The sequence below is a fragment of the Paenibacillus terreus genome (assembly GCF_042138595.1).
Classification (GTDB): Bacteria; Bacillota; Bacilli; order Paenibacillales; family Paenibacillaceae; genus Paenibacillus; species Paenibacillus terreus.
In genome coordinates this window covers 401,690-459,360 of the sequence record NZ_JBHIRX010000003.1, presented here as the reverse complement: position 1 = coordinate 459,360, position 57,671 = coordinate 401,690, and the positions used below count along the sequence as shown (strand labels likewise).

General features: G+C 52.2%; 45 protein-coding genes, 2 pseudogenes and 2 riboswitches (1 of these 49 cut by a window edge). Of the genes and pseudogenes, 23 read left to right on the top strand and 24 right to left on the bottom strand.

Features of this window, described 5'->3' with window-relative positions:
* Window positions 1-542 precede the first annotated feature (542 nt).
* Together ACE5KN_RS09000 and ACE5KN_RS08995 are read left to right on the top strand one after the other, a co-directional pair.
* The gene (locus tag ACE5KN_RS09000; protein ID WP_375526657.1) at window positions 543-1,217 is read left to right on the top strand and encodes a pectate lyase; all 675 of its coding nucleotides are present in this window, start codon (window positions 543-545) and stop codon (window positions 1,215-1,217) included.
* Between the two features lie 231 nt (window positions 1,218-1,448).
* A complete protein-coding gene (locus ACE5KN_RS08995; protein ID WP_375526656.1) occupies window positions 1,449-2,156 on the top strand; it encodes an aspartate/glutamate racemase family protein in 708 nt (235 codons plus the stop codon).
* Window positions 2,157-2,335: 179 nt separating this feature from the next.
* On the opposite strand, the gene ACE5KN_RS08990 is transcribed toward ACE5KN_RS08995, so the two are convergent.
* From ACE5KN_RS08990 to ACE5KN_RS08975, 4 genes are read right to left on the bottom strand one after another with little or no spacing between them, the layout of a single operon-like run.
* Complete coding sequence (locus tag ACE5KN_RS08990) at window positions 2,336-3,757, bottom strand: NAD-dependent malic enzyme (protein WP_375526655.1); 1,422 nt, start codon at window positions 3,755-3,757, stop codon at window positions 2,336-2,338.
* A gap of 44 nt (window positions 3,758-3,801) precedes the next feature.
* Window positions 3,802-5,328 carry a tripartite tricarboxylate transporter permease gene (locus ACE5KN_RS08985; protein WP_375526654.1) on the bottom strand — a complete coding sequence of 509 codons (1,527 nt, stop codon included), beginning with the start codon at window positions 5,326-5,328 and terminating at the stop codon, window positions 3,802-3,804.
* Between the two features lie 21 nt (window positions 5,329-5,349).
* Window positions 5,350-5,805, bottom strand: a complete 456-nt coding sequence (locus ACE5KN_RS08980; RefSeq protein ID WP_375526653.1) for a tripartite tricarboxylate transporter TctB family protein — start codon at window positions 5,803-5,805, stop codon at window positions 5,350-5,352.
* A 56-nt stretch (window positions 5,806-5,861) separates the two neighbouring features.
* Window positions 5,862-6,887 (bottom strand): Bug family tripartite tricarboxylate transporter substrate binding protein, encoded by a 1,026-nt coding sequence (locus ACE5KN_RS08975; RefSeq protein WP_375526652.1) that lies wholly within the window; start codon window positions 6,885-6,887, stop codon window positions 5,862-5,864.
* A gap of 219 nt (window positions 6,888-7,106) precedes the next feature.
* Between ACE5KN_RS08975 and ACE5KN_RS08970 the strand changes: the two genes are divergently transcribed.
* The 3 genes from ACE5KN_RS08970 to ACE5KN_RS08960 all read left to right on the top strand — a co-directional run bounded on the left by ACE5KN_RS08970 (window position 7,107) and on the right by ACE5KN_RS08960 (window position 10,611).
* The gene (locus ACE5KN_RS08970) at window positions 7,107-8,705 is read left to right on the top strand and encodes an ATP-binding protein (RefSeq protein WP_375526651.1); all 1,599 of its coding nucleotides are present in this window, start codon (window positions 7,107-7,109) and stop codon (window positions 8,703-8,705) included.
* Window positions 8,702-9,427, top strand: coding sequence for a response regulator (locus ACE5KN_RS08965; RefSeq protein WP_375526650.1), 726 nt, complete (start codon window positions 8,702-8,704; stop codon window positions 9,425-9,427). The genes ACE5KN_RS08970 and ACE5KN_RS08965 overlap by 4 nt, the downstream gene beginning before the upstream one ends.
* Before the next feature lie 638 nt (window positions 9,428-10,065).
* Window positions 10,066-10,611 carry a guanylate kinase gene (locus ACE5KN_RS08960; protein WP_375526649.1) on the top strand — a complete coding sequence of 182 codons (546 nt, stop codon included), beginning with the start codon at window positions 10,066-10,068 and terminating at the stop codon, window positions 10,609-10,611.
* 51 nt (window positions 10,612-10,662) lie between these two features.
* Here ACE5KN_RS08960 and ACE5KN_RS08955 read toward each other — a convergent pair whose 3' ends face one another.
* Complete coding sequence (locus ACE5KN_RS08955; protein ID WP_375526648.1) at window positions 10,663-12,906, bottom strand: GDYXXLXY domain-containing protein; 2,244 nt, start codon at window positions 12,904-12,906, stop codon at window positions 10,663-10,665.
* Between the two features lie 180 nt (window positions 12,907-13,086).
* Between ACE5KN_RS08955 and ACE5KN_RS08950 the strand changes: the two genes are divergently transcribed.
* Window positions 13,087-13,836 carry a MerR family transcriptional regulator gene (locus ACE5KN_RS08950; protein WP_375526647.1) on the top strand — a complete coding sequence of 250 codons (750 nt, stop codon included), beginning with the start codon at window positions 13,087-13,089 and terminating at the stop codon, window positions 13,834-13,836.
* A 352-nt stretch (window positions 13,837-14,188) separates the two neighbouring features.
* Here the strand turns inward: ACE5KN_RS08950 and ACE5KN_RS08945 are convergent, their stop codons facing one another.
* From ACE5KN_RS08945 to ACE5KN_RS08930, 4 genes are all read right to left on the bottom strand, one after another.
* Window positions 14,189-16,072 carry an FtsX-like permease family protein gene (locus ACE5KN_RS08945; RefSeq protein WP_375526646.1) on the bottom strand — a complete coding sequence of 628 codons (1,884 nt, stop codon included), beginning with the start codon at window positions 16,070-16,072 and terminating at the stop codon, window positions 14,189-14,191.
* Complete coding sequence (locus ACE5KN_RS08940; protein WP_375526645.1) at window positions 16,047-16,811, bottom strand: ABC transporter ATP-binding protein; 765 nt, start codon at window positions 16,809-16,811, stop codon at window positions 16,047-16,049. The genes ACE5KN_RS08945 and ACE5KN_RS08940 overlap by 26 nt, the downstream gene beginning before the upstream one ends.
* A 91-nt stretch (window positions 16,812-16,902) precedes the next feature.
* Window positions 16,903-17,919 carry a sensor histidine kinase gene (locus ACE5KN_RS08935; RefSeq protein ID WP_375526644.1) on the bottom strand — a complete coding sequence of 339 codons (1,017 nt, stop codon included), beginning with the start codon at window positions 17,917-17,919 and terminating at the stop codon, window positions 16,903-16,905.
* On the bottom strand, window positions 17,916-18,623 hold the full coding sequence (locus tag ACE5KN_RS08930; RefSeq protein WP_375526643.1) for a response regulator transcription factor: 708 nt from the start codon (window positions 18,621-18,623) through the stop codon (window positions 17,916-17,918). The genes ACE5KN_RS08935 and ACE5KN_RS08930 overlap by 4 nt, the downstream gene beginning before the upstream one ends.
* A gap of 94 nt (window positions 18,624-18,717) precedes the next feature.
* A riboswitch (purine riboswitch) is annotated at window positions 18,718-18,821 on the top strand.
* A gap of 166 nt (window positions 18,822-18,987) precedes the next feature.
* Here ACE5KN_RS08930 and ACE5KN_RS08925 point away from each other — a divergent pair.
* The 4 genes from ACE5KN_RS08925 to ACE5KN_RS08910 all read left to right on the top strand — a co-directional run bounded on the left by ACE5KN_RS08925 (window position 18,988) and on the right by ACE5KN_RS08910 (window position 23,047).
* On the top strand, window positions 18,988-19,578 hold the full coding sequence (locus ACE5KN_RS08925) for a xanthine phosphoribosyltransferase (RefSeq protein WP_375526642.1): 591 nt from the start codon (window positions 18,988-18,990) through the stop codon (window positions 19,576-19,578).
* An 18-nt stretch (window positions 19,579-19,596) separates the two neighbouring features.
* Entirely contained in the window at window positions 19,597-20,913 is a 1,317-nt protein-coding gene (locus ACE5KN_RS08920) for a nucleobase:cation symporter-2 family protein (protein WP_375526641.1), read from the top strand.
* A 174-nt stretch (window positions 20,914-21,087) separates the two neighbouring features.
* Window positions 21,088-21,900 carry a spore coat protein gene (locus tag ACE5KN_RS08915; RefSeq protein WP_375526640.1) on the top strand — a complete coding sequence of 271 codons (813 nt, stop codon included), beginning with the start codon at window positions 21,088-21,090 and terminating at the stop codon, window positions 21,898-21,900.
* A gap of 493 nt (window positions 21,901-22,393) precedes the next feature.
* Window positions 22,394-23,047, top strand: a complete 654-nt coding sequence (locus ACE5KN_RS08910) for a hypothetical protein (RefSeq protein ID WP_375526639.1) — start codon at window positions 22,394-22,396, stop codon at window positions 23,045-23,047.
* A 62-nt stretch (window positions 23,048-23,109) separates the two neighbouring features.
* On the opposite strand, the gene ACE5KN_RS08905 is transcribed toward ACE5KN_RS08910, so the two are convergent.
* Both ACE5KN_RS08905 and ACE5KN_RS08900 read right to left on the bottom strand, forming a co-directional pair.
* Window positions 23,110-24,072 (bottom strand): AEC family transporter, encoded by a 963-nt coding sequence (locus ACE5KN_RS08905; RefSeq protein WP_375526638.1) that lies wholly within the window; start codon window positions 24,070-24,072, stop codon window positions 23,110-23,112.
* 119 nt (window positions 24,073-24,191) lie between these two features.
* Entirely contained in the window at window positions 24,192-25,895 is a 1,704-nt protein-coding gene (locus tag ACE5KN_RS08900) for an NAD-dependent malic enzyme (protein WP_375526637.1), read from the bottom strand.
* A gap of 587 nt (window positions 25,896-26,482) precedes the next feature.
* On the opposite strand from ACE5KN_RS08900, the gene ACE5KN_RS08895 reads away from it, so the two are divergent.
* Window positions 26,483-27,490: an asparaginase gene (locus tag ACE5KN_RS08895; protein ID WP_375526636.1), complete on the top strand. Its 1,008-nt coding sequence runs from the start codon at window positions 26,483-26,485 to the stop codon at window positions 27,488-27,490.
* Window positions 27,491-27,654: 164 nt separating this feature from the next.
* On the opposite strand, the gene ACE5KN_RS08890 is transcribed toward ACE5KN_RS08895, so the two are convergent.
* On the bottom strand, window positions 27,655-29,346 hold the full coding sequence (locus tag ACE5KN_RS08890; RefSeq protein ID WP_375526635.1) for an ABC transporter substrate-binding protein: 1,692 nt from the start codon (window positions 29,344-29,346) through the stop codon (window positions 27,655-27,657).
* 107 nt (window positions 29,347-29,453) lie between these two features.
* Between ACE5KN_RS08890 and ACE5KN_RS08885 the strand changes: the two genes are divergently transcribed.
* Window positions 29,454-30,989 (top strand): DUF4153 domain-containing protein, encoded by a 1,536-nt coding sequence (locus ACE5KN_RS08885; RefSeq protein WP_375526634.1) that lies wholly within the window; start codon window positions 29,454-29,456, stop codon window positions 30,987-30,989.
* Window positions 30,990-31,140: 151 nt separating this feature from the next.
* Here the strand turns inward: ACE5KN_RS08885 and serS are convergent, their stop codons facing one another.
* A complete protein-coding gene (gene serS / locus ACE5KN_RS08880) occupies window positions 31,141-32,427 on the bottom strand; it encodes a serine--tRNA ligase (protein ID WP_375526633.1) in 1,287 nt (428 codons plus the stop codon).
* Between the two features lie 454 nt (window positions 32,428-32,881).
* Between serS and ACE5KN_RS08875 the strand changes: the two genes are divergently transcribed.
* From ACE5KN_RS08875 to ACE5KN_RS08860, 4 genes and pseudogenes are all read left to right on the top strand, one after another.
* On the top strand, window positions 32,882-34,228 hold the full coding sequence (locus ACE5KN_RS08875) for a sodium-dependent transporter (protein WP_375526632.1): 1,347 nt from the start codon (window positions 32,882-32,884) through the stop codon (window positions 34,226-34,228).
* 247 nt (window positions 34,229-34,475) lie between these two features.
* Entirely contained in the window at window positions 34,476-34,892 is a 417-nt protein-coding gene (locus ACE5KN_RS08870; protein ID WP_375526631.1) for a RelB antitoxin-like protein, read from the top strand.
* The gene (locus ACE5KN_RS08865; RefSeq protein WP_305753909.1) at window positions 34,885-35,106 is read left to right on the top strand and encodes a type II toxin-antitoxin system HicA family toxin; all 222 of its coding nucleotides are present in this window, start codon (window positions 34,885-34,887) and stop codon (window positions 35,104-35,106) included. The genes ACE5KN_RS08870 and ACE5KN_RS08865 overlap by 8 nt, the downstream gene beginning before the upstream one ends.
* Before the next feature lie 231 nt (window positions 35,107-35,337).
* Window positions 35,338-35,592: pseudogene (locus ACE5KN_RS08860) on the top strand (KGG domain-containing protein); the annotation flags it as partial.
* 89 nt (window positions 35,593-35,681) lie between these two features.
* Here ACE5KN_RS08860 and ACE5KN_RS08855 read toward each other — a convergent pair.
* Window positions 35,682-37,052, bottom strand: a complete 1,371-nt coding sequence (locus ACE5KN_RS08855) for a DUF2252 domain-containing protein (protein WP_375526697.1) — start codon at window positions 37,050-37,052, stop codon at window positions 35,682-35,684.
* A 131-nt stretch (window positions 37,053-37,183) separates the two neighbouring features.
* Window positions 37,184-37,522 carry an ArsR/SmtB family transcription factor gene (locus tag ACE5KN_RS08850; protein ID WP_375526630.1) on the bottom strand — a complete coding sequence of 113 codons (339 nt, stop codon included), beginning with the start codon at window positions 37,520-37,522 and terminating at the stop codon, window positions 37,184-37,186.
* Between the two features lie 127 nt (window positions 37,523-37,649).
* Here ACE5KN_RS08850 and ACE5KN_RS08845 point away from each other — a divergent pair, with 127 nt between their 5' ends.
* The 3 genes from ACE5KN_RS08845 to ACE5KN_RS08835 all read left to right on the top strand — a co-directional run bounded on the left by ACE5KN_RS08845 (window position 37,650) and on the right by ACE5KN_RS08835 (window position 41,420).
* Window positions 37,650-39,050: an MFS transporter gene (locus ACE5KN_RS08845; RefSeq protein WP_375526629.1), complete on the top strand. Its 1,401-nt coding sequence runs from the start codon at window positions 37,650-37,652 to the stop codon at window positions 39,048-39,050.
* 249 nt (window positions 39,051-39,299) lie between these two features.
* Window positions 39,300-39,578 carry a hypothetical protein gene (locus tag ACE5KN_RS08840; protein WP_375526628.1) on the top strand — a complete coding sequence of 93 codons (279 nt, stop codon included), beginning with the start codon at window positions 39,300-39,302 and terminating at the stop codon, window positions 39,576-39,578.
* A 333-nt stretch (window positions 39,579-39,911) separates the two neighbouring features.
* Window positions 39,912-41,420 (top strand): monooxygenase, encoded by a 1,509-nt coding sequence (locus ACE5KN_RS08835; protein WP_375526627.1) that lies wholly within the window; start codon window positions 39,912-39,914, stop codon window positions 41,418-41,420.
* 181 nt (window positions 41,421-41,601) lie between these two features.
* Here ACE5KN_RS08835 and ACE5KN_RS08830 read toward each other — a convergent pair whose 3' ends face one another.
* Together ACE5KN_RS08830 and ACE5KN_RS08825 are read right to left on the bottom strand one after the other, a co-directional pair.
* Window positions 41,602-43,179, bottom strand: a complete 1,578-nt coding sequence (locus ACE5KN_RS08830) for a pyridoxal phosphate-dependent decarboxylase family protein (RefSeq protein WP_375526626.1) — start codon at window positions 43,177-43,179, stop codon at window positions 41,602-41,604.
* A 32-nt stretch (window positions 43,180-43,211) separates the two neighbouring features.
* Window positions 43,212-43,313, bottom strand: a pseudogene (locus ACE5KN_RS08825) (SDR family NAD(P)-dependent oxidoreductase); the annotation flags it as partial.
* A gap of 123 nt (window positions 43,314-43,436) precedes the next feature.
* Window positions 43,437-43,523: riboswitch (cyclic di-GMP riboswitch) on the bottom strand.
* Window positions 43,524-43,872: 349 nt separating this feature from the next.
* On the opposite strand from ACE5KN_RS08825, the gene ACE5KN_RS08820 reads away from it, so the two are divergent.
* From ACE5KN_RS08820 to ACE5KN_RS08805, 4 genes are all read left to right on the top strand, one after another.
* Complete coding sequence (locus ACE5KN_RS08820) at window positions 43,873-44,904, top strand: NADH:flavin oxidoreductase/NADH oxidase (RefSeq protein ID WP_375526625.1); 1,032 nt, start codon at window positions 43,873-43,875, stop codon at window positions 44,902-44,904.
* 219 nt (window positions 44,905-45,123) lie between these two features.
* Window positions 45,124-45,537, top strand: a complete 414-nt coding sequence (locus tag ACE5KN_RS08815) for a MarR family winged helix-turn-helix transcriptional regulator (protein WP_375526624.1) — start codon at window positions 45,124-45,126, stop codon at window positions 45,535-45,537.
* An 80-nt stretch (window positions 45,538-45,617) separates the two neighbouring features.
* On the top strand, window positions 45,618-47,393 hold the full coding sequence (locus ACE5KN_RS08810; protein WP_375526623.1) for an ABC transporter ATP-binding protein: 1,776 nt from the start codon (window positions 45,618-45,620) through the stop codon (window positions 47,391-47,393).
* The gene (locus ACE5KN_RS08805; protein WP_375526622.1) at window positions 47,386-49,239 is read left to right on the top strand and encodes an ABC transporter ATP-binding protein; all 1,854 of its coding nucleotides are present in this window, start codon (window positions 47,386-47,388) and stop codon (window positions 49,237-49,239) included. Before ACE5KN_RS08810 ends, ACE5KN_RS08805 begins: the two co-directional genes overlap by 8 nt.
* Before the next feature lie 117 nt (window positions 49,240-49,356).
* On the opposite strand, the gene gutB is transcribed toward ACE5KN_RS08805, so the two are convergent.
* The 7 genes from gutB to ACE5KN_RS08770 all read right to left on the bottom strand — a co-directional run.
* Window positions 49,357-50,421, bottom strand: coding sequence for a sorbitol/xylitol/iditol dehydrogenase GutB (gene gutB, locus ACE5KN_RS08800; RefSeq protein ID WP_375526696.1), 1,065 nt, complete (start codon window positions 50,419-50,421; stop codon window positions 49,357-49,359).
* A 34-nt stretch (window positions 50,422-50,455) separates the two neighbouring features.
* A complete protein-coding gene (locus ACE5KN_RS08795; protein ID WP_375526621.1) occupies window positions 50,456-52,039 on the bottom strand; it encodes a response regulator transcription factor in 1,584 nt (527 codons plus the stop codon).
* Between the two features lie 60 nt (window positions 52,040-52,099).
* Window positions 52,100-53,386: an ABC transporter substrate-binding protein gene (locus ACE5KN_RS08790; RefSeq protein ID WP_375526620.1), complete on the bottom strand. Its 1,287-nt coding sequence runs from the start codon at window positions 53,384-53,386 to the stop codon at window positions 52,100-52,102.
* A 141-nt stretch (window positions 53,387-53,527) separates the two neighbouring features.
* Entirely contained in the window at window positions 53,528-55,264 is a 1,737-nt protein-coding gene (locus ACE5KN_RS08785; RefSeq protein ID WP_375526619.1) for a sensor histidine kinase, read from the bottom strand.
* A 161-nt stretch (window positions 55,265-55,425) separates the two neighbouring features.
* Entirely contained in the window at window positions 55,426-56,304 is an 879-nt protein-coding gene (locus ACE5KN_RS08780) for a carbohydrate ABC transporter permease (RefSeq protein WP_375526618.1), read from the bottom strand.
* Window positions 56,301-57,239 carry a carbohydrate ABC transporter permease gene (locus ACE5KN_RS08775; RefSeq protein WP_375526695.1) on the bottom strand — a complete coding sequence of 313 codons (939 nt, stop codon included), beginning with the start codon at window positions 57,237-57,239 and terminating at the stop codon, window positions 56,301-56,303. The genes ACE5KN_RS08780 and ACE5KN_RS08775 overlap by 4 nt, the downstream gene beginning before the upstream one ends.
* Window positions 57,240-57,469: 230 nt before the next feature.
* Window positions 57,470-57,671, bottom strand: partial view of an alpha-glucuronidase family glycosyl hydrolase gene (locus tag ACE5KN_RS08770; protein WP_375526617.1) — the 3' end only. 1,919 nt of this gene lie beyond the right edge of the window; 202 of the gene's 2,121 nt are visible here — the last part of the coding sequence; its start codon lies beyond the right edge, outside the window; it ends in the stop codon at window positions 57,470-57,472.

Below are 57,671 nucleotides of genomic sequence, written 5' to 3'. Positions count from 1 at the left end.
TTAAATCACGTTTCAATTTCGTCTCTACCGTTGGTGTGTAGATGAAATTAGTGGCAGGAAGAGAACTGTCACGAGCGCGATCCTATTCATGTCCTTTTCAAGGCGCATCCCAACACTGGTAAGAAACCCCTACTTCTAAGTCAAGCGTAAGTAGGGGAGGTTCATCAGCATGAACCTGTCGCCGCGTAATTCCCATCGAGAGAATCTGGTAGATATAATTGGCTCCGTTCTGGCAGAATGCTGGCTGGAACCCGGGCTGTGGATTTGATGATATGGAAAAATTTAGTATAAACGAACTAAGAGTTCGGAAGGCCAAATGGGTTAAACGGCCTCTATTCTGTATAGTTAAAAGGTAGGATTGAAGGAATTGCAGAAATAATTATAATTGAAAAATATACCAATATGATAAGTCGATTTCCATTTCGCGTTGGTTATTGAAAACGTTCACAAAAGAGAGGTGCACATCTCTTTTAGGAAAACAGCATGAGAAATGGGGGTGTGTCTTATCGTAAATCTCAAGGTATAGAAAGGATGCAAAGGCTATGAAAAAAGGTTTGGCAGCTCTTTTGTTATCCGCATTATTGATCACTTCATTCGGTGCCGTAAGCAGCAAGGTGCACGCCGCGCCCCAGGTGGTTTCGCAAACGATTCTTGTGAAGGCGGGCGAGACATTTGATGGGAAAGGACAAACTTATGTGGCTAATCCGGATACACTCGGAGACGGAAGCCAGGATGAAGGGCAGAAGCCCATTTTCCGTCTTGAGAACGGAGCCACGCTTAAAAATGTAATTATTGGCGCTCCGGGAGCCGATGGTGTACATTGTTATGGAAATGCTACCATCTCGAATGTAACCTGGCAGGATGTAGGAGAAGATGCTCTGACATTGAAAGCCAAAGGTACGGTTAACATTACAGGCGGAGGAGCCTATAAAGCTTATGATAAAGTGTTCCAGGCGAATGCAGAGGGCACCATTAACATTAAGAACTTCAAAGCCAATGATATCGGCAAGCTGGCCCGCCAGAACGGCGGCACGTCCTATCAGGTGAACTTCACGCTGGACAACTCGGACATTTCCGATGTCAAGGACTCCATTTTCAGAACGGATAGCAGTAAAAGCACGGCGAAAATAACCAACACGAGATACTCGAATGTGCCGACGCTGTTCAAAGGCTTTGCATCTGGCAAGACAAGCCAGTCCGGTAATACGGAGTATTAAGCCTGTATAAAGCCATGCGGCCGGCCTTTGTAAGTGGCGGGGTTCAACCCATAAGTAAAGCCTGTTCCTCTCGCGGGGCAGGCTTTTTTCGCTTATGGCCGCTTTTCTTGACAGGCCTGGCTGCCATATCAGAATGTGTGAGCAAGCTACTCATCAAGAGCGGCAGACTTGTTGAACATAATGTGGTGTTGATACAATTGGGACTGCAACTGAATCCAGGGTGAATATCAATTGAATATTTTGCAGGATATTAAGAAAGCAGGTGCTGTGATGAAGAGGCTGGCTTGTTTGCATGCCCATTACTCAAATGTCGAATACATAGAACAGGCTCTTGCTCCCTTTGAACTGGAGCTGGTGCATTACACGGATCCCGGACTCATCCGCCGTATGTCGTCCGATCCGTGTTTCAGCCAGGTCGAAGCTCTCGAACACGCAACGAGTCAGCTGGAATGGATGATGGATTGCGGGGCGGATGTCGTGCTGGTGACTTGCACCCAATACGCAGCACTGCTGGAAGAGAGCAGGCAGGAGTGGCGGGTGCCGGTGATCACCATCGACGAGCCCTTTTTTGATGTTTTGTGCAGCAGTGAACAGCCGCAGATTGTGCTGTTTACAAACCCTGCGACGGTGGAAGGCACGATGAGAAGGCTGCATGCTTTTGCAGAGGCGGCTGGCAAGGCACCGCAAGTGGAGGCACAAGTGATCAGAGAGAGCTTCGAGCTCGTTATGGAAGGGAAAAAGGAAGCGTATCTGGAGAGAGTGTCCGGTTATATGAAGGAGCTGATTCAAACCGGAGAGCGGCGTATGATCTTTGCGGCCCAACTGTCCATGACGGAGGCGACAGAGGCGGTTGAAAGAGAGTGCCGCTGCGAAATCGGCAACCCACTGAAGGCGCTTGTGCCTTCCCTGACCGCTGCATTGGGTCTGGAGCGCCGCTAAAAAGTATCTGGAAGCCGCGTGAGACAAGACAAACCACCGAACCAGGTGGCTCCTGATACCGGTGGTTTGTCTGACATTAGGGTGGGCTTCTTAAGAAGCGCTTTCAATCATGAACAGTTACATTCAAATGATGCTTGCCGAACCTCCAGCATGGCGGCTTCGGCTTCAAAACCTGCGAATTACCTGTATTCGCGTGGAATTCTGCGGGCCGTGCCGGTACGGATGGCTGCTTGCACGACCTTGTCGCGGATGGCTTTGACCACCTGCTGGTTGAAGACGCTCGGGATAATATAAAGCGGATTAAGCTCCTCTTCCGAAATGGCGGAAGCGATGGCTTCAGCGGCCGCGAGCTTCATCTCTTCATTGATTTGCGAGGCCCGGCAGTCTAGCGCTCCCCGGAAGATGCCCGGAAAGCAGAGCACATTATTGATCTGGTTCGGATAATCGGAGCGCCCGGTGGCGATGACGGCGGCGATATCCTCGATGTCCTCAGGCCGGATTTCCGGCACCGGGTTGGCCATGGCGAATACAATCGGCTTAGCGGCCATATTTTGGACATCCTCGCGGCTGAGGATGCCCCCCGCGGACACCCCGATAAATACATCGGCGCCGTGGATGACCTCCTGCAGCGTCCCTTGCACTCGTTCCGGATTCGTATGCTCCGCATACCACTGCAGCATGCGGTTGTCATACTGGTTGCCCGCAGCGATGGCACCCATCTTGTCGACACCGATGATATTTTTAACGCCTGCGGACAGCAAAATCCTACTGCATGCGATGCCGGCGGCGCCAATGCCGCAGACCACCACTTTAATGCTGTCGATGGACTTGCCGACGATTTTCAGGGCATTGATCAGGGCGGCATAGAGAACTACAGCAGTGCCGTGCTGGTCGTCATGGAAGACGGGAATATCCAGCTCCCGGCGCAGCCGCTCTTCGATCTCAAAGCAGCGCGGAGAAGAGATGTCCTCCAGGTTGATGCCGCCGAAGGCGGGAGCGATGGCTTTAACCGCTGCAATAATCTCCTCGGTATCCTGGGTGTTCAGGCAGATGGGGAAGGAATCGACCCCGGCAAACTGCTTGAACAGCATGGATTTGCCCTCCATTACGGGCATGGCGGCGTACGGGCCGATATTGCCGAGTCCCAGCACTGCGCTGCCGTCGGACACGACGGCGACCGTGTTTCTTTTTACCGTCAAGGAATAGGCTTTGTCCGGTTCCTCATGGATTGCCATGCAGACGCGCGCCACATCCGGCGTATATACACGTGACAGATCGTCGCGGTTCTGGATCGGGGTTTTGGGCTGGGTCTCGATTTTACCGCCGAGATGCAGCAGGAAAGTGCGGTCCGAAATGTTGACCAGACGCACGCCTTCCATATTTTTAACCGCTTCCGTAATGATGCTGATATCCACGCTGTCTGTCACGGTAATGGTGATGTCGCGTACGGTCATGTTCCGGCTCGTCGAAATTACATCAATGGCCACAATATCTCCGCCGGCGGCGAAGATCACGGACGCTACCTGTCCGAAATTAATCGTGTCCGTCTGAATCTCGAGTCTGAGTATGATGCTTTTTCCCCCAAGTCTGGTATTCCCCATGGCAGTCTCCTCCGGTTCACGTGATTTGAATTGGCATATTGCCTCTACACTTCTTCGTTAACGACCACCTGTTTCCCTCTCTTTTTCATGAAAACAGGTACCAGCAGCCAAAGTACGGCGATCAGCAGAAAGATGGCAGACAGCGGTTTTTGCAGAAAAATCATGAAGTCGCCGTTGGATGTCGTGAGCGCTCGGCGCATGTTGTTTTCAATCATCGGCCCCAGAACAAGCCCCAGCACCAGCGGAGCCAGCGGGTAATCGTTGCGCGCCAGCAGGAAGCCGGCCACGCCGCATCCGAGCAGCAGAAGGAGATCGAACAGCTGCACCTGCACGGCATATACACCAAATATTGAGATGGCGATGATGATGGGCAGCAAATATTTGGGCGGCGTCTGAATAATCTTGGCAAACACCTTGACCAGCGGCAAGTTGAGCACCAGCAGCATCAAGTTGCCGATCAGCATGCTGGCGATCAGTCCCCACGCTACCTGGGGATGCTCATCAAAGAGCAGCGGGCCTGGCTGAATGTTGTACATGATCAGGGCGCCCATCAAAATGGCCGTCGTGCCTGAGCCCGGTATGCCAAGGGTGAGCAGCGGGATCATGGCACCGCCGGAGGCTGCGTTATTCGCCGATTCGGGGGCTGCCACACCTGCGATATTGCCCTTGCCGAACGTTTCCGGATGCTTGCTCACTTTCTTCTCTACAATATAACTGAAAAAGGAAGCAAGCGTGGCTCCCGCACCTGGCAGGATGCCGATGAAAAAGCCGAGCAGCGAGCCGCGCGCAATCGGCCCGGCGCTGTCCTTCATATCCTGGCGGGTAGGAAGGATGCGGCCGATTTTGGCGGTCTTGCCTCCTGAGTAATCCTTTTCCAGGATGGTCTTGAACACTTCGCCGAGGGCGAACAGGCCGACGGCCACGGTCAGAAATTCGAGACCGGAGTACAGAATGGGAATATCGAAGGTGAACCGTGCCACTCCGGAAACGGTGTCCATGCCGATCGTGGCGAGCAGCAGCCCGCTGACCGTCATGATGAGCGCTTTCGTCACTGATTTGCCGGCCAGGCCGCTGACAGCGCAGAGCCCGAGCAGCATCAGGGAGAAATAGTCGGCTGGCCCAAACTTGATGGCCACGTTGGAGAGCGGGTCAGCAAGCAGAATGAGGGCCACCAGAGCGACCAAACCAGCGACAAACGAGCCGATCGCCGCAATCGCGAGCGCTGGGCCTGCCCGACCCTGCCGGGCCATCTGATATCCGTCCAGCGTCGTGACAACGGAGGAGGATTCTCCCGGCGTATTCAGCAGGATGGAGGTGGTCGAGCCGCCATACATCGCTCCGTAATAGACCCCGGCAAGCAAAATAATGGAGCTTGTGGCCGCTGCTTCCGGGCTCAGTCCGCCCGTCATCGAAGCGGTCACCGGAATCAGCAGTGCGACGCCGCTCATCGGCCCGATGCCCGGCAGCACGCCGACGGCCGTGCCGATCAGCACACCAATAAAAGCAAACAGTAAATTGTGCCACTGCAGGGCGGTGGCGAATCCATCAGCAAGATACTGCAGTGTACCCATGAATGTCCCTCCTTGTGCGGATCATGAGAACCATACCGGGAAGCCGGGCATGGAGCCTTCCAGAATGACTACGAAAAGAACGTATACGCCAACCGCGAAGAGCGCGGCAATCAGCACCGATTTCAGCCATTTTCCCCGCTCCAGCACCTGAAAGCAGAACAGCAGGAACAGGAAGGTGGTAAGGATGTACCCGAGCGTTTCAAACAAGAGCGCATAGAGGACGGCTGAACCAAAAATAAGCAGAAAGCGCTTGTAATCCAGCTTTGCCGCCTTGTAGTCTCCGCCCTTGGAAACCAGCACTTCGTAGAAAAGACGGATACTGAGCAGAATTAGCAGCCCGCCAAGACAGAAGGGGAAAATATTCGGCCCGACGGTGCTACCGTAGGCAGACGCGCTGATCTGCGTACTCTGCCACATGAATCCGATGCCGAGCAGCAGGAATACAATACTGGCATAGCGGTCAAACGTTTTGTTCAAGGAAATGCACCTCCTGATGCTTGCAACGAGGGGAGTCGCGCTCCCCTCGGCGGATATTATTTTTGCATGCCGAGCGCGGTCAGCAGTTCAAGCACGACTTTGTCCTGTTCCTCCAGGAACGCGGCGAAATCGCTGGAGTTGCGATACTCGCTCTGCCAGTCATTCGCCTGCAGCTCCTTTTTCCAGGCATCATGCTCAGAGAGGGTCTGCAGCGTCTTATCCCAGTACGCGATTTCCCCCTCCGACATGCCCTTCGGACCAAACACGCCCCGCCAGATCGTAAATTCTGAATCGATGCCCAGCTCCTTCAAGGTTGGAATATCTTTAAAATCGCCATCCAGCCGTTCTGCGGAGGTTACGGCGAGGATTTTGATTTTGCCGGACTTCAGATAGCTGCCGAGCGAGGAGATGTCCGTTCCAATGGCATCTGCATTGTTGCCGAGCAGGGCGGCGATGGCCTCTCCACCCCCGTCATAGGATAAATATTTAATGGTTTTCGGGTCGACACCCGATTTGAATGCTGGTAAAATGCTGATTAAATGATCCATGGAGCCCGGTGCGGAGCCGCCTGCAAGCGTAACCTGTGAGGGATCGGCCTTGATATCGTCAATCAGGCTCTGGAGATCGTTGTACTTGGAATCCGCTGCCACGGCAATGGCGCCGTAGTCCTTCGTCAATTGGGCCAGCGGGGTGACATCCTGGTAGCCGTAAGGGCTGTTGCCCTCCTTTTTCAGCTTGTTGATGAGCAGTGGAGGAGAACTGACGAACAGCTTATAAGGATCGTTTTTATCCTTGGTCACATATTCAGCCAGAAAGACAGTACCGCCGCCGCCCGGCTTATTCTCAACCGTCATCGTCTGATCGACAAGTTTGGCTTCCGAGAGCACTTTGGTCAGCGATCTTGCGGTTTTATCCCATCCGCCGCCTGCCCCGGAGGGAGCGGTTATAATCAGTGGCTTTTCGGGATACCCAGAGGCAGATTTGTTCCCGTCACCCGATGACGCAGAATTACATGCCGTCATGCTGATGGCAGTAACAGCAGTCAGCAGAAGGACGGTCCAAAATTTCCGTTTTGTTCTCATGAAGCGATTCCTCCTTGAGCAAAAGTGAGTATTCAAGACTTTTTTGTAAACGCTTACTTGAATTCGTATGCTTATACTACCACTCCTCATTTTTGCTGCACAGCATATGAACATAAGTTAAAAAAAGGGCTTATTGTGCATTTTGTTCATAAAGTTCACAGGATTTTTAGATGGTTATACATATACATCAAGAGCTTCACCTTGCAGGGGGGACCATAGATGCGATTGCAGACAAGGCTTATTCTCCTGATCGGCACACTGCTGCTGGTTACGATTATTGTGCTGACTCTGAGCTTTGAACGGATGCTGGCTGCAGTGCAGCAGCAGAATACAGGCGCGGCCGCGCTGAAGATCGCCAAGGCGGTGGCCTCGCTGGAGGTGATCCGCAGCGGTTTTGAGGCGGATGATCCCTCCTCTGTCATTCAGCCGGTCGCGGAGCAGATACGGGCGGAAACCGGTGCCGAATTCATTGTAGTCGGCAACCGGAACGGCATCCGCTATGCCCATCCCATTGAAGAGCGGATCGGTATGAAGATGGTGGGGGGCGATAACGGTCCGGTGCTGCAGGGGCAGGCCATTATATCGGAGGCGGTCGGCTCGATGGGGGCCTCGGTGCGGGGGAAGGCGCCTGTCTTTGACCGGACCGGCCAGGTGGTTGGCGTCGTCTCTGTAGGCTTCATGATTGAGAAGCTGCAGCGGGAAGCGGCAGCCTACCGGACTGGCATTATGCTGACCGCCGCCTTGACTCTTTTATCCGGCTGTGCAGTCGCCATATGGATCGCCCGGCGGGTGAAGCGGTCCATCTTTGGGCTTGAGCCCCATGAAATCGGCATGCTGTATCAGGAAAAGAAAGCCATCCTGGAAACCGTTCACGAAGGGATTATTGCCGTGAATGAGGTGGGCGGCGTTACATTGGTTAACCAGACGGCGATGAAGCTGCTGGGCAGGCAGGAGGGCGAGGAAATCATAGGCACACCCATTCTTGAGCTGCTGCCGGAATCTCGCTTGATGGAAGTGCTTCAGACGGGAAGAGCGGAGCTCGATCAGGAAATGCTGATTAACGGCAGTACGGTTGTCGTGAACCGACTTCCCATCCGCGATTACGAGCAGCGTGTCATCGGTGCGGTATCCAGCTTCCGCAACAAATCGGAGCTGCTGCGTGTTACGGAGGAGCTGACACAGGTCAAGCGGTATGCCGAGGCGCTCCGTACGCAGACCCACGAATATTCCAACAAGCTGTATACCATTTACGGGCTGATTCAGCTGGAGTCCTATCAGGAGGCTATGGATCTGATCACGCATGAGACCGACGTGCATCAAAACCTGATTCATTTTCTCATGCGGGAGATCCCCGATCCGATGATCGGCGGCATTCTGATCGGCAAGTTCAACCGTGCCAATGAATTAAAGGTTGAATTGACCGTAAATGAGAGCAGTTCTTTTAAAAAAATCCCTGAGGATATGGACCGGAACCATCTGGTGACGATTATCGGCAACCTGATCGACAATGCGCTGGAGGCGGTGATTGATGCGGAGGAAGGCCGTCGTCGGGTCAACGTGTTATTGTCAGACCGGGACGGGAGCTTGCTCATCGAAGTTGCGGACCTTGGAGCGGGCGTACCGGAGGAGGCTGCCGCTCATATATTCCAAACAGGCTACTCTACCAAAGCCGCGAACGGAAGAGGCTTCGGACTGGCCATTGTCAGGCAGGCTGCTGAGGAGCTGGGGGGAAGCATCAAGTTTCAGTCGGCCGCCGGGCGGGGAACCGTATTTCAAGTGAACATTCCGATTTCCGATCGAAAGGGGGAGAGCCTGTGATTCGGGTATTGATCATCGAAGACGATTTGCGGATTGCCGGGATCAACCGCCGTTTTGTCGAGAAGACAGGAGGCTTTGAAGTCATCGGCATTGCGACGGATGAACAGCAGGCGTATGAGCATCTGGAAATCCTGGAGCCAGACCTGGTTTTGCTGGATTTGCATTTTCCCCGCATGGATGGGCTGGATCTGTTCCGGTATATTCAGACGCATTATCCATTGACGGATGTCATCATCGTTACGGCGGTTCGGGATTTTGATACGGTCAGGGAAGCTATCCGGCGCGGCGTGTATGATTTTATGATTAAGCCGGTGGTCTTTGAGCGTTTTCAGGAGAAGCTGAAGGCCTATGAATCCTACCATCGGCAGCTGCAGACCATGAGCGGGCCGGATCAGGAGATTGACCAGGAGAAGATTGACCGGCTGCTGTGGGGTGCGGGGGATAGAAGCAGAGACAAGGAGCCTTACTTTCCTAAAGGCATCGACAAGCTGACAAGGGAGAAGATAGAGGCGTTTATCCGCGAATGCCCGGAGGTGATCACTGCCGAGGAGCTGGGCAGAAAGGCAGGCTTCAGCCGGACGACGGCCCGCCGCTATCTGGAGTATTTTGTGTCCAAAGGTGAAATGACTGCGGATATATCGTATGGTACGGTCGGAAGGCCGGAAAGAGTCTATAAAAGAAAAACGTCTCTTGGTATAGAAAAGGACGTCCCGGGTCAATAGACTATATGGGATGTCCTTTTTTTGATGGTTATAGAATTTTATAACTCATCTTTCGCAGCATGAAATCGGCAAACAAGCCTTGATGTAACTGGGTAAAATGGGTGTCTGTAGGGGATGGTGTTTGATATCTGGTGTCTGCTGTCTGGTGTCCGTTACCTGATGCCTGTAGCCTGTAGCCTTTCCATACAGCCTTGCATGATTATCCCTTTTACTCAGACTCTCAGTCAGTTTCACATCACCTAAACGCTCCGCTTTCTCCTAAGATCGCTTCATGATCTTGAACCGAGCTGCTTCTCCATAAGGCACGATCAAAAATAATAGACCCATTTGATTGCCTTGGATAGCGTAACAACGGGCATTTTCGTGCTCCGCTTGATCCGTTATTTTCTTTAACGCGCCTAAAGTATATTTTCGGTTCCCGGTTTCCTGTTTTTCTTCACCTGATTCAATGGGATAATGGTGCAAGGCTTCTGGGCAGCGAGTTCACATGCCCTGCCACGAATCGACGGGCAGCTTGACTGTCAAGCTTTAACTTGCGCAGTTTCTATATGTTTCCCTGTCAGGTCTATCGGCGTTATAATTAATATTTTGGTGATATCAACGAACTTGAATGAATTCAACCGATATTGGAGGCACCTATGTCTATTACTTTAATTGTATTTCAAGGCCCAAGCGCTTCGGGCAAAAGCACGCTTCAATCCCTGCTCGGGCTGCCCCGGGTCGTGACCTGGACATCCAGAGCGCCCCGACCGGGTGAGTTGAGCGGGCGTGACTATCATTTTGCGACGAGAGAGCGGCTGGAGGAGATGTTCCGCAGCGGGCTGATGATCGAGATGAATGAATATAAAGGAAACTATTACGGAACCTCCGTACAGTCCATCCGGGACATTATCGAGGGAGGGACGCCCATGTCAACGGTCATGGAAGCGCAGGGAGCCGCGGCGATCAAGGCCATGTTCCCTGCACAGACGCTGCTGGTGGGCGTATCTGTCTGCCGGGAAGAATGCAGGCGGAGGCTGCAGGAGCGTGGGGCGTCAGCGGAAGAGCTCGAGCGCCGCATGGCGGGCTTCGAGCGGGAGATTGAGGAGCTGTCCCAGTGTGATCTTATCATACACAACTCGGATGACCGGTTGGAGAAGGCTTCCTCCATCATTGAAATCCTGCGCAAGGGGCTGCTTAATTAATAGGCTGATAAACACGGAACAAGGGAAGGCGACGGCCTTCCCTTAGTTGTTCTATTCGCTGGCCAGCCGCTCCAGCAGAGCATCGCCTTTGCGGCTGATACGCACATAGGCATAGCGGGTGTTCTGCTCGACTTCAAGGCCGGTGCCTTCGGGCACAAAATAATTTTCAATCCCATAGTAAATGGAGCCGTATCCGTTAAGCCGCCCGTTAATCACAATCTCTCCTGCAGCCAACGGCTCCCCGTCCTTGTAGAGGCGGCTGAACTGGTGAATGCCATGGCGATCAGGCGCCAGCACCACTCCGACCTTGCTGCGGCTGCCGGAATTGTCCCGCAATTCTGCGGTTTCCGGCGGAGTTGAAATCGTATAATTCAGCACAACATAGTCTCCCTGCAGCAGAGAGCGGGGATCGACCGGTGCAAGCTCCAGCTTGACGGACGAGCCCTCTCGCAGCAGCTTTTCGCTTGCCGTGGCTTGCAGGCCGATGAAGCAGAACTGGAATACAATGACCAGGGCGATCAGCAGGGGAGCGGACCGGATGAGGGTGACGCTTGACTCCGGCTCCTGCAGCCGCTCGCGGCGGGCTATGAGGAAAGTGACTGTTAGAATCACGAGTCCAACCAACGCCAGAGTCACCGATTTATGAAGCAGCTTCCACAGCAGATCGTAATATTGATAGGCAATAAAGGCGAACCAGTACACAAGGCTGATCACGGCCTTCCATGTCCGGTGCCTGCGAATAAAGTAAAAGACACACCAGGTGACCAAAACAAAATACAGGATGCTAGACAGAGCGTGCATGTAAACGGGCATATCTTCGAAGAAGGCCATCCATAACAGGAAGAACAAAGTATAGAACAGAGCATGTTCCCTGATCGGCGGGGAATCCTTACGGATTCGCGGGGCAGCGGCATACATAATTCCATTCAGCACGGCGAGAATCAGCAGAGTGATCCATAACTGCTGCCCCGGGGCGTTCAGAAGCTGTGTCAGCAGCAGGCCAAAACTCAGGTTCAGCAGGGCATGGGACCAGAATAGCTGCACGCGTCCTGCCGTCCGAGACCAGCCTGCGGCAATCACCAAACAGAGCAGAGCAGTCAATCCCCACCGGTCCATTAGCATGATGGAGATGATCCCCGCTACATAACCAATGGACAGCAATGTATAGCGGATCACCGGTTGAATTCGGGTGACGGCAAGCATCGGGATGGTGAATACCAGTGACAGGCCATACAACGTCAGCTCAGGACCGGTCCCGCCCGAAGCCAGGAACACAAGCCCGATGAGCGAGATGCTTCCTATCAGGACACCTATGATTTGAATCAATCTGCTCACAGCCCTGCTCACAATCTCACTGTCAGGTTCGGTCGCCTCGTCCTTAAACTCCTTATCCTCAAAAGACTGTTCTTCGTTCTCCTCGAGCTTGTATGCCGTTCTCTTCCCCAGTTGTTTCAGATAACGAAAGAACAGGACATTGGCGGTCAGAAGCAGCGCGACAAAGATCAGTCCCCACACATAAAAGAGAACTGAATAGTAGCTGAAGGCAAGCTCGATGAACTTGGCTGTAACGAAAGCGGAGGCGGCGAGCGCATTGAGTGTCAGAAAGGTTTTATTCAGCTTGACCCGGATAAAGATATAAAATCCGGCCAAAATCGCGACCGCCCAGATGAGATTCACCAGTGTATCCTCCAGGCCGTGTCCAAATACGCATGTGAGCACAAGCAGCGAAAGATGAAATACGATAAAGCTTATGTATTTCAACGGTGCGGATAACAGACGTCCGGTGTACGTCAGCAGGAGCACCGCCAGATTGATGGCCGCAAACAGCAGTCCAATGCACATTGCAGCCCGGTCACTGTAGAAGTAGGACGAAGCTGCCGGAAAAAAATAAAACCATAAAGCCAGATGCAGCAGCATATAAGCGATCACATAAAACGGGCTGTAGCGGGTAATCCAGGCGAACAACACGGCGGGGACCGACCAGATCAGATACAGCCAAAAGCTGTCGACATGCCAGTTATACAGCTGCCCGAGCAGCGCAACGGAAGCGCCGAAGGAGATGCAGCCTGCCAGCAGAAACGCATTGGAGAGAAAGGCATGCTGTACAAACGGCCTCCGGACACGCGCCAGGGCGGCAGATATGCCGTAAAAGATCACAAGCAGACCGGCGGAAAGCAAAATTTTAGCGATCCTGTCCAGACCGCCCCAGTTGGCGGCGAAGAAATAAATGATGGCAGCCAGAATTAGCGAGATGCCGAGCAAAAATCCCGTTCTGATCATATTTAACCGGAGCATATTTTAGCACAAACCTTTCCTGGTAGGTTGTTGTCTCCATTGTACCAGCCACGAAGAGTTATTCCCATTCAGCTTCGAAAATTTGCCCCGATTGTATCATAGTGAGGGGGTTAAATGTTTCGGGTGTTGACTCTCACGTTCCGTGAGCCCTTATAGTGTTCTGTGAAAGGAGGTGGCGAAATGCTGACAAGAGTAAAAGAGACGGCGGAGCTGGCCGGTATCAGTGTGCGCACGCTTCATCATTACGACGAGATCGGCTTGCTTGTTCCTGATACCATTACTGAATCCGGCTACCGTCTTTACTCAGAGGCAAATCTGGAGCGGCTGCAGCAGATCCTGTTTTTCAAAGAGCTTGGATTTTCGCTGGAACGGATCAAGCAGATTCTGGATAGTCCGGATTTCAACCGGGAAGAGGCATTGGAGCTGCAGCGCAGGATGCTGCTTGAGAAGCGGAGCCGCCTGGATAAAATGATCACTATGATCGACAAGACGATACAGCATGCAAAAGGGGAGATCGAAATGACGAATCGTGAGAAATTCGAAGGATTTGATTTCAGCAGCAATCCGTATGAACAGGAAGCGCGTGAACGGTGGGGTGATGAGGCGGTGAATAATGCCAATAAGGCTGTGGCAGATATGAGCAAGGAAGAGCAGAGTGCTTTGGCTGAGGAGACGAATGCCATTTACCGAAAGCTCGCCGTGCTCCGGGCGGGTGCTCCTGATTCTGCCGAGGCGCAGAAGGCCATTGGGGAGTGGTACAGCTTTATCACCCGGTTCGGAAATTATACCCCGGAAGCTTTTAGGGGGTTGGGCGAAATGTACGTGGAGGATGAACGTTTTCGGAATAATATTGACCGCTTTGGTGAAGGACTGGCCGTGTTCATGCGCAATGCGATGACTATCTATGCAGAGAATCTTAATAAGAAGTAACAAAAAGCTGGTCAGTATTTTCACTGGCCTGAATACTTTGCGGGAAATCTGGAAACGGCGGCGCGACGAGAAAAACCACCGGGAATAGGTTAGCAGCCGTCCGGTGGTTTTTCGTCAGTAATATGAAAATCTCGCGCCGTGGTTGCCCACCGGCCTTTGTATGGAATAGCCGTGATGTGTCCAGCATCGCGGCTATTCTTATTGTATCCAACGAATATTGTTCTAATGACATTACAACACCATATGGAGCGCCCTACCATTGTACATGTAGACTTCTACAACTGCACATGGAGACCTCTACAATTACACATGCAACTTCGTGGGGCACTATTTATTCAGACAAAAGCAGCCATCATAGCGCCGCCTTCACCTGCTTGATATAAAAGAATCTTACTATGATAAAATAGACAACCTGAATCAGGAAGAACACGCCCAGCACGGCGGCCGATTCGCGGAACAGCGAATATTCAAACATATTCGACAAGGCCGTGAGCGCTACTGCTCCATGAATCAATGCGACCACAATCGGCGCGAAGAAGAGCAGCGAAATCTGCCGGGTCAGCACCCTCGTCAGCTCTTTTTCACTCAGGCCCAGCTTGGAAATGGAGCGGAACTTTTCTTTATCGCCGTCCAGATCGCTGTACAGTCTGAAGTAAAGAAAGCTGCCCGCCGAGACAAAGAATACCACACCAACGAACAAACCGATGAACAGCATCGGGGCATATCCCTGAATCGTAGCCCTCAGCTGGTAGTCCTTGGCTGTGAAACGATATTCATCGGAATAGGGGAACTGATCCGCCAGCTTCTCTCCCGCTTTAACCGCCCCAGGCTGCCCTTCCGCACCGATCCAGACATGGAATTGCCGAATTTCATTTGGCTGACCAAGCTGATGATATGCCTCATCCGTCAATACAAGTGAGGCCTTGTTTTCCGGCAATATGGTTGACAGCACCTGACGGCCGGCGTGAATCGTCACACCGGAAGCTAGCTTGTAATCCGACTTGAGCTGTTGATCCGCCATCAATGTGCTGGAGACCCAATACCCTACAGCCGCTGCTTCGCCATTCTTCAGTTGAATCGGCTCCATCTGCAGCCCGTCAGCCAGCCGATTGTATTCGGATTGGCTGATGATCAGCGTTGGTCTTTTATCCCCCTTAACTTGATAATAGGATAGTGAAGCTTCCATAGGAACAGCTTTGACGTTCGCCTTGGACAGCTCTTGATCAATCATCTGCACCTGCCGTTCTTCTTCCGGGTTGGATGCGGTGGAGTTCAGGCTGACCAGATAAGGATTACTATCCGTCAGTGGTTCGAGCAGAACGGTTCTGAACCCGTACAGCGACCCGATCGAACAGAAGGCAACCGTCGAAATGATGGAGACCAGGAAAAAGGTACGCGCATTGTCCTTCATACGGTATGCAAGATCGGACAGCAGCAGCATATTCGTTTTGCGCCAGAAGATGGACTCCCGGCCTTTCAACAATCGTATGACATAAACGCTCAGCTGGGTAAACAGCAGATAGGTGGCGACGCATACCATGATAACCACGGGGAACAGCAGTACAACCACCATCGCTCCTTTAGCCAGCAGGGACAAAGTATAGCTGACAGCCAGAAGCAGCACCACGATGAGAGAAAGCACAACAGAAGCCTTTGGTTCTCCCTTGGAAATTTTGCTCCCCTTGATCAGAGTAACCAGCTTTCCACTCCGCAGCACGGCAGAGATAAAGAACGAGATTAAAACAAACAGAATCAAAAACGAAATTACGGTCATCTCGATGGCTTTAAGCGGGAAATAAAACGCGAGCCGGTCTTCAATATACAGAACATTTTCTCCCAGCAGAAGCACGGCTTTGGCGAATACAAGGCCCAGTCCGATCCCGCCGGCTGTGGCTGCCGAGCCAATTATCATATTCTCGAGGAAAACCATCCGGCGCAGCTGGCCGATGGACATGCCCTGCAGCATCAGAAGCCCAAATTCCCGTTTCCGCGATTGCAGAAATGCACTCATGGAATAGAGCACAAAAAAGAATGAAAATACGTAGATGATCCATTTGGAGACAGAGAGCGCGCTGCCTGCGCTTGAATGAACGTTTTCCGGACCGAGCATCGGGTGATAGGCAAAGATCGAAAAGGTAAAGAACACCATCACCGTGAACAGACTGCTCAGAAAATAAGCGGCGTAGAGCCTTTTGTTGCGGGCGACATTGTTAAACGCGAACTGGCGAAACGTCATTGGCGTGTCCCCCTAACAGTGACAAGGTGTCGATAATTTTCTGGAAAAAGGTCTGCCGGTTGTCACCCCGGTTAATTTCGGTATACAATCTGCCGTCACGGATGAAAATGACCCGGTGGCAGTAGCTGGCCGCCACTGCGTCATGCGTAACCAGCATCATGGTGGCCCGCTGCTCGGCGTTGATTTTCTCCAGCATCTGCATGACGTCCTTGGCGGCCTTGGAGTCCAGATTGCCGGTTGGTTCATCCGCAAGCACAAGCTTGGGAGAGTGAATCATCGCCCTGGCAATGGCAGCCCGCTGAGCCTGTCCGCCTGATATTTCGTAGGTGCGCTTTTTCATAATGGCTGTAATGCCCAGCTTTTCGGCGATCGCCTGCGCCCTGACCTTCATTTCCTTCACCCCTTTGCCGTCCAGCGTTAGGGGCAGAACGATGTTCTCCTCGACCGTCAGGGTATGCAGGAGATTGAAGTCCTGAAAGACGAAGCCCAGCTCACGGCGGCGAAATTCGGCCAGCTTATTTTTGGATAGCTTGGTGATATTCCGCCCGTCAATCAGAATTTCTCCGGTGGTCGGTTCATCAATGGTCGCGATCATATTGAGCAGGGTCGTTTTGCCGCTGCCGGACGGGCCCATAATGCCGACGAATTCCCCGTCTTCAATGGTAAAGCTGATATCGGTCAAAGCGCGGTAGGCTACTTTGCCTTCATAAATTTTAGATACCTGGTTCACATTCAGCATGTGCATATCTCCCTTCAAAATGCCTTCCTCATCTGTGACCAGTATAGTCTGCCGCTCGAAGCGTCATCTATCGATTTCCCTTTCACTTTGCTTACATGGATGTAAGGTTTGGGTCGGAACGCAGCTGAAAGGAGGCAAAAACAATCCGAACTGTCGTGCCCGAGCCTGCCTGTGATTCGAGCTCGATCCGGTGGTTGAGGCGGTTTGCGGCTTCTTTCACCAAATAAAGTCCCATTCCTGTCGATTCCCGGAATCCCCGGCCGTTATCCCCTGTGAAAAATGGATCAAATACCCGCTTGATGTCCGAGGCGGGAATGCCGACCCCGCGGTCGCGAATTTCAATGACGGCTTCCGTTCCGCGCGAATAAGAGGAGAGAGTCACCTTTTCTCCGGAGCCTGCAGAATATTTCACGGCATTGATGACGATCTGGGAAATCATGAAGAACAGCCATTTCTCATCCGACTCGGCGGTGATGTCCGGCTCGCTCGTAATGACCTCCGGGTATACCTGATTGCGGATGAACAGCCGTTTGTTATCATTCAGCACTTCGCTGATCATTTTGGAGAGCCGTACCGCTTTAACATGAAAATCCTGCTCGAAGGTGCGCAGCCGTGCCATGTACAGCACGGTATTGAGGCCGCCGCGCAGCTGTTCAAGCTCTTCGCGGATGCTCGCGAACTCCGGCTCGTCCACATTTTGCACGGTAAGCTCAATGACCGACAGCGGCGTTTTCATCTGATGAACCCACTGGTCCATAAAGGTCAGATGCTGCTCCTGCTCGCGTTTGGCTTTGATCAGCTGCTCCTGATAATGCCGGTACTGCTCGCGCAGCAGCTCCTGCAGCGCCTCGGATACGGGAGCGGTCTCCATTTTCTCAAAGGAAGCATCCAGAGACTCCAGGGGAGCGTTCAGCCGTTGAAAATAACGGCGACGGCTGATGTAGTGGTAGACCAGATAACACCCGAGCAGAAAGAAGCCCAGAAAAACGGAGTATAACGCAGGCCTCAGCTGGCGGTAGCCGTCCAGCCAATAGATGGAGAGCATCAAGGCGAACTGCACGAACTGCACAACAATGAGCAGGGCATGCTCGCGGAAGAAGAGCTTCACAGGTTCTCCTCCCCGTCCCAGGTGACGTTCAGCTTGTAACCTGTTCCTCTGACCGTCTCGACCGCATCTTCAATGCCCAGCTCCTGCAGCTTTTTGCGCACCCGTGTAATGTTGACATTCAGCGTATTTTCGTCCACATAGGATTGGTCATCCCACAGCTTCTCCAGCAGGGCGTCCCGGCTTGATACCCGTGGATAACGCTCCATCAGGCTTTCCATAATATCCGCTTCTTTCTTGGTGAGCGTGACCTGTTCTGTTCCCAGCTTGAGCTCAAGCCTTTCCGGCAGCAGCACCAGCCCTTCTACCTGAAGCACTCTTTCCTGAGGACCGGAGGCGTACTCCCCATAGGCCCGGCGCAGCTGGCTGCGGATTTTGGCCATCACCACCCCGTAGTTAAACGGCTTGGTAATATAATCGTCGCCGCCGTTTTCCAGCGCCATAATCTGATCCATCTCGCCTGCACGCGCGGAAATAAACAGCACCGGGCAGGTGGAAGCCTGGCGGATTTGGCGGCACCAATAATATCCGTCGTAGCTGGGCAAATTGATGTCCAGCAGTACAAGGTCTGGTTTATGCTGCTGGAACTCATCCATCACCCGGCTGAAGTCGCGTACGCGATGAACATCGTAGCCATATTTGACGATATAGGATTCAAGAAGCTCCGCGAGCTTCGGGTCGTCTTCCACGATCATAATTTGCTGCATGGCGCATACTCTCCCTTAATAAGGTTTCATAAATTTTCTCCTTGAAAACATATGACACAACGTGTACTATACATAGAGTATTTTACGAAAAATTTCATCCAATTTCATATAAACTCATATAATGTTGGGAATAGGGCCCAAAAGTTTCTACCGGACAACCACTGCAATTGTCCGACTATGAGTGAACTCGTATGCCGCAAGGGGATTCAATTTGAATTTGCAGCGGCGGCTTTTTTGGGTGCCGGATCGTTCGATAGGTCCAAAAACCCGGGAGGACAGGTTTCACTTGAGAGAAACAGCTCAAGGAACCTGTCCTTTTTGTTTTTCGGCATCACAGGAGAAAACAAGGGGAGAGAAAGAAGACATGAAGATACTTGAAGAGCGCATCCGGCGCGAAGGGCAGATTTTATCCGATACGGTGCTAAAGGTGGATTCTTTTTTGAATCATCAGGTGGATACAGGGCTTGCGCTGGAGATTGGCCGGGAATTCGGGCGGATCTTCGCTGATGAGGGGATTACCAAGGTGTTGACGATAGAAGCGAGCGGCATTCAGTTTGCGATGGCTGCAGGCATTGCGCTGGGGGTGCCGTTTGTATATGCCAAGAAAAAGAAAGCCATAACCCAGGGGGATGAAGTGTATTCTGCCGAGGTGTATTCGTTCACGAAACGGGAGAGTTACCAGGTCAGCATCTCACGGAAGTATCTGGGACCGGAAGACCGGGTGCTGATTGTGGACGACTTTTTGGCGACAGGAGCGGCGCTTGTTGGATTGACGGATATCGTGGCAGAGTCGGGTGCGGAGCTGGCCGGGGTCGGCTGCGTGATTGAGAAGAGCTTCCAGGAAGGACGCGGCCTGCTGGAGGAGAGGGGAATCCGTGTACATTCCCTGGCGCGGATCGCAGCCATGTCGCCGGGACAGGTGCAGTTTATTGATGAAGAGTCGTTCGTCCATTAATTTCGAGGAGGCGGTTGTATGTTAAGCAAACCTAAAGTTTTTGCACTCGGCTTTCAGCATGTCATGGCCATGTACGCCGGCGCAATTGCCGTGCCGTTCATTGTCGGTGGAGCGCTGGGCCTGACAGAGACGCAAATCGCGTATCTTATTGCGGCCGATTTGTTCACCTGCGGTCTTGCGACACTGCTGCAGGTTTTGCGGATCAAATATTTCGGCAGCGGCCTGCCGGTGGTTCTGGGCTGTACCTTTACGGCCGTGGGGCCGATCATTGCCATCGCTTCGACCTCCAATTTGGCGACAGCGTACGGCGCGATTATATTGTCCGGTTTGTTTGTCGTGCTGTTTGCCCCGTTGTACGGCAAGCTGCTCCGTTTCTTCCCGACCGTGGTAACGGGAACTGTTGTAACGATCATCGGTCTTACTCTCATCCCCGTCGCCATGAACAACGCAGCGGGCGGCCAGGGAAGCGCGGATTTCGGAGCTCCGCACAACCTGCTGCTTGCCTTGATTACGCTGATCGTTATTTTGCTGTTTAACCGTTTGGGCAAAGGCTTTCTGCGCGTCGTATCCGTCTTGGTCGGACTGGCCGTAGGAACGGCTGCAGGTTATTTTATGGGAATCGTTGATTTTTCAGGTGTGGGTCAGGCGTCCTTGTTCAGCATCGCGAAGCCGTTTTATTTCGGTGTGCCGGAGTTCAGCATCGTCGCCGTGCTTACCATGATTATCGTGAATATCGTCAGCATGGTCGAATCCACTGGTGTATATTTGGCTGTCGGCCGTGCAACAGACCAGAAGGTGGAGCAGAAGCAGATCGTGAACGGGCTTCGCTCTGAGGGAGCGGCTATTGTACTGGGCGGTATTTTTAACGCATTTCCTTATACGGCTTTTTCACAAAACGTGGGGCTTATCACGCTGACCCGTGTGAAGACGCGGAATGTGATTTTTGCGGCTGGCATCATTATGGTGGTGCTCGGTCTGCTGCCAAAGCTGGCGGCACTAACCACCGTCATCCCGAACGCGGTGCTTGGTGGCGCCATGATCGTGATGTTCGGTTCGGTCGCCGCCTCGGGCATCTCCATTCTTTCCGAGGTTGATCTGCGCAAGGAGGGCAACCTCCTGATCGCGGCCTGCAGCATTGCTGTAGGTTTGGGATCGGCCGCTGTGCCGCAGATGTTCGATACGCTGCCGGAGTGGAGCAAAATGCTGCTGCAGAGCGGCATCGTAACCGGCTCGCTGACAGCGGTCATCCTGAATCTCATTTTCTCGGCACGCAGCGGCAGCTCCAAAGAGCAGGTATCGGACCTTTCGGGAGGGCATGCACCGCAGGAAGCATAACAAGTCGATGAACATCTTAGCGTCTCTGTTTTTACAGGGGCGTTTTTGCTTTTGTCATTTAAAATACCTTGGTTCACGAGTCAGAGCTTATTTTTTATAATTGGAAAAAATTATGAATAATATATCCACATGCAGGAAACAGTATCCAGTGAAACCAACTAAGGAGTGGATACAGTGAATCAGAATCAGAACCAGATGAAGTTTGGTGCTCATGAAACGATGGAAACCCATGAAATTTTGATGGAAAAATTGAATGCCATTACGCATTGTAATCTGTACGCCAAACAGGCGAAAAACCCGAAGCTGCGTGACATGATTGCCCGTCATCAGCGTGATGCGATCAATTCTTATAATGAAATAGTGTCCCTGACACGGGGCGGAGGCCAGTTCACCCCAATTTCGACTCCTGCCCATACTCAGGGGGTTCAGCATCAGCAAATTCAATATGGCCTGGACAACCCGCCTCGTTTTGCACCGCAGAACGATGACACGCTGAGTGATCATGAGATCAGTACGGCCATGCTGATCTGCCATAAAAATGGTGCCCGCAATGCAGCATGGGCTGCCCTCGAATGTGCTGATCCCAATCTGCGCCGTGCCATGCAGAACAGCGCGCAAGCGTGCACGGATCATGCTTATGAGGTCTTCCTGTTCCTCAATGAACAGGGATTGTACCAGGTGCCGACAATGAAAACCGAGACGACTCATAATTTTCTTGGCAGCTATCAGCCTGCGACCGGCATGCAGCAGTCGCAGTATGGTGCACAAACCGGTTATTCTACTGGAGGCTATAGCAGCGGCTTCAACGCAAGTGGGAACGAAGTTGGCATCGGCTATGGATCTGTGACAGGTAGTGCTGCTGGCAGCCCCTATTACGGAGATGTAGGCGGCCAGGATGCTGGGCGCCCTTCCTACCCGCAGGGCGCTCAGACCAAAACAGGCTACTCGCCGATCTTCGGGACAACCGGCCAGGGGCACCAGCAGTAACAATCCGGTCCGTCTGTCACATTAGATTAAGGAACGAGTATTGGTGGTCGGATTTTCACCAATACTCGTTCTTTCTCGTACATGGCATGCGAGGCCATGAAGACATAGGTCGAGAGCAGGGATACATGTGCCTGTTCTCGGCTTTTTTGCTCAGTTAGAAATCGCTGAAGATTGGCGATTTCTAACTCTTGTATTAATGTATTGGGACGCACGGAGCAGCGGAGAGGACGAAGCAATTCCGGAAAAGCGCAGCGCTCGCCTTTGGCACCGAATTTCTACCACTGAAAAATCATTAAAAGAAATTCGGGGTCAACAGCGATTGTAGGAATGCTTCGTTCTCGGAGCGCCTCAGAAGGTGACAAAGACTGGTACACCACCCGGGTCCTGCTTCACGCTAGCCTAAAGTCCAGCTTCCAATCCGGCCGCTGGTCCGTTTGCCCGTCCCCACGGAGATCATATAATGACCTCAATGATGAGTTGGGGTGATTATAAAATGTACTTTTATAAAAAGAGAAAGCATGAAGATCATAGTTTATATGTACTACTGACGCATACGGGAACGCAATTTACGACACTGATCCGGCAATTTACAGCTGCTCCCTATAATCACGCGTCTCTGGCGCTGGATGCCGGGTTGAACGACATGTTCAGCTTCGGCCGCAAGCAGGCCGCCCATCCGTGGGTGGCCGGGTTTGTGCAAGAGGATGTATACGATGGGACCTTCAGCCGTTATCCGGATACGGAGTGCATCCTGCTCCGCATTCAGGTGACGCGGGACATCGTAGAGAGAGTGACTGAAACCATTGATTATTTCAGGCTGCATCAGCACAGGTACAGGTATAATCTCATGGGGCTGCTGGGCGTCTTGCTCCACAAGAGCATCGAACCGGACAATGCCTACTTTTGCTCCCAGTTTGTGGCGGAAGTCTTCAAGCAGAGCGGATGCCCTTTGTGGGAGCGGCCGTCAGGACTGGTTACACCGAATGATTTCCTGGTCCATCCAGCCTTTGATTACGTGTATCAAGGGCCGTTGTATGACTACCCGCTGCTTGACCGGAGCAGGCTTGTACACAACAGATTCATGGCCAGCACATACACGGCTGCTGAGGGAAATTACCCGGCAGAGCGGCCTCCAGTTTCTGTCTAACTCCGGTAAAACAAAAACAAGCCGCCTTGACATGCAAGGCAGCCATGTTAAATTGAAGCGGTTTACACCAAAATCGATATGAGAATCGGCAAAGAAATCAGCGACAATACCGAACTGATGACGAATGAAGATGCCGTCTCCGCCTCCAGCGTTTCAAACCGGGAAGCGATCATGGCAGCCACTGCCGAGCCAGGGAAGGATACAAGCAGAATGGCCATCGTCATATCTTTTGCGGAAAGTCCCATCATGAGGGCAAACGCAAAGGTCAGCGCAGGCATGGCGATGATCTTTAACAGAGCGATACTGATCGCGCTGCCGCTGAATTTGATGCGTTTAATCCCGATCGTCACACCAATAGCGAACAAAGCCGCACCTGATGTAATTTCACCGATTTGGTCCAATGAGCTTTGCAGCAGCTCCGGAGATTGGAAGCCCAGCAGGGTTAACACGACACCGAGCAGCGGAATGCAGGCCAGCGGCTCTCTAAGGCCGTGCAGGATGGAGTGAACCGTCAATTTCAGAAGGCTCTCCTTATGCTCCTCATCCTGACTCGCCTGGGTCTTCGTACCGACCGAGCTGACAATGGTGGCAACAGGGTCGAGCAGTGCGTTGACCACAACACCGGTGATGGCGATTGGAATGGCAACCTCGGCCGCTCCGAACAGGCTGCCCAGCACCGGTATTCCCATAAAGGCGAAGGATGGCTGGGTGGAGTTCAGCGAGAAGATCGAGGATTTATTGAGATCCATTTTGAACACCAAACGCATAACCAGCAGCAAAATCACATAAAACCCGATAATGCCCAGGAACATGGTAACGAAGAAAGGCCATTTATCGATCAAGGTTTGCTTGCTTGTGGTTGTGATGCCGATAAACAGGTGGGCAGGGAGCGCAAACTTGGTAACCAGCGTATTCAGGCCTTTGGATGAGGCTGAATTGAATACTTTGAAATACCCGCCCAGAAAACCAAGTATAATCACAAAGAAAATAGGGATTAAAATAACAAAAATATGACCGACTGACATGTTGAAGACCCTCCAATATATACTGAACATCTATTCTGAAAAAGAAGGAATGCCTGCATGTGCAATACAGGCATCCCGGGATGGATCGAAAATCAAATCTAGTCTAACCGGACTCTTGCTTAAGAAGTTACGGCTTTAAGCGGCTTGTAGACCGGATGCCACATGGTATCCTTCACAGCCTGCTCTACATCTTCCGGAGTATTTTGCGCGACCCCATCCCGAATCGCCGCTCTGGCGACCGCTGTGGCAACTGTGAAGGAAACGGACTGCAGATCTTTCACCCGCGGCAGCAGAGGAGCACCGAGCTTGGATGAATCCACGGCATCGGCAACGGCGTTGGCAGCTGCAGTAAACATGCCATCCGTGAATATACTTGCTTTGACAACTATAGCGCCGAGGCCGAGACCCGGGAAGACAAAAGCATTGTTCGATTGCCCGATTTCAAAAATCGTCCCGTTATAGATGACAGGCTCAAACGGACTGCCAGTGGCGATCAGCGCTTTGCCGTCCGTCCAGTGCAGCAGATCTTCCGGTACGGCTTCCGCCAGCGTTGTCGGGTTGGACATCGGCATAATGATCGGACGCTCCGTATGCTTCGCCATCTCTCTGATGACCTGCTCGCTGAAGGCGCCGGCCACACCGGAGGTACCGATCAGAATGGTCGGTTTCACCTGCTTCACGACTTCCAGCAGCGTGATTTTACCGTTCGGATCGAAGTTCCAGTCTTTCACTTCCTCCGCTTTTCGCACATAAGGCTTCTGAAATTCAAGGACGCCCTCCGTTTCATCGGTAAGCAGCCCGCGGTAATCGAAGGCCCAGAAGCGGCTCTCGGCTTCTTCCCGGGTTAATCCTTCCTTCATCATCGCATCCCGGATCTGATCCGCGTTGCCAATGCCGGCCGCGCCTGGTCCGAATACGAGGACACGGTGCTCACGCAGAGGCATACCGCTGACCTTCACGCCAGACATAATCGCAGCGAGCGTAACCGCGCCGGTGCCCTGAATATCATCGTTGAAGGTGAGAATTTTTTTGCCATACTTGTTGATGATGTTTCTGGCATTTACGTTGCCGAAGTCCTCCCAGTGCAGCAGTACATTCGGGAACAGCTTGCGGGCGGTCTCAACGTATGCATCAATGAACCGGTCGTATTGTTCGCCTTTGACACGTTCATGACGGTTCCCGATATACAGCGGATCGTTGAGCAGCTTCTGATTGTTGGTGCCTGCGTCAAGGACAACAGGAAGCACACGGCTCGGATCAATTCCCGCAGCGGCGGTATAAACGGCCAGCTTGCCGATGGCGATGTTGATGCCGCCCACACCCCAATCACCGATGCCAAGAATGCTTTCGGAGTCTGTGGCGACAATCAGGTCGATGTCTCCGGCTTCGACCCCCGCGTTGCGGAAGGCTTCCTCAATCCCCTCCAGATTGTTGATGGACAGATATACGCCGCCGGGCTTATGATACTGCTGGCTGTACTCCTGAATGGCCTGTCCGACGGTAGGCGTATAGACAATCGGCAGCAGTTCACTTAAATGCTCGCTCAACAGACGGTAATACAGCACGACATTACGGTTATATAAATCGCTCAGCATGATGTTTTTGCGAAGATGATTCGGCTCGTTCTTCAGCTGCTCATAGGCGCGGCTGACCTGTTCCTCAATGCTCAGAACCGTTGGCGGCAAAATTCCGTTCAGGTTCAAGTCCCGTCTTTCTTCCTCTGTAAAGGCAACCCCTTTGTTGAGCAGCGGATTTGACAGCACGTCTTTTCCTCTCAATGGAGTTTTCACTGCACCTTCATGATCAAGATAAAAAGTTTGCATCTATTTTTCCTTCTTTCCTAGCGCAACCGGTTGTTAGCTAATTACTTTTTGTAATGTTTGAACTTTCCGGGGCTAAGTGTATGACTATTTTGTGAAAATGTAAAGTATGTTATGAAAATTTCTTGAAATGAAAGTATTTTATTTTTTTTACGAAAATGTATAAAAATTTTTCCGATAAAGTATTTTTTTCGCAGCGATAGATTGTTTATTTATAGGAAATGAAAGTTTTTTGGAACATAAAGTGACATAAAAACATAATTGTACAGAAGATATAACTAACTTTTTGGTGCTATGGTATGTGTATTTTATTTAATATAGATTTTATGCTTCAATATTGATGAAGCAATGGAAGGGAAAGTAACCACCAAAATATGTATATTAAAAATGCATAAAGAGGATGAAAAATGTATGTTACCCCTTTCAAGAGACTATGAATTGCCAACAAAATTTTTTTGCTGAGGAGTCTGTCCCGAGGTGTCTATATTCTAAAAAATGAGAACGGAGCCTCCCTGATATTTTCCTCCGCGAATGGTATACTCTAAAAAGTTGAGGTTTTGCATACGAACCAGCGGAAGGAAATGATCCATATGAAAAAAATACTGTTTATCAACACAGGAGGAACGATTTCTTCTTCTTATCAGGAGCATGGCCTCACGCCGACACAGTCCGCCGAGAGCATCCTGGCCGAGATTCCTGAATTGCGGGAAATCTGTCATATAGATGCCCATAATCTCATGAGCATTGACAGCACCAATACCCAGCCGGAGGACTGGGCCGTGATGGCACGCATGGTGCATCGGTCCCTGGATGAGTATGACGGGATTGTTATTGCGCATGGGACGGATACGATGGCGTACACGGCTTCGGCCCTCAGCTTTATGCTGGGAACGCTGCACAAGCCGGTGGTGCTAACAGGCTCGCAGGTATCCATTCTGGCCGAAAACAGCGATTCCAAGAAAAATGTGATTGACTCTTTCCTGACGGCTTGCGGGGATGTTGCGGGAGTATTCGTTGTCTTCAACGGCAAAATCATTAACGGCAGCCGCTCGTCCAAGATCAGAACGCGCAGCTATAATGCATTTGAAAGCATCAACTATCCTTATATCGGGCTGGTTGAGAACGGGAAAGTGGAGTATACGGAAGGGCTTAAGATTTCAACGGAGGTTGATCATCCGTACAACGACAGCTATTGTGCTGAAGTGTTCCTGCTGCGGCTCATTCCGGGCACCAATCCGGGTATTTTTGACGCGATCAAGTCTTTGGGCTACAAAGGGATTGTTATTGAAGGCTTCGGGCTCGGCGGTGTACCGTTCAAGGAGAGAAGCTTGATCGATAAAATTGAGCAGCTGATGAAGGACGGCATCACCATTGCCGTTACGACACAGTGTCCTTATGAGGGCGGGGATCTGACCATCTATGAGGTCGGGCAAAAGGTGCTGGAGAAAGGCGTCATCCCCGGCTACGATATGACTACGGAAGCGCTGGTCACCAAGATGATGTGGGCACTCGGTCAAGCGGCCGATTCTGCGGAAGCGGCGCGGATCATGGCTACCAATTATGTAAATGAGGTTACGATTCCTGCGGATCAGAAGTGATTACACGAGTTGTAATAATATAGGGAAAAGGAAAGCGCCGCCGGGCTGCCGGCGGCGCTTTCTGTGCCAGCTGGGAATATAATATTCCACACTTGGGGAGATACAATCCTCTCATTGCTCGAATCCCCGAATCCTCTAATTCCATTACATCTTCGATGTTTTTCTTATATAGAGGTTGGCGGGAACCACACATGTCTGAGATCGACCCACCCCTGGCTGTTGAAGGTCACCCCCCGTACAGATGGCAGGTAGGCGGTCTGAACCGGCCGCTCATAGAGGATGTGCAGATGGTTTTCGCGGATCAGCAGCGCCTCCAGCTTTGCCAGCCCCTCCGCTCGGGCCTGTTCGTCCGGTTCATTGCCTATTTTCCGCAGCAGCTTTTCGATATCAATGCGCGTATGCGGTTCGACATGCTCAGCGGCTGTCAAATACAAATCGAAGAGGCGAAGCTGCTCATCCCGGTCACGGATGAGCGAGAAGAGAATCAGGTCCGACTGCAGCCGGACGTCCCCCTTGAAATCCTCGACCGGCACGGAAGCTACGCTGCACGCATAACCTGCCTCTTCCAGCCGCGCTGCGATCAGGTCAGCATCCTGTCTGTACTGAGGAATTGTGGCAATTTGCAGGGAGATTGACGCTTCGCTTTCTGCCTTGCTGGCTGCATTTGAGGCAGGAGGACCCTCTTCGCCACGCAGGCAGGTTATGATGCGGGCCCGCACCTCCTGATTGCGGAGCGGCCCCTCCTTTTCCGTGTTGCAGGTGACGAATTTGCGCACGGTGACATCCGAGTGGATCTGGCTCCAGGCTCCCGCCTCCGCAGAAGCGGGGTTGTGGATTACGTGGAAGGGAGATGATGAGTCCCCCGGATGATCCGCTGACTCCCAGGGAACATGGATGATTTCGACACGATCCAGATGAGGCCGACCCTGAAAGTAATGGGAGAACACCTCCAGGCAGCAGAGGTTCTCGCTCATTTCCGTCAGTCTGAAGGGCCCCGTACCGACAGGCTTCAGACCAAATTGCTGTTCCCCCAATTGGTCCAGGTCCTTCGGAACGATGGCAGCCCTGCTGGTGCAGAGAAAGGACAGGAACAGCTCGTTTGGTTCCTTAAGCTCCATGATCACCGTGAGGGGATTCAGGGCCGTAACCGACTGGATTTGCCGGAACATAAAGCTGTACAGCGTTCTTTGCGAGGTTCGCATCAACCGCTCAAAGGTGTAGACAACATCCTCGGCTGTAAGCATTTTGCCGTTATGAAACAGCACTTCCTTGCGCAGATAGAAGGTCCATACAGTACGCTCGGCGTTCGCCTCCCAGGCGTGGGCGAGACCCGGTACAATCTGCTGGGTTTGGCCATCTCTCCGGACCAGCCCGTCAAAAACATGACTCGATACAAAGGACTCAGCCAGCAGATTCATATACAACGGGTCTACGGTGTACAGCTTCTGCCTTACCGGCAGGCGCAGCGTATCAATCTGCCGGTTGCGCCGGATTTCCGAATGGCCGCCGAAGTAGGACATGATCCACCCTTGCAGTCGATCCTGCAGGCTGGCGGACGGCGAATATGTATGAATCTGGTCCATTGCTTTCCGGATATCGCGCCGGTTGATGGCCTGCATCATGGATTTTGCCGCGATTTCCTCCGGCTTGACCAGAAATTCCAACCGCGAGCGGCTGCCCCGGCCCCGCCGCGGGGTCCAGCGGACCCAGCCATGCTGCGTCATTTTATTAATAATGCTGAGCGCGTTGCGATGCGTGCAGTCAAAGGTTACAGCAAGCTCATCCATGGTTACGGAAATTTCATTACTTTCCCCGTATTGTGCCCGCAGACGCAGAAATTGGTTATACAGCTTCATCGTTTGATCGGCTCCTAAAATAGGAAGTTTGTCATCTTTTTTCTTCTCTTTATCTTCTTATTTTATCACCTAGAATAGGGTGTAGAAAATACTGGAGGTCATGTTTCATGGTTGATAAACTGCTGCAGAGCCCCAAACGTCCGCTTTATGCGCTTGCTGGAGCCCTTTTACTGGCGGTCATTCATCAGTATCTGTTTTATGGACATCTCCCGGGTCTGTCGTATCCGCTGTTTGCAGTGTGCTTGTACGTATTTATGTTTGTGTACGCCAAGGACCGGATGCGTGAATTCACCTGGTTCGGCTGGCTGCTGTTTACTTCGGTCATGCTTTTGTCACTGACTTATGTGCTGTTTTATAATCCGCTTTTTTATGCACTCAATCTGCTCGTTATTCCATGTCTGGTGTCTGTACATATGGCCTACAAGTTCAGCGCAAGAAGGCTGGATTGGGCCGATATCCGGCTGCTGTGGGATACGATCGATCATCTGATCCCCCAAAACCTGCGGCATGCCAGCACGTTGTTCCGCATGCTGAAGAACACCACAGGCGGGCGGATGGGGGAGGGGCACAAGGGGGTCCTTGTTCAGATCCTGACCGGTTTGCTTGTAGCGCTGCCCCTGGTAACAATCGTAGTGGCACTGCTGTCCTCAGCCGACGGCATGTTCGACCATATGCTTGCCAGCGTTCCTTCCTGGCTGGGAAGCCATTTAACCTTCGGAGAAGGCGGCGTGCGCCTGGTCTGGACCGTGGTGCTCTGCCTGCTGTTCTTCGGTTATCTATGGGGGTTCGTGGACTTCAAGCCGTACCCCGCAGAGCTTAAAGCAGTTGAACCCGGGGACGACAGGCTTGAACAGAAGCTGGGCGAATGGGCGGAGGAAGCGGTAAGCGTCAAGCTTGCTCCGGTGATTACAGCAACCATACTGGTAACGATGAATGTGGTGTATCTGTTGTTCGTATATACCCAGTTTGCTTACTTGTTCGGAGCAAGCGAGGGCGTATTGCCGGATGGTCTTTCTTACGCGGAGTATGCGAGAAGCGGCTTTGCTCAGCTGATCATGGTGACGGCCATCAATTTTGTCCTGATGCTGGTTGTGCTGCTGCTTGGAGAGCAGGCCCCCGGCCGGCTGCACCGGTGGAATCAGGGGATGCTGTATGTGCTGGTTGCGTGCTCGGGGATCATGCTGTATTCCGCTTATATCCGGCTTGTCATGTACGAGGAAGCCTATGGTTATACCTATACCCGCTTTCTTGTGCATGCGTTTATGATCTTTCTCGGACTGCTGCTCCTGATTGCGGCGCTCCGCATTCATATGACCCGGATACCGCTGGCAAAAAGTTATATCGTGCTCGGAATATGCGCATATGTACTTATCAATTACATCGGAATGGATACCATCATTGCGGATCGGAACATTGAACGTTACCATGCAAGCGGCGATATGGATATCGACTATCTCCGGGATTTGTCGGCGGATGCAGTACCACGCCTGATTGAATTTGCCCGGAACGAGTATCCGGACATGAATGACCAACTGCGGGAGCGTTTTGCCGGGATGAACGGCCTTCATGTGCCCTGGCAGTCCTTCAATCTGGCGGAGTACCGTGCGCAAAAGGCTCTTGAAGACTATTTTGGAAGTCAGTAAATACGCGGACTGCTGCCTCAAATGAAAGAAGGGATGCCCCAAAGGTCTTACTTGACCTGGAGCATCCCTTTCATATGTTATGAGGCGTTTCTGTCATGAGGCACTTCAGGAACGAACCAATTCCCTCCGCTTGCTGCTGTCCCTGCTGTAATTATTCAGCAAGGGGACGAAGCACCTCTTGCCCGTTCATGTAAGGCCGCAACGCCTGGGGAATACGAATCGAACCGTCCTCCATCTGATGGTTTTCCAGCAGCGGGATCAGGATGCGCGGGGAGGCAACGGCCGTGTTATTGAGCGTATAGCAATAGACGAGTTTGTCTTCCGCATCCCGGTACCGAATGTTGGAGCGGCGCGCCTGGAAATCCAGCAACTGCGAAGACGAGTGCGTCTCGCCGTATGCCCCGCGGCTTGGCATCCAGGTTTCGATATCCTGCTGCTTGTAGGTTTTCTGCGACATATCTCCGGCACAGACGGCCATCACCCGATAGGGCAGCTCAAGCAGCTGCAGCAGCTCTTCCGCATGTCCTGTAATTTCCCGGAACATCTTCTCCGATGTCTCCAGGCTGGCCTCGCACAGAATGACCTGCTCGACCTTGGCAAATTGATGGACACGGTACAGGCCGTGCACATCCCGGCCAGCCGAACCCGCTTCGCTGCGGAAGCAGACCGAAACAGCGGCCAGCCGTACAGGCTCGGCAACGTCGATGACTTCGTTGCTGTAATAAGCAACGAGTGGAACCTCGGAGGTTCCCGCCAGCCATTGGTCCTCTCCCTCGATCCGGTAGGTCTGCTCTTCACCGAGCGGGAAGAACCCGGTATTCACCATAGCAGGCGAGCGCACCATGAGAGGAACCTCAAGGAGCCGAAACCCTTTGGCGAGCAGGAGATCAACTGCCAGCTGCTGGACGGCCCGATGCAGCAGCGCGCCGTTGCCGGTAAGATAATAGCTGCGTGTTCCGGCTGTTTTGACGCCGCGGGTGGTATCGATCATCCGGTGGAGCCGACCGAGCGCAATATGATCCTTGAACTCAAATTCGAATCGGGCAGGTTCGCCCACACGCTTAACCATCACGTTATCCTCATCCGAGCTGCCGGCGGGTGTGTCTGGCGAGACGATATTGGGGATGAGCAGCATGCGCTCCCGATACTGTGCTTCCGCCTCCTGGTACGCTTCCTGCAGCCGATCCAGCGCCGCATGAACCTCCTTGGCCTGCTGCCGGGTCTGTTCTATCGCCTGGCTGTCCTTTTTCCGCATAAGGGCCGCGATCTCGCCGCTCAGCCTGTTGCGCTGCTGCCGAAGGGCCTCTATCTCCTGCAGCATCTGCCGTCTTCGGTCGTCCCACTCGAGCAATTCCGTTACAGAAACCTTGATTTTTTTCTGAACCGCCGCCGATTGTACTTCGTCCTGATGCTGTCTGATCCATTTGATATCCAACATGGCACCGCACTCCTTACACAGATAGATTGGTATTGCGAAATGCAAAAAAGCGCCCTCATCCACATGGGACGAGGAGCGCTCTGATCTCGCGGTGCCACCCAAATTGACCGGACAGGCATCTGTCCAATCCACTTTAGTCCGCTGTAACGGGCGGGGCCGGTTAACTTAGGGAGATTCCGTTCGCTGCAGAATTCCTTGACGAGAACGCCTCCGAGTTGGATGCTCTTCACGGGCATGATCGTGTATGTTTTTGGATATTATACGCAGATCAGGAGAAATAAATCAAGTCTAAGCCTATGTCAGATAATTATGCCGCCCAATATTCAAAATTATTCTCTTGGGGTGGACAAATCGTCCATTTGTATCTCCTTCGCGGATTTCACAAACTTTCTTGCTGACCTGCTTTGTCAGCTAGTATATAATGGACCATATTTATTTTTTTAGGGGGATATAAATGAGCTTTCAGCAAGAAAAACAGCTGTCCGCGAAAGGAGAGCGTTTCTCCTCCGCCGGGTTTATACTGGCGGCAATCGGCAGCTCAGTAGGTCTGGGGAATATGTGGAAGTTCCCTTACATTACAGGTCTATACGGAGGAGCGGCCTTCTTCCTGATCTTTATCGTATGTTTGATTGCGGTAGGGCTGCCGGTTCTTCTGGCTGAGCTGGCCATCGGACGCAGCGGGCGGGGCAGTGCAGCTTCGTCCTTCGTCAAAGCCGGCGGCGGCAAGATCTGGGAACGCCTGGGGCTGCTTCAGATCATCGCGCCTTCCATGATTCTGTCTTTTTATGTGATTGTAGCAGGGTGGACGCTTCATTATGCCATTCTTGCATTCAGCGGCAGATTGTTTGTGAATAATGACTTTGCCGGCCAGTTTGGCACCTTTGTGTCCGGGCCTATGGTGATTGTATGGCAGGCGATCGCCATGCTCATTACGGTTTGGGTTGTAATCAAAGGTATTTCGGGAGGAATCGAGAAGTTTAACAAGGTTCTCATTCCCGGTCTGGTTGTACTTCTGATTGTCTTGATGATTCGCGCTGTAACCCTTCCAGGCGCAGGTGCAGGGGTTTCCTTCTTTCTGAACCCTGACTTTTCGAAGCTTACCGCGGAATCCGCGCTGGTTGCTTTGGGACATGCCTTTTTCTCTCTATCCCTGGGTATGGGGATTTTGATTACGTACGGGGCTTATGTGGACAAACGCCAGTCGCTGGGGACGGCAACGCTGGCTATCGGCGCAGGCGACCTGATCTATGCGCTGATTGCCGGTCTGATTATTTTCCCGACGGCGTTCTCCTTTGGCATTGATCCTGGACAAGGACCTTCGCTCGTATTTATCGCCCTGCCTGCGGCATTCTCGGCGATGCCTTTGGGCTGGCTGTTCGGCGGATTGTTCTTCGTTCTATTGGCAATTGCCGCGATGACCTCTGCTGTATCGATTTTGGAGGTTCCTGTAGCTTATGTCAAAGAGCGCTGGAATTGGAGCCGTTCCCGCTCCGTGTGGACGATGGCGCTGATCTGCTTCATTGTGGGCATTCCTTCCGCGCTCTCGCTTGGAATGGTGCCTGCTTTGACCTTTGGCGGCAAGGCGTTTTTTGACTGGATGGACTTTATCGCCTCCAACATTCTGCTTCCGCTGGGCGGCCTGCTCACCACGCTCTTTGCAGGCTACTTCTGGAAGAAGGCTGCGGATGCGGCAGGTTTGACCGCTGCGTGGTTCCGCATCTGGCTCTTCATGCTGCGTTACATTGCGCCTATACTGATGATTCTCGTGCTGTTGTATTCCGCGGGTGTCATCAAGTTTTAATCTCTGGGGCTACATAGGCACACCCCAGTTTACAACCGAAAGGATCTCAAATTCCACTGTATAGTGGAATTTGAGGTCCTTTTTTCTCGAAGAAATTCAGTTCAAAGTGGGGAACAAAAAACCAAAAGTTGACTTTTGAGACAGCCTCATTTTGCGTTGCAAGTATGATTGGGAGCGCAGATGAATATACTACATAGTGTACATTGTGTACATATTCTTGTACAATGGAGGCGAAGGAGGGATGATTATGCAAACCGTTCTTAACGCTACAGAAGTAAGAGCAAATTTTGGTGGTTTTATTGATACCATTGTCAGAGATAAGCCTCAAGCGATCAAGAGGAACAGAGATGTCATAATGGCATTCTCAAAACAACAAATGAAGGAATTGCTGTCCGTGTATGAGTTGACCTTTGAATATGAACAAGATGAGGATGGTCGATATGCCGGCTCAATAGAACAAATCGATGATATTGTAGCAGACGCCGAGACACTAGAAGAACTCAAATATGAATTGTCCAAGAACTTGGTTGAATATGCGATAGATTATGAAGCCAATTACTCACGTTACTACAATACCCCCAATCGACACAAACATGCCCCGTACATTCTACGTGTACTATTGGAAGATGATATTGAGTCAGTGGCACGAATGTTCCATGCCTAGTTGGGGTGACTTGGAAAGCTTTTTAAGACGTGATGATTGGGTTTTGGTAAGACAGAATGGCAGGGATAAAATATATGAAAAAACTCTGCCGAACGGGGAGATTTTAAGAACAGCGGTATCAAAGGGAACGGGGGAAATTGGTAAAGGCCTGTTTAATCGGATTTTAAAACAGCAGTTGAGAGTTGATAAAGAATATTTTAACTCGAAAAAATAGAGCTAATGACGTAGGTTTAATTACCTACGATGATCAGGCGTCATTTCGATAAGGATGTCACGATTCTGAAGCGTAACGGAGGCCCTTATACATTGAGGGAATACCGCGAAACCTTGGAGAGAGAAGGCATTGAGCATTATTTGAGGCTGCGCCTGTGTTTAGTTCTCCAGGGGACGGGTAATATATGAACGTGGCGCTAACCACACAAAAAATTCAGAGGAGTGATAGAACATGGCACGGAACCAAGATGGCAAAATGAGTCGTGAAGAAGCAGGCCGAATGGGCGGGGAAGCCACTGCTCGGAATCACGACAAAGAATTTTATCAGGAAATCGGCCGCAAAGGCGGCGAAGCTACTGCAAACTCTCATGACAAGGAATTTTACCAGGAGATCGGAGAGAAGGGCGGAGAGGCTACCTCCAAATCACATGGTAAAGAGTTTTATCAGGAGATCGGCCGTAAAGGCGGCGAATCACGCGGCGATGACCGCTAAATCCCAGCAAGGCATTATTATAGGATCCGTGTAAATAGAGCAGAACCGCCGTATTGGCGGTTCTTTTCTTATATTATTTTTGCTTAAAGCTGTACGGCCTGCTCTTCGTCCGTCTTCTCCGTATCCGTTTGGCGCTGTCCGATCCAATCCAGGAAGAGTTCATAATCCGCCTCTACCTGGTCTGCATAGGCTGCTGACCACTGGGTAATATGGCGGCAGAAGGCGTCCCTGTCGGGGCCCATTGCTCTGGCAATTTCGTGCTCGCTATGATAGGACAATATGCCGGCGGCAACATCCGCATCTGCCCGGGCATGCATTTTGGCGGTAAGGCGGCCCATCAAGGCCACAACCTGCTTCATATCGTCCGTGCTTTCGATATTTTCAAGCTTCAATCTTTTTTTATAAGGCGATCTTTCACGGACATAGAAATCGCGGCCATCAATGGTAAGAAAGCCGAGATGTTCGTCGGCTTCATGATGCATCGCCTGCTGTGTAGCCGTTACCCGCTTGCCCTGATGACTGAACGACTCCCAGAAGGACTCGGAATACGGCATGAAGTATGCGGGTACGGGAACCCGGACTTCTTTAACCTCCAGTACAGTATCATCCGCGCCTTCTTTCTCCATCCCGCCTTCGATAAGCACATAAAAACGGTCAAGGCCGATGGAGGCTGTGCCGGAGCCGTGCTTGACGGCGATATCCTTGATGCTATAGTGCTCTTCGCTGTGCTTTCTGTCTTCGATGGTGTCCAGATAGAAAGGCCATGCCTTCTCCAGTCCGGTCTGTTCCTCGTTCGTGGGCACAACCAGCTCCGTTGTTTCGAGAAACACACGCTCACTCTGCATAAAAGCGGTTATCTTTTCGAGAAAATGCTGCTGCTTGCGTTTTTCCAGCTTGCGGAGCAGTTTTTTGACCGGTCCCTTGGCCGAGTGCTGGTCGACGAAAAATGCACCGGGATCGTCTTTGCCAGCCGAGAAGCGATGCATTTGTTTGTAATAGGCTCGTACATAGTCTGACACGCTCTGTATTTGTTCTTCCCTGCTGTACCCCAGCTGCCTTCCAACCAGCGCTATGCTGACGGACATTCGCAACAGATCATACAGGTAGGAGCCGACATAACCCTCGTCAAAATCGTTGACATCATAGACGATCTGTCCCGACTCATTCCGGAAAGCCCCGAAATTTTCAAAATGAAGATCCCCTTGTATCCAGGTGGGACGTTCGGCAGAAGTATGATACGGGAAATAATGGCGGGTTGCATCGAAATAGAAGAGATAGGCGCTTCCTCTATAGAAGGAAAAAGCGCTCTGTGACATTTTCCGATACTTCTCCATTCGCTTGGACTCTTCCAGTTTCATCAGGGTGCCGTCAAATTCATTAAAAACGGAATGCAGTAACTCCTTGCGCAGCTTCGCTCTTGTGCGTTGTACTCCTTCGGTTATAGCGGAAGTCATTCCCATACGGCATGCTCCTTCAGGACTTTTTTTCTTATCATAGCTCCTTGCGATGCCGGGTGCAAAGGTATTTTGCGTGTCCATAAAGCAAACAACCTGAGCTCACATGAATACCGAACTCAGGTTGCTGTTTAATCTTGCACGTATGGCTGCTGGGGTGAACCTGAAGCTTCATAGGCTTTCAGTATGGAATCCAGCAGTCCCGGAAAACGGCCTTCCAAATCTTCCTCCCGCACGGAAACCAAGCGTTGTGTCCCTTGACTGCGCGTAAACACCACTCCTGCCTCGCGCAGTGTTCTGATGTGATGGGACAAAGTGGATTTGGCAATCGGCACCTCGAAGAAGTTGCACGGGTTTTCGCCGTGTTGGCGAAGCAGAGAAACAATGTATAACCGAATCGGATCGCTCAACGCGTACAACACGGAAGAAAGCTCAATCTCCTCCCGGCTCGGATGATACAGCACTTTCATCTGATGATCCCCTTTTGAAAAGAAATATTTTTCAAAACCACTAATTGCATTTTAAATGATGTCATGCTATATTTCAAATGTTCGATTATAATCGAACTAAGAAAATAGAAAGAGTGGGTGAAATCAAATGAAGGCAGCATCAACGGATGTTACCTCATCCCTCCCTGCAGAGGGCGATTTAAAAAAGGAAAGTGTGCTGACCCTGCTGCTAGGGCTTGCCGTTGTTCTGGTCATCATGAATACGTCCATGTTCAATTTGGCTTTGCCCGAAATAGCTGCTGCGTTCGGACTTCAGGATTCAGTCGCTTCCCTGATCGTAACGAGTTATTCCATCATGTTCGCTATTTCTTCCATTACATACAGCCGGCTTTCCGATTTTGTACCGCTCCGGCGTCTGCTCGTAATCGGTTTGCTTACCTTGGGCCTTGCCGCAGTGGGCGGACTGTTCAGCACAAGCTTCTGGTTCCTGCTGACCATGCGTGTTCTTCAAGCGTCCGGAGCCGGAGCGGTGATTTCGCTTTCCATGGTGCTGTTCACCCGCTATATCCCTATTGAACGGCGCGGCAAAGCCATGGCATTTATAATGTCGGCTGTTTCTCTGGGACTTGGTCTTGGTCCGGTGGCCGGCGGCGCCATTGTTGATTACTTCGGCTGGAATGATCTGTTTGCGATCACCGCCATCAGCCTGGTGCTTGTCCCGTTCTTCTACCTTTATATTCCGAAGGAAGCGCCGACGCGCGGTATTTTTGATACGCCAGGGGCCGTCTTTCTCGCTGTGGGTACGACCGGTGTGCTGCTGTTCCTGACCAACCATTCGTGGATTGCGCTCGCAGCGGGAGTTGTGGGCCTGGCTCTGTTTATCCTGCGCATCCGCTTTGCTTCAGAGCCGTTTGTCCAGCCGGCCCTGTTCGCCAATTCTCCTTATACGGCTTTATCACTGGTAGGAATTCTATCGTATTTGTGCAGCTTTGCCACCTTGTTTCTTATCCCGCAAATTCTGGTGCACAGGTTTGATTTTAGCGCAAGCCAGGCCGGCTTGGTGATCTTCCCCGGCTCCTTGCTTGCCATTGTCGCTTCCCGCAAGGTCGGTTCCATCATCGACAGGCACGGCAATTTGGCGATTTTGCGTTACGCACCGCTCATGGTGCTCTGCGCAACGATTCTGTTTGCCTTGTTTGCCGGAAATTCATGGATTTCCATTTTGTTTATCTATCTGCTGAACAGCCTGGGCTTCACCATGCTGTCAAGCAGCGTATCCAACGAGATTTCCCGGATTCTTCCCCAATCGCAGGTTGGCTCCGGCATGGGTCTCTTCCAGCTGCTGCAGTTTTTTAGCGGTGCGTTCAGCGTAGCCGTCGCATCGAGCGCCATGGAATGGCAAAAAGGGCTTTCGCTCCCGACCGCCTATTCCAACATTTTTTGGGGCCTTATGATTATGGCTTTACTGTCCTTCATCTCGGCTTACACCTATTTGCGCAATGCCAAGGCGCTGGCGCTCAAAAACCGCTCCGGCTCGCTTGAAGTCTAGGAGCAGCAGCAGTCCGTGAGTCCATTCAAAATCTAAAGGAATAATTAGCCTTTGTTTATCTCATCCTAAGCCCATTGCATCTGCCGCCAGCCTTGCGTTGACCGTAAGACTGGCGCAAGCTCCTGTAATATGTTATGTTAATTTTATCCTGCGCCATGAAGGACGGGATGCTATGATAAGGGAGTCGGCACAAACGCCCACTATGCATGATCGTTTGCCCAACAAGTCATAATGAGGAGTTGAAATGTAATGAGTGAGAAAGTGAATGAGCTGGATCTTGTCCGGTTCATAGCGGAACAGACCGACATCGATTCCAATAGCATTAGGCTTGTATTAAAGCATGAGCAGGATTTCATTAACAATGCCCAGGCGGATGTCAATGGAGACGTTGAAATAGACGGAGATGAACTGGTGGATTATATCCTGAGCAGATCGGATGCGGATTTGGATGAAATTACCGTCGAGACGATTCTGGATACAGAAATGGATTTTTTTATGGACCGGGGTTATGCCGGCTATGAAGACTGAATAGGGCAAATCAATCAAAAATGTAGAAGCTATCCCAGCTCTCCAGTACACTGGAGGGCTTTTTACACCACTGTACTTCGAAGGCATGAACAGCAAATGCCTGGAAGGCGGTATCCATAGTTAAGATTCAAGAGGGTTGCTTATGGTAAAGGAGGCGTGCTACAATAAAATTGTTTCGTACAAAACAAAAATTTTATTGTATTTTTGTTTTGTACGAAACAAAATTTAAATCGATTATAGATTTATTTTTCCCGCTGAACATTTGATATTTTAATCTATCGGTGATCTGAGGAGCGGCTGAAATTCTATAATCTTAAAAAAAGGAGTGAAGGCATGGATTTTCAAGTGGTAGTTGTCGGAGGAGGACCTGTTGGCGTAATGGTGGCTTCAGAACTCGCACTGGCAGGAGTCAAGGCGTGTGTACTGGAGAAACGGAAGGAGATCACACCTTATTCCCGCGCGCTTACGCTGCATCCACGGTCGCTGGAGCTGCTGGATATGCGTGGTCTTAAAGAAAAGCTGGAAAACAGAGGGGGACCGATTCCCACCGGGCATTTCGCATCGCTGGATACCCGGCTTGACTTCTCGGTGCTTGATTCCGCCTCTAATTACACGCTCTTTATTCCGCAGAATGAGACTGAAGAGGTGCTGGAGGAATGGGCAAAAAGCCTTGGTGTGGATATCCGGCGGGAAGTAGAGGTCGTATCTGTCCGTCAGCATGCGGAAGGCGTTGAGGTGACCGGCGTTGGGCCGGAAGGCGAATTTACACTGCAGGCAGCTTATGTAGTCGGTGCAGATGGTGCGGGCAGCACGGTTCGCAAACAGACCGGCATTCCGTTCACCGGAACAGGGGATACGCTGACCGCCATGCTTGGCGACGTGGTGCTGACGGAGCTGGAGAAGCCCACCGTTCTGTCCCGTTATAGTGAGCAAGGAGGGACGATGATCGTTCCAATGAACTCGGGGCTGCACAGGGTGATTGTGGTTGATCCGGAGCGGACATCCGTGCCAAAGAGTGAACCTGTAACTCTCGAAGAACTGGGAGCGAGCTTAAAAAAGATTCTCGGAACCGACCTCGGTATCTCGAATCCTCGCTGGTTGTCCCGTTTTGGCAATGCGACACGACAGGCGGAGCGTTACCGTGAGGGTCGGATCTTCCTCGCGGGGGATGCGGCGCACATTCATCTCCCGGCCGGCGGCCAGGGGCTGAACGTGGGATTGCAGGAAGCGGTGAACCTGGGCTGGAAGCTTGCGGCCGCGCTGAAGGGCTGGGCACCGGAATGGCTGCTGGACAGCTATCATCAGGAGCGCATGCCTGTAAACACGGCGCTGCTTCGCAATACCCGGGCTCAGGCGGTGCTGATGGCATCGGATTTCTCGCAGTCTATGGGCGACCTGCGCAGCCTGCTGTCCGAACTGCTGCAAATTCCGGAAGCGAACAGATTGCTGGCCGGCCAGATCTCAGCGTTTAACATCCGTTATGAGTCGGACCCGCTTGCACTAGCGCATCCGCTGAACGGATCCCGCCTACGGGATTTGAAGCTGAGAACGGAAGACGGTGCTCTCCACCAGGCGTATGAATTTTTCCATTCCGGCTCTTTCGTACTGCTTCACTTTGCGGGGGACCCAACGATCCAAGGGGCCGATTGGAGCCGTTACCCTCATATCAAGCCGGTGTTCGCTTCGCTTGCCGAGGATGCCGCTGATTGGGCCGACGTGCATACGGCGCTCGTTCGTCCGGACGGCTATGTCGCATGGGCGTTGTCACGGTCGGAATCGGAGCCTGTGGAATCGGTCCGGCAAGGGATCGCTCGCTGGTGCGGCGAAGCAGGGATTCTTTGATTTGATTGTTTTGAACAAAACAAAAAATGCTGAGAACAGGGGAATCTTACACCTGTTCTCAGCATTTTTTAATCAGAATATCGCAGGAGAATAGCGAATTCTGATAGTAAGTGGGGGGTATGCACGGAGCATCTCACAACGTATGATAGGAGACACTTTTGTCCTTAACTATGGAGGAGGGTTAAGTTACTAAAACATCATTTATAATCTCCTTCAGATAAAGCACAATCTCATCCACATGCTCCTTCCGGGTATGGGGTGAAATGACGGAGAGCTTGGCTGCGTAAAGCGGCATCGTATGCAGGTCTGCCGTCAATACAGATAAGTGTTTTTTCGTATGGTCCAATAACATACTCTCTCTCCGCCGGCCCAATCGCTCGAATAATCTTTCGTTCAGGAGATTGGTGCGCTCCACTTCCTCCTGCGTGCATTCCCCGTTCAATTCCTCCGCGAAGCGGGAAACGCCGCCCGGGTATATGCGAAACAAAGTAATGTTCCCCGGATTAAACCTATTTACAATCACCGCTTCGGGAATGTTCATTTTCAGTGCTTTCCTGAAAGCAATGTTCACCTCGACCAGTTGGCCCAGGATCTGTTGATAACCTTCAATCCCGAAAGCCAGCAGTACGCTGTAGATTCCGAAGGAGCTAGCGGGCGTTTCTTCCGGAGGAAGGTCTATAAGCTGAAGATCCTTTGCGTCTTTAACCAGAAGCAGGCTGCTTGAATGCGGAATATGCCCTGATTTATGAAAATCAACGCACAATGAATCGGCAAAGCGAAGCTTGGCCATTTTGGATTGAATCCTGTACAGGGCGTGTAATGTCTCCGGTTCAAAGGAAAGGGGATTGGCTGCAAAATCGTACCCGTTAAAGAAGGCAAAGATTCCGCCGAGCGCCGAGTCCGCGTGGATATGCGGCCGGGGAATATTATAAGCGGAGCACAGAATGGCGGCTAAATGGTAAATTTCCTCTACATCGTCGATCCCCATCGCATCGCTTGTCCCCGTTGTGGCTACAATGCAAATCGGTGTTCCTCCGCTGCGGATCACACGAATCAATTGATCCTTCAACTCCACAAGATCCATGGAGCTGTCCGGCAGTGTCCGCACCCGGATCAAATGACCGCTTCCGATCCCTACCGCTTCCATTGACCTGGACAAGCTGTCATAAGCCGCTTCCGAACAGAGCACATACAGCTTGCGGGGCACGCCCGAGCGGGGTGCATCGGGAGCAAGCTTGGCAATCGCGATGCGCAATGCCGCAAATAGGGCCCTTTGCCCTTCCCCAGGGGTGTAACCTCCACTGCTGCTGCTGTCGTATCCGACCAGCCTGGACAGCATTGCTGTTACACTGGCTTCTGCCTCTGCACCTGCCGGCCCGTATGCCTCCGACATATGACTGTCATTAACCAGACAAGCGGTCAACAGGCCGAGAATACCCGGGATGCTGTCCATCTGGAGCGTATTTGTCAATTCGTATCTTTTATGTAGGGGGAGGGAGTGCAGAAGTGACAATAGCTTATGATTGACCTCTTCCATAGACATCCCCGCTGCCGGTATTTTACATGACCGTATAAGTTCACTATATAAGTCGCTTTGTCGGCGGTTACTCTCCATGAGATATACATGATCATGAGCTTTAACGCGGTCGATGCCGATCAGGATTTGCTCGATCCATTTCAGAAAAGCTGCTCTCTGCGAATCATTCCCGTCTGAACCGGGGTACCGTGTTCCGATGTCAGGCTTGCTGTCGTACAACATCCAATCCCCTCCCCGTGTGCTATTAATACTGCCTACAAAGCATGTCCCGAGCCGCCGTCGATATTTACAGAGGTGCCGGTTACATAGGAAGCCGCTCCGGATGCCAAAAATGTAATAACTTTCGCCGCTTCATCCCTTCGCGGACTTATGTTAAAGCACTTTCATTCCTAGAAAAATAAGAATTTTACATTTGTGAACGCAAAAACACCTCTTTCTTATCTGGTAAAGGAATAAGACGGAGGTATTTTTCCGTCGTATTCGGTAGCTGGCTGGCATCGTGGCATCCCACCTAAGCCCCTGTAGCTTTGCGTCCCCGCCTTTCAACGGGTTTGCCTTTATCGTACGAGTTTATTGCTGTCTAACCGTGTTGTATGATGTCAATTTACCAATAGGATGGTTATATGGGAATAGGAGTTTGGAACTATTTTCCTCAAATTTTCTTTATTTGGGACAAAGAAATAAAAATTTTAAGTTCTTTTGATTCATGAAATCAGGATCATCGAGCTGATAACCGCTCACAAAGACAGTATAAAAATTGATACTAGGGAACATGGATGTGAGTACTTGTGTGGGAAATTGCAAAGTATGATAATGAATTGTGTGCAACTTTCTTGAGTTGCAGTACAGCTAAAAAATGTATGATTCGTAAACCTGTGGTTGAAACTATGGGACAGGAACCAGGGAGGGATTACCATGTCAAAGAACATACTGTTCACGCCTTACACCATTAAAGGCCTGGAGCTTAAAAACCGGATTGTCATGGCGCCGATGTGCCAATACTCGGTTACAGCCAAGGACGGCATTCCGAATGACTGGCATTATGTCCATTACACCAGCCGCGCTGTGGGCGGCACAGGATTGATCATTATAGAAATGACAGATGTCGAGCCTGATGGCCGTATTTCAGACTATGATCTGGGACTGTGGTCGGATGAGCATATCCCCGCTTTTCGCCGTATTGCCGATGGTGTGCATGAGCATGGAGCGAAGCTGGGCATTCAAATTGCCCATGCCGGCCGCAAGGCGGAGGACGCAGCCGAACCTGTTGCTCCGTCGGCCATTGAGTTCCCAGGCGGAGAGCCATACAAGAAGCCGCGTGCGCTGACAACGGAGGAAGTGCGGGAGATGGTGCGGAAATTCGGGGAAGCGGCGCGCCGTGCGGTAGCGGCAGGAGTGGACACGATTGAGATCCATGGAGCGCACGGCTATCTCATTCATCAATTTCACTCCCCTCTCACCAACAAGCGGGATGATATCTACGGACAGGACCTTTCACGCTTCGGCGTAGAGGTGATTAAGGCGATCAAAAAGGAGATGCCTGAGAACATGCCGCTGCTGTTCCGGATCTCTGCCGTGGAGTATGCGGACGGAGGATACGATATCGATCATGCAATCGAATTGCTTAAGAAATACCGTGATGCGGGCGTGGATGTCGTTCACGTCAGCTCCGGCGGTGAAGGGACTCCTGGAGCGAGAAGACCAGGGAACCATCCCGGCTATCAGGTTCCGTTCGCCCGCCAGATTCGTGAGGAGGTTGGCATTCCGGTCATTGCCGTAGGCAGACTGGATGACCCCGATATGGCGCAATCGGTCATCGGGAACGGAGATGCCGAGCTGGTGGCCGTGGGGCGCGGTATGCTGAGCGATCCTTACTGGGCTGTACATGCAGCGGTAACGCTCGGCGAGGAACATAAAGTTCCCGTGCAATATGAGCGGGCGTTTTAATGGATAGGCGCCGATAGGTGCCATATAAGGTATTATAATAACCCGGCCGAGGGATTCAGCCGGGTTATTTCTTGTGTTGTTTTGTTCATCTGACCAGTACCATCTGCAACTTAATTTGGCGGAAAATAGAGGGAATACCCGTATGGGTTTGACACAGCAGCAAAGATCTATTATTATCTCATAGTGTAAGATAAATTTTAGAAGGTGTGAGCCATACAAGTGGATTATAAAGAATTAGCGGTAGAGCTCTTTGAATACGCCGCCCAAGCTCGCAAACCGCCGCTGGATGATCGGAGACAGCTCTTCTCGCGCGGGGAAGTGGGGATCCTGATTCACCTGAATTTCCATAAAGACGGGACCACCTCCGGAGAATTGAGCGAATACTTGTCCGTCAGCACGGGAAGGGTGGCAACAGCGCTGAAGAGCCTTGAGAAGAAGGGGTTTGTTGTGCGTCGTACCGATGCGGATGACAAACGCAGGGTGATCGTATTTATTACCGATGCCGGCAGGCAATTTCTGCTTGACAGACGTAATGAAGGCATTGCGTTAACCGAGAAAATGCTGCGCAGGCTGAGCGAGGAGGATGCCAAGGAGTTTGTCCGCCTGGTAAAGATCATGGCTTCCAAGAGTTAATAACCAATGCAGTTCATTTAAGGGCTGCATGATATTTTTGCCAAATGTCTTACACTATAAGATAAAAGGAGAGCAACCAGATGGTGAAGATTTTCAAATACCTCAAGAGGCATGAATGGATGCTCGTGCTTGGCAGTCTGGCCTTCATCGTTGCACAGGTATGGCTTGATTTGCGACTGCCGGATTATATGGCGGAAATTACAACCAAGCTGCAGATGGAAGGATCGAAGATATCGGATTTGCTTGTCCCCGGCGGTTATATGCTGCTGTGTGCCGTCGGCAGTATGATCGCCTCGATCATTGTCGGCTACTTCGCCGCCAGGGTGGCGGCAGGGCTGGCTATGCGTCTGCGCGGTATGGTATTTGACAAAACCTTGTCATTTTCCATGGAGGAGATTAACGGCTTTTCGACCGCCAGCTTGATCACCCGTTCAACGAACGATGTTACCCAAATTCAAACGGTGGTTGCACTGGGACTGCAGGTGATCATCAAAGCGCCGATTCTGGCTGTATGGGCCATCGTAAAAATTGCGGATAAAAATTGGCAGTGGACCGCCTCCACGGGAGCGGCCGTAGCCGTGCTGATTCTGATGCTGAGTGTGATCATTATTTTCGCTTTGCCAAAGTTTAAAAAGATTCAACAGCTTACGGACAATCTGAATCGCGTAACCCGTGAAAATCTGACCGGGCTGCGGGTGGTTCGCGCTTATAATGCAGAGCCGTATCAGGAAGCCAAATTCGAGCAGGCCAACGTTGAATTAACGAAAACGAACCTGTTTGCCAGCCGGTTAATGGCGATGATCGGCCCGGGCATGACCTTTATTATGTCAGGCCTGAGTGTGGCGATCTATTGGATTGGCGCTTATCTGATTAACGTTGCTGCTGTGCCTGACCGTATCGCGCTGTTCTCGAATATGGTCGTATTCTCCTCCTATGCGATGCAAGTGGTCATGGCCTTTATGATGGTCAGCATGATCTTTATTTTGATGCCCCGTGCATCGGTATCCGCCAAGCGGATCATGGAGGTGCTGAATACCGAGGCCAAAATCGTTGACGGGAAGGAAACGGCAGGAAAACCGGAGTTGACCGGCCAGGTGGAATTCCGCAATGTCAGCTTCAAATATCCGGACGCGGAGGAGCCTGTGCTGCACAACATTAGCTTTACTGCCAGGAAGGGCGAAACGGTTGCCTTTATTGGCGCTACAGGCAGCGGTAAAACCAGCGTGATCAATCTGATCCCCCGCTTTTATGACGCGACCGAAGGAGAAGTGCTTGTTGACGGCGTGAATGTCAAAAATTATACGCAAGAAGCGCTTCATAACAAAATCGGTTACGTGCCGCAGAGAGCTGTGCTGTTCAGCGGCACAGTGGTTTCTAACGTGGCGTATGGCAATAACGGGCGGACTGACGGGAAGCCGGAAATATCCGAAGAGCTGGTCAAGAAAGCAGTCGAGATTGCCCAAGGCTCCGAGTTCGTGGAGAACATGGAGGGCCAGTATGAGGGGCAAATTGCCCAGGGCGGTGCCAATGTATCAGGCGGACAGAAGCAGCGGTTATCCATTGCCCGCGCAATCTACCGCCAGCCGGAGATTTATATTTTCGACGATTCCTTTTCGGCGCTTGACTACAAGACAGACCGCATTCTGCGCTCGGCCCTCAAACAACAAACCGGCGACGCCACGACACTCATCGTTGCGCAGCGCATAGGCACCATTAAGGACGCCGACCGCATCATTGTGCTGGAAAATGGCGAAATTGTCGGCAGCGGCACGCATGATGAGCTGATGGATAACTGCGGCACTTATCAGGAAATCGCCTATTCCCAGCTTTCGAAGGAGGAACTCGTACATGGGTAAAAATGAATACACCGTGGGCAGTCACAATACAAACGCGAAACTGCGGGGGCCTGGGAGTGGGGGTCCCATGGGCGGCGGCATGAGGCCTGGTGAAAAGTCGAAAAATTTCGGGAAAACGGTCAGCCAGCTTTTATCCTACAACAAAGCCTATTTGCCCCTGATTATACTGGCTATGATTCTCGCTTTGCTCGGCTCCGCCTTCAATGTGATCGGTCCTGATAAGCTCAGTGATATTACGAACATGATTCAGCAAGGAATCATGACAGGCATCGATCTGGACGCCGTTCAGAAGATCGTTCTTATATTAGCCCTTCTGTACGGATTGGGGATCATCTTTAACTATTTCCAGGGTTTTATCATGGCCACGGTAACACAGCGTATTACGAAAAAAATGCGGACAGAATTGTCGCAAAAAATCAATCATATGCCTTTGAAATATTTTGATTCCACGAGCTACGGCAATGTGCTAAGCCGTGTAACCAATGATGTTGATACCATCGGTCAAACGCTGAATAGCAGTATGAGCGCGCTGGTCGGATCGGTTGCTACGTTCGTTGGCGCTCTGCTGATGATGATTTTTACCAACTGGATTATGGCACTTACCGCGATTGCGGCTACAGTGATCGGCTTTGTATTGATGATGGTGATCATGAAGCATTCGCAGAAATATTTTATTGCCCAGCAGGGTGAGCTCGGTCAAATCAACGGCCACATCGAAGAAACATATGCCGGTCATAACGTGGTCAAGGTATATAACGGGGAAAAAGAAGCCAAAGAGGTGTTCCATAACATTAACGGCCGTCTGTACAGCAATGCATGGAAATCCCAATTCATGTCAGGTCTGATGATGCCAGTCATGATGTTCATCGGGAATCTCGGTTATGTAGCGGTCTGCGTTGTCGGTGCTTTGCTGGTATCCAGCAATGTCATCACGATTGGTACGATTGTTGCCTTTATGGTGTATATTCGCTTGTTTACACAGCCCTTGTCCCAATTGGCACAGGCTGCAACCAATCTGCAATCCGCGGCTGCCGCCGGTGAACGGGTATTCGAATTTTTAGGTGAAAAAGAATTGGCAGACGAAAGCGCAAAAACCACGAAGCTGGAAACGGCCAAAGGGGATGTTGAATTTAAAAATGTCCGTTTCGGCTACAACGAAGACCGTATGATTATTAAGGACTTCTCCATGAAAGCCAAAGCCGGGCAGAAAATTGCCATTGTCGGTCCGACAGGCGCCGGTAAAACCACCTTGGTGAATCTGCTCATGCGGTTTTATGAACTGAACAGCGGGGAAATTTATATTGACGGCACCCCGATCAGCCAATTAACGCGTAAAAACGTTCATGATCTGTTCTGTATGGTACTGCAGGACACCTGGCTGTTTGAAGGAACCATCCGTGAAAATATCGTATTTTCCAAGGATCATGTCACCGACGAGGAAGTTGTAGCGGCAAGTAAGGCGGTGGGGCTGCACAGCTTTATTAAAACTCTGCCGCAGGGCTATGATACGGTGCTGGATGATAAAGCCAATCTCTCTGCAGGTCAAAAGCAGCTGATCACCATCGCCAGAGCCATGATTGAAAATGCGCCCATGCTCATTCTGGACGAAGCGACCAGCTCAGTGGATACGCGCACGGAGCTGCTGATTCAGCAGGCGATGGATCAGCTGACAGTTGGCAAAACCTCCTTCGTCATTGCCCATCGTCTCTCGACGATCAAGAACGCGGATCTGATTCTGGTCATGAAGGACGGCGACATTATTGAGACAGGCAATCATGAAGAGCTGTTAGCCAAAGGCGGCTTCTATGCCGAGCTGTATAACAGCCAGTTTGAGAATGCGTCATAAATGTGATGAGAGCCGCTTCGTTCTCTCCGCTGATGCGTGCAATCACCCATATGGTGTGGTTAAGGAGAAAGGAGAAGAGATACTGAATCAAGCATCTCTTCTCCTTTTTTGTCTTGTTTATTCGTTTGGGTAAACCATAATCTTCAGGCTTCCGCTTTTATTGTGGATGGCCCTTTCCATGGCATCCCGGGTCTGGGCCAGCGGATATCGGTCCGTGATCAGGGATTTGGCATCAATCTGCCCGGATGACAGGAAGGAAATGCCCGCAGGGTAGGTGTTGGCGTACCGGAAGATGCCGTAAATATCGATTTCATTATCGGCCATAAAAGGCACATTCAACGGAATCTCATCCTGTGCGGGCAGGCCGACAATGGCCAGCTTGCCGCCGCGGCGAAGCGAATACAGGGCCGATTGCAGGGCCTGCGGATTGCCCGCCGTCTCCCAGGCGGTATCCACACCGCGTCCGCCAGTCAAGCGTTTGATGGCTTCGATGGGATCTTCTTCACGCACATTGATCGTATCCGTAGCCCCCATCCGTTTGGCTGCCTCCAGCCGGATGGGCTCCAGATCGGTCACGATAATGCGCGAAGCCCCGAAGGATTTGGCGGCGGCGACCGCCATCAGGCCGACAGGACCCATGCCCATGATCGCCAGCGTGGAGCCCGGCTGCAGCTGGCTGCGGCGGGCGGCATGAATGCCAACAGAGAAAGGCTCGTTGAGCGCAGCTTCTTCGAAGCTTAGATGATCCGGAATGGGGAAGACGAAGTCCTCCCGCATGGCCATATACTGCACGAAAGCGCCGTCCACCGGCGGGGTGGCGAGGAACTGAACGTCAGGGCACAGGTTATAGCGGCCGGACTTGCAGGCATCGCATCGCCCGCAAGTGACGCCGGGCTCCACTGCCACGCGGTCTCCTGGCTGGAAGCGGGTGACGGCAGAGCCGACCGCGCTGATCATCCCGGCGCATTCATGCCCGAGGATGATGGGCTTCTCCACGACATAACGGCCAATCCGCCCGTTCTCATAGTAATGCACGTCTGATCCGCAGACCCCGACAGCCATGACCTTGATCAGCACCTCATCCGGCTGCAATTGGGGAACCGGCCGCTCCTCAATGTTAATCTCGCCGGGTTTCGGCATAACGGCAGCTTTCATCATTACAGGGTTCTCCGCATTCAACATGAGTTGACTCATTCTCCTTTCTGAATCACAGCATTTATCCGTTCGCCAGCTCTGTAGGGTTCATCCCGGTAAACTTCTTGAACAGTGTACTGAAGTAAGGGACGTTTTTATAACCTACGCGGTCGGCTACCTCGTAAACGAGCATTTTCCGTTCCAGCAGCAGCTCCTTTGCCTTCTCCATCCGCACACGTGTCAAATACGTATTGAACGTTTCTCCCGTCATATTGCGGAAGATGTTGGACAGGTAATTGCGGGATATAAAGACTTTGTCCGCCAATTCCGAGAGGGTGATATCCTCGTCATAATGCTCGTGAATGTACTGGACCATAAAGTCCACGGCCTGACGATGCTTGCTGCTGCCGCCCCACTCCCGGCTTCGGCAGATGACGGTGATCTTCTCCGTCAGCCAGGCGGCAAGCTGCTCCAGCCCGCCAAGGGCGGACATTTCCCGTGATAGCTCGCGATTGGGAAACAGATCATCCAGCAGCATGCCGACATCGTACAGGCAATAAGCGATCACACCCCACAGCTCACTTGCCAGCATGCGCGCGTATTCCGGTGTATCGCCGCTCTGTTCCTGCAGCTGGCGGGTATAATCGGTCACAAGCTGTTTGGCGCGGGTTTCCTGCGATGTTTTGATGGCGCTTGCCAGCTCCTGATAAAACTTGACGGGACGCATCATATTCCACTGCTGCTCCCTGCTCGGCACCAGCCCTTTTCCGTCCAGAGAGCGGAACGCCTCTTCCGTGGAATCGGGAATATCCAGCCATGAGGCTTTCCATGCCCCGAATCCGATCCGCAGCTTCAGCTTCAGGTAATTCCACACACAGGTCTTCAACGTAGCGCCAAGCTCACCGATCAGCCCGGCCAAGCGATCCGCTGCCGCTCCAGGATCGGCATGAAGGACAACCGCCGACCGCATGCCGTGCAGCTCCGTATACTCGAAAGAGGCAAATCGTTCCCTGACCACCTCATGAACAATGTTGCTTACGGCGAACCGGAACAGGTTCCAATCCGCAACGGTAAGGCTGCTGGCGCGTGCGCAGCGGTCAAGCTCAATCCCCATCACCATATGGGAGGTGTCCGCCCAGTACAGGTAAGGAGAGGGCAGCAGCTCATCTCGGCGGTAGGTGGGGTCCAGCGTGCCCGTGAGGGCGGCTTTAACCCATTCTTTTTCCACAAAAGGCTCATATAGCATCAGCTTGTGCATCATCTCATCCTCGCGGGCGCGCCGGATATCCTCGCTGGACAGATCCTGCAAGGCCTTGGCCAGCACGGACTTGAAGGTGGGAACGCTGATCGGCTTGGACAGGTAATCGCTGACGTCCAGCCGCAAAGCCTGCCTGGCATATTCGAAGTCGGAGTATCCGCTCAGAATAATGATCTTGCCTTCGAATTCCTGACTGCGCAGCTCGCTGATCATATCGAGGCCGTTCATCACGGGCATGTAGATATCCGTGATGATGACATCAGGCCTGACGCGGCGGATCATGTCCAGGCCGTCCGCCCCGTTCAGCGCTTCTCCGGCCACCTCGGCGTCCAGCTCATTCCAGGGGATGCCGCGCCTCATGCCTGCCAGCACCTGACGGTCGTCATCAATGATCGCAATTTTCCACACGCCCCATCTCTCCTCCGAAATGTGATGTACGTTTCACTTGATGATGCTGTGAAGCCTTTCCTACTTTTCGTATTCCTTGGCTGCGCTTTGGAGCTTCTCGTAAGCCTCTTCCGGTGTTGTCTGCCCGAAGCTCAGCTCATCCCGGACCAGCGGCCAGTCCTTATCGATAAAGCTGGTCCAGCCCTTGGCGCCGGTGCTGAATATCTGTCCGTCCTTTTCTGTGGCACGCAGCAGCTCCATGCCCACCTTCTCCGTATCGCTCATATTCGCCTCAAGCCCGGCGGCCACCTCCGAATTGACAGGCAAGCCGCGGGTTGTGCCCAGCGTCTTGGCGATATCCGGATCATTGATGAACCAGTCGATGAATTTCTTGGCTTCTTCAGTATGAGCAGAACTGGCGGAGACACCGAAAAACATGGACGGCTTCAGCCAGCCCCCGGCTTCCTCGGCGCGCGGCATCGTCACCAGGGCGTATGCGTCCTTTTTCAGGCTGTCCCATGCGCCGAAGTTGTTGGAGAATGCGAGGCGAAACAGGATTTTTCCCGATACCATCAGGTCCATGCCGGGGTCAAACTCCTTGTCGGATGCGTTCAGGTCGGCCGGAGGCACCAGCCCCTCGCTGCGCAGCTCCGCAAAGGTCCGGGTCCATTCCAGGAAGGTGTCGCGGTCCACGTTGAACACGCCTTCATCCGTAACGACCTGCCCTTTGCCTTTGGCGTATTGATAGGCGCTGTAGGCGAAGTAGTCACCGGCATAATCTTTTGTGAAATACTGGCCTTCGGGAAGCTTTCCTTTCAGACTGCGGGCCAGCGCGAAGAAATCTTCCCAGGTCCAACCGTTCTGCGGAGGGGCGGCCCCCAGCTTATCCAGCGCAGCTTTGTCATAAATCATGCCGTAGGCGACGGAGCCGAGCGGCACGGCATATTGTTTGCCTTCGTATTTTCCGGCGGTGAGCACCTTGTCGCCAACCTTGGACAGATCGATGCCGGAGGAGAGATCCGCCAGCTGGCCCCGTGCGGACCAGTCCGAAATCCAGCCCGGATCAAGCTGAATGATATCGGGCGCGTTTTTGGCGGCTGCTTGTGTGGAGAGCTTATCCAGGTAGCCGTCCATGCCGGAGTATTCCGGTTCAAAGGTGACGTTGGGATGGAGCTCCGTATATTTTTCAAGTACTTTCAGCGTGGCTTCATGCCGGTCCTGGGAACCCCACCACATGATGCGCAGCTTCACGGAGCCGTCCTCCGCAGTTTTGCTGCCGGAGCCCTGGCTGCTGCTGCCGCAGGCCGCGAGGGAGGCAGCGAGAACGGCCACGGCGGCCAATTTTAGAGAGCGCTTCCAAATCATCATATCATACAAACCCCCTGTTTTCCTGAAGTATTTGATGCCAAGATCATCGTAGCAATTTACCCTGGGCGCGTGTACGGGAGAGATGCACAATTTATTATAAAATCGTCCGAAAATGAGAGCGGCTGCCATGCCCTGACCGGCTCAGGCTTCCTGCTGCGGCCGCTCTGTCAGACGGGGAAGGGTTATGACGGCACGGGTGCCTCCTTCTGTACGGTTGAACAGTGCAACTCCATACGCACTGCCGAAGTAGGCGTCGATTCTTTCCCGCACATTGCGGATGCCGTAACCGCCGTTCGTGCGGTTCCGTGCTGTGGAGACTGTTTGCAGGCCCGCTCCGTCATCCTCAACCATCAGCAGGAGCCGTCCGCCGTCTTCCTCCGCGCAAATGCGGATGAAGCCGTGATCGCGGCCATTGAAGCCGTGCACGACGCAGTTTTCCACGAAAGGCTGCAGCGTCATTTTGGGCACGTACAGGCTGCGGGACGTCTCAGGCAGCTCGATGCTGAAGTTAAGACCGCTCTCCCAGCGAATCTGCTGAATCTCCAGATAACAGCGGATATGCTCCGCTTCTTCCTCGAGCGTAACAAAGCTCTCGCCATTGGACAGGCCGATCCGGAACATCCGCCCCATCAGCTCCAGAATGCGGCTGATCCGCTCCTGGCCGTTTTCAATGGCCATCCAGTTCAGCTGGTCCAGCGTGTTATAGAGAAAATGAGGGTTGATATTGGCCTGCAGTGCCTTAATCTCCGCTCTTCGCTGCTGCTCCAGCCTTTGCTGCAAGGATTGGTAAAGCTGGTTGATGCGCTCGTTCTGCTGCCGGTAGCCGCTGAACAGCTGGCCGAATTCATTGCGGTAATCCTCAGGCAGCGGCGTCTCCTTGCCACCGATGGAGAAGCGCTTCATGGCGCCGATCAGCTGCTTGAGCGGGCGGGTAAACTGCTTGCTGAGCCACAGCGCCAGCAGGGAGGTCAGCAGCACGGCGGTCAGGCCGATGAGGCCGATCACCTCCGCCAGCCGTCTGCTGCCCGCCGTGATCTGCTCCCACGGTGTCATCTGCACGAGCACCCAGTGTGAATTATCAACCTTGGAATAGACGAGCAGGGTATCGTTCATTCCCGCTTTCCCGTTCAGGCGGAGCACTCCGTTCGCTTCTGTCATCTCGTCTGTGCGGCCGGCCGGGAGCGCCTGACCGGGCACCTCTCCTACGGCCAGCAGCTGGCGGCCGGAGGCATCCAGCATGACCCGGTTCGTGCCCGGCGTATCCCCGGACAGAATCTTTTTGATGCTGCCGGCCTTTACATGAATGGCGAGGATGCCCAGGTATTTATCGTCGTATACGATTTTACGCACAAAGCTCATCACCGGCACGTCCCCCTGTATGCTGGGAACCGTGTATTCTCCCGACCAGGTGAAATCCCCCTGTTCGACGAGCGGATACCAGGATTGCCCCGGCGCTTCCTGCAGGCTGCGGAAATGGATATATCCCTCCTGGCTGCTCATGGGGAAGGGGTTGTTCATATACAGGTCAATGCCCTGAATGAGCGGTATGGAATAAGTGAGTGTTTGCAGAGAAAGCTCGGTCTCCCGGGTTTTCCGGTAATGCTCGTAGGTGCTGCCGCTCCCGGAGAGCAGGTCGATCAGCTCCTGATCGCGCGACGTTGACAATGAAATTTGCTCAATGGTCGTCAGTCTGGCCGAGAGTTCATTATTCACCTCATTCAGCAGCTGCTGCTGATAATAGGAGGAGGTAGCCGCCAGCTCCCGCGAAGAAATGGTATAGCTGGCCCAGACGGCACAGCCCAGCACCGCAATAAGGAACAAGGCAAAGCCGAGAAAGAACAGGCGGTCAATGCGGTATATTTTGAAAGGATTTTTCATGGCCTGGTGCTCCCTGTCTGTATACAAGTTGCTGTTTCATCCGTTTGAACGAAAAAGGCGAACCCGCTGGCGGCAGAGCCGCGGCGTATTCGCCCTAATCTCAAAAAGCCTCCACTAAACGCGGTCTGTCTTCATTGAAAGTACTTCGACAGACGTATTTCTTATCCTTTAATCCCCGTAGTTGCAATTCCCTCCACGAAATGCTTCTGGGCCGCGACGAAGACCAAAGTGGCCGGGATGATCGACACGAGCGACATGGCGAGCAGCTGCCCCCATTCCTGCCCAGCCTGTGAATCGTTGATCATGCGCAGCGCCAGCCCCACCGTATATTTATCCACGGAGTTGATATATAGCAGATGTCCGAGGAAGTCGTCCCAGTTCCAGAGAAAGCAGAAGATCGCAACCGTCACAATCGCCGGCTTCGTCAAGGGCAGAATGATGCGCCAATAGATGCCAAACCAGGAGCAGCCGTCCATCTTGGCGGATTCATCGAGCTCGCGGGGAACGCCGCGGATGAACTGAATGAGCAGGAAGACAAAGAAGGTCCCTCCCGCGCCTCCCGCCAGGGCATGCGGCACAATAAACGGCAGATATGTATTCACCCAGCCGAATTGATGGAACATGGCGTACTGGGGAATGATGAGCACCTGCCCAGGGAGCATGAGCGTAGCCATGAGCAGCGCGAACCACATTTTCTTGAGTGGAAAATCAAGTCTGGCAAATCCGAACGCCACCAGTGTGCAGGAGATCAGCGTCACGACGAGCACAGCCAGCTCCAGCTTGAACGTATTCAAGTAAAAATGGGTGAAGGAGTAGCCTGGCACGGAGCGCCAGCCTTCCACGAAATTTTGCCATACAGGCACCGTTGGAAAAATACCTGGCGAGCTGAGCTCGCTGTTGCTCTTCAGGGACGCTCCGATCCACCAGACGACCGGATAGATCATGATCAGGCTGAACAACATCATGAAGACATGGCGGATGATATTTCCCCGTCTGCGGGACTTCGCCTTGGTGCTGAGGCTGAGTGTGCGGGTGCTCATCGTCTTTTCCCTCCCGTGTCGGATTCATAAAATACCCAGTATTTCGAGGTCAGCGCAATGACAGCCGATACGATGACGATCATGATCAGCATGATCCAGGCCAGAGAGGAGGCGTATCCGAGCTGATAGCGGCTGAAGGCCCGTTCATACAGATAGATAGCATAGACAAACGTGGAGTTCATCGGCCCGCCGTTTGTGATGACATAAGCGGAGGTAAACATTTGGAATGCGTTGATGACCCCCATGATCAGGTTAAAATAAATCGTTGGGGACAGCATGGGCAGGGTCACGCGGAAAAATTGAACAAACCGGTTCGCACCATCAACCGATGACGCTTCGTACAAGTCCGCGGGGATCTGCTTGATCCCTGCCAGGAAAATGACCATGGCCGATCCGAACTGCCAGGTGGACAGCAGAATGAGCGACCATATTGCCGTGTCGGGGCTGCTGACCCAGCCTTTGCCTGCAATGCCAACCATGGCGAGCAGTTGGTTAAAGAACCCGTCAACCCCGAAAATGTTGCGCCACAGCAAGGACACGGCGATGCTGCCCCCGATCAGGGAAGGGAAGTAAATGGCCGTCCGGTAAAAAGAAATGCCCCTGACAGCACGGCTGAGCACAATCGCCACGAGCAGGGCGGCAATCAGCTTCAGCGGAACGGAAGCCAGCACGTACACAAACGTGACTTTGACGGATTGGACGAATTTATCGTCTTCGGTCAGGATGCGCTGGTAATTTTCCAGCCCGACCCAGGAGATCGGCTCCATGAGCGTATAATCCGTAAAGGAGTAATACAGCGAGAGCAGCATGGGATACAGTGTGAGAAAAAGAAACCCGATCAGCCATGGGGAAATAAACAAATAACCTGCGATCGGGGCGTCCCACCGTTTCAGGAAAGAGCGGCGTTTCTTGACATATATGCCTCCTGTTTGCATGTTAGCGGTTTCAGATGAGTACATTCGATCACCTCTCAAGTAACGAGTTCACTGATTAATTCCAGTATAGGAGGGGGAGAGGGCGGGCAAAAGGAGAGAGATGACCGATTTCTTTTAAAATCTTACGAAAAAAAGAGCAGCTTCGCCGGAAAAAACGGGAGTAAAAAAAGCAGCCGCGATGTGGCTCGCAGCTGCTGCATATGTGGGGGACATAGAGTAATATTATGCTCCTAGTAGATGGTCCGTTCATGCACATCCGGAATTCCGCTCTTGCGGAAGAAATACGTATTGATCATATCGCGCCATTCCCCGGCATGCTCCGTCTGGTGCTCCAGACGCTCCAGCACCTGCTGGTACACGGATTCTTCCAGCTCCTCCTTCAATTCCATCCAGGTCTCCATAAGCTGGGCCGCTCGCTCCGCTCCTTCAAAA

Excerpts from the sequence above, each read along its gene's own strand:
- ACE5KN_RS09000 (WP_375526657.1), top strand. The coding sequence starts at position 543 with ATGAAAAAAGGTTTGGCAGCTCTTTTGTTATCCGCATTATTGATCACT.
- ACE5KN_RS08990 (WP_375526655.1), bottom strand. The coding sequence starts at position 3,757 with ATGGGGAATACCAGACTTGGGGGAAAAAGCATCATACTCAGACTCGAG.
- ACE5KN_RS08985 (WP_375526654.1), bottom strand. The coding sequence starts at position 5,328 with ATGGGTACACTGCAGTATCTTGCTGATGGATTCGCCACCGCCCTGCAG.
- ACE5KN_RS08975 (WP_375526652.1), bottom strand. The coding sequence starts at position 6,887 with ATGAGAACAAAACGGAAATTTTGGACCGTCCTTCTGCTGACTGCTGTT.
- ACE5KN_RS08970 (WP_375526651.1), top strand. The coding sequence starts at position 7,107 with ATGCGATTGCAGACAAGGCTTATTCTCCTGATCGGCACACTGCTGCTG.
- ACE5KN_RS08960 (WP_375526649.1), top strand. The coding sequence starts at position 10,066 with ATGTCTATTACTTTAATTGTATTTCAAGGCCCAAGCGCTTCGGGCAAA.
- ACE5KN_RS08955 (WP_375526648.1), bottom strand. The coding sequence starts at position 12,906 with ATGCTCCGGTTAAATATGATCAGAACGGGATTTTTGCTCGGCATCTCG.
- ACE5KN_RS08950 (WP_375526647.1), top strand. The coding sequence starts at position 13,087 with ATGCTGACAAGAGTAAAAGAGACGGCGGAGCTGGCCGGTATCAGTGTG.
- ACE5KN_RS08945 (WP_375526646.1), bottom strand. The coding sequence starts at position 16,072 with ATGACGTTTCGCCAGTTCGCGTTTAACAATGTCGCCCGCAACAAAAGG.
- ACE5KN_RS08940 (WP_375526645.1), bottom strand. The coding sequence starts at position 16,811 with ATGCTGAATGTGAACCAGGTATCTAAAATTTATGAAGGCAAAGTAGCC.
- ACE5KN_RS08930 (WP_375526643.1), bottom strand. The coding sequence starts at position 18,623 with ATGCAGCAAATTATGATCGTGGAAGACGACCCGAAGCTCGCGGAGCTT.
- ACE5KN_RS08925 (WP_375526642.1), top strand. The coding sequence starts at position 18,988 with ATGAAGATACTTGAAGAGCGCATCCGGCGCGAAGGGCAGATTTTATCC.
- ACE5KN_RS08920 (WP_375526641.1), top strand. The coding sequence starts at position 19,597 with ATGTTAAGCAAACCTAAAGTTTTTGCACTCGGCTTTCAGCATGTCATG.
- ACE5KN_RS08910 (WP_375526639.1), top strand. The coding sequence starts at position 22,394 with ATGTACTTTTATAAAAAGAGAAAGCATGAAGATCATAGTTTATATGTA.
- ACE5KN_RS08905 (WP_375526638.1), bottom strand. The coding sequence starts at position 24,072 with ATGTCAGTCGGTCATATTTTTGTTATTTTAATCCCTATTTTCTTTGTG.
- ACE5KN_RS08900 (WP_375526637.1), bottom strand. The coding sequence starts at position 25,895 with ATGCAAACTTTTTATCTTGATCATGAAGGTGCAGTGAAAACTCCATTG.
- ACE5KN_RS08895 (WP_375526636.1), top strand. The coding sequence starts at position 26,483 with ATGAAAAAAATACTGTTTATCAACACAGGAGGAACGATTTCTTCTTCT.
- ACE5KN_RS08890 (WP_375526635.1), bottom strand. The coding sequence starts at position 29,346 with ATGAAGCTGTATAACCAATTTCTGCGTCTGCGGGCACAATACGGGGAA.
- ACE5KN_RS08885 (WP_375526634.1), top strand. The coding sequence starts at position 29,454 with ATGGTTGATAAACTGCTGCAGAGCCCCAAACGTCCGCTTTATGCGCTT.
- serS (WP_375526633.1), bottom strand. The coding sequence starts at position 32,427 with ATGTTGGATATCAAATGGATCAGACAGCATCAGGACGAAGTACAATCG.
- ACE5KN_RS08875 (WP_375526632.1), top strand. The coding sequence starts at position 32,882 with ATGAGCTTTCAGCAAGAAAAACAGCTGTCCGCGAAAGGAGAGCGTTTC.
- ACE5KN_RS08870 (WP_375526631.1), top strand. The coding sequence starts at position 34,476 with ATGCAAACCGTTCTTAACGCTACAGAAGTAAGAGCAAATTTTGGTGGT.
- ACE5KN_RS08865 (WP_305753909.1), top strand. The coding sequence starts at position 34,885 with ATGCCTAGTTGGGGTGACTTGGAAAGCTTTTTAAGACGTGATGATTGG.
- ACE5KN_RS08855 (WP_375526697.1), bottom strand. The coding sequence starts at position 37,052 with ATGACTTCCGCTATAACCGAAGGAGTACAACGCACAAGAGCGAAGCTG.
- ACE5KN_RS08850 (WP_375526630.1), bottom strand. The coding sequence starts at position 37,522 with ATGAAAGTGCTGTATCATCCGAGCCGGGAGGAGATTGAGCTTTCTTCC.
- ACE5KN_RS08845 (WP_375526629.1), top strand. The coding sequence starts at position 37,650 with ATGAAGGCAGCATCAACGGATGTTACCTCATCCCTCCCTGCAGAGGGC.
- ACE5KN_RS08840 (WP_375526628.1), top strand. The coding sequence starts at position 39,300 with ATGAGTGAGAAAGTGAATGAGCTGGATCTTGTCCGGTTCATAGCGGAA.
- ACE5KN_RS08835 (WP_375526627.1), top strand. The coding sequence starts at position 39,912 with ATGGATTTTCAAGTGGTAGTTGTCGGAGGAGGACCTGTTGGCGTAATG.
- ACE5KN_RS08830 (WP_375526626.1), bottom strand. The coding sequence starts at position 43,179 with ATGTTGTACGACAGCAAGCCTGACATCGGAACACGGTACCCCGGTTCA.
- ACE5KN_RS08820 (WP_375526625.1), top strand. The coding sequence starts at position 43,873 with ATGTCAAAGAACATACTGTTCACGCCTTACACCATTAAAGGCCTGGAG.
- ACE5KN_RS08810 (WP_375526623.1), top strand. The coding sequence starts at position 45,618 with ATGGTGAAGATTTTCAAATACCTCAAGAGGCATGAATGGATGCTCGTG.
- ACE5KN_RS08805 (WP_375526622.1), top strand. The coding sequence starts at position 47,386 with ATGGGTAAAAATGAATACACCGTGGGCAGTCACAATACAAACGCGAAA.
- gutB (WP_375526696.1), bottom strand. The coding sequence starts at position 50,421 with ATGTTGAATGCGGAGAACCCTGTAATGATGAAAGCTGCCGTTATGCCG.
- ACE5KN_RS08790 (WP_375526620.1), bottom strand. The coding sequence starts at position 53,386 with ATGATGATTTGGAAGCGCTCTCTAAAATTGGCCGCCGTGGCCGTTCTC.
- ACE5KN_RS08785 (WP_375526619.1), bottom strand. The coding sequence starts at position 55,264 with ATGAAAAATCCTTTCAAAATATACCGCATTGACCGCCTGTTCTTTCTC.
- ACE5KN_RS08780 (WP_375526618.1), bottom strand. The coding sequence starts at position 56,304 with ATGAGCACCCGCACACTCAGCCTCAGCACCAAGGCGAAGTCCCGCAGA.
- ACE5KN_RS08775 (WP_375526695.1), bottom strand. The coding sequence starts at position 57,239 with ATGCAAACAGGAGGCATATATGTCAAGAAACGCCGCTCTTTCCTGAAA.